The organism is Arthrobacter sp. 4R501 (assembly GCF_002929755.1).
In the GTDB taxonomy this organism is placed as follows: Bacteria; Actinomycetota; Actinomycetes; order Actinomycetales; family Micrococcaceae; genus Arthrobacter.
The window spans coordinates 55728-113026 of record NZ_PJIW01000014.1 but is presented as its reverse complement, the minus strand read 5'-3'; the positions used below and the strand labels follow the sequence as shown (position 1 = coordinate 113026).

Annotated in this window: 50 protein-coding genes (2 of these 50 cut by a window edge); 32 read left to right on the top strand and 18 right to left on the bottom strand. The window is 66.6% G+C overall.

Features of this window, described 5'->3' with window-relative positions; all coding sequences use genetic code 11:
• The 5 genes from CXR02_RS15115 to CXR02_RS15095 all read left to right on the top strand — a co-directional run.
• Window positions 1-437, top strand: the 3' portion of a protein-coding gene (locus CXR02_RS15115) for a YcnI family protein (protein WP_104062727.1). 310 nt of this gene lie to the left of the window's left edge; only the last 437 of its 747 coding nucleotides appear in the window; its start codon lies off the left edge, out of view; its stop codon occupies window positions 435-437.
• Between the two features lie 104 nt (window positions 438-541).
• Window positions 542-1165, top strand: coding sequence for a DUF4232 domain-containing protein (locus tag CXR02_RS15110; protein WP_104062757.1), 624 nt, complete (start codon window positions 542-544; stop codon window positions 1163-1165).
• A gap of 56 nt (window positions 1166-1221) precedes the next feature.
• Window positions 1222-2787, top strand: a complete 1566-nt coding sequence (locus tag CXR02_RS15105; protein ID WP_104062726.1) for an FAD-dependent oxidoreductase — start codon at window positions 1222-1224, stop codon at window positions 2785-2787.
• Between the two features lie 122 nt (window positions 2788-2909).
• The gene (locus CXR02_RS15100; protein ID WP_104062756.1) at window positions 2910-8006 is read left to right on the top strand and encodes a crosslink repair DNA glycosylase YcaQ family protein; all 5097 of its coding nucleotides are present in this window, start codon (window positions 2910-2912) and stop codon (window positions 8004-8006) included.
• Window positions 7999-8844, top strand: a complete 846-nt coding sequence (locus CXR02_RS15095; protein ID WP_104062725.1) for an Fpg/Nei family DNA glycosylase — start codon at window positions 7999-8001, stop codon at window positions 8842-8844. The genes CXR02_RS15100 and CXR02_RS15095 overlap by 8 nt, the downstream gene beginning before the upstream one ends.
• A 30-nt stretch (window positions 8845-8874) precedes the next feature.
• Here the strand turns inward: CXR02_RS15095 and CXR02_RS15090 are convergent, their stop codons facing one another.
• Entirely contained in the window at window positions 8875-9576 is a 702-nt protein-coding gene (locus CXR02_RS15090) for a YitT family protein (protein WP_258060994.1), read from the bottom strand.
• 61 nt (window positions 9577-9637) lie between these two features.
• Here CXR02_RS15090 and CXR02_RS15085 point away from each other — a divergent pair, with 61 nt between their 5' ends.
• On the top strand, window positions 9638-11176 hold the full coding sequence (locus CXR02_RS15085; protein WP_104062724.1) for a PLP-dependent aminotransferase family protein: 1539 nt from the start codon (window positions 9638-9640) through the stop codon (window positions 11174-11176).
• A 17-nt stretch (window positions 11177-11193) separates the two neighbouring features.
• Here CXR02_RS15085 and CXR02_RS15080 read toward each other — a convergent pair whose 3' ends face one another.
• Entirely contained in the window at window positions 11194-11697 is a 504-nt protein-coding gene (locus CXR02_RS15080; RefSeq protein WP_104062723.1) for a DUF4188 domain-containing protein, read from the bottom strand.
• Window positions 11698-11789: 92 nt separating this feature from the next.
• Here CXR02_RS15080 and CXR02_RS15075 point away from each other — a divergent pair, with 92 nt between their 5' ends.
• Window positions 11790-12365: a TetR-like C-terminal domain-containing protein gene (locus tag CXR02_RS15075; protein WP_258060993.1), complete on the top strand. Its 576-nt coding sequence runs from the start codon at window positions 11790-11792 to the stop codon at window positions 12363-12365.
• Between the two features lie 150 nt (window positions 12366-12515).
• On the opposite strand, the gene CXR02_RS15070 is transcribed toward CXR02_RS15075, so the two are convergent.
• Together CXR02_RS15070 and CXR02_RS15065 are read right to left on the bottom strand one after the other, a co-directional pair.
• Window positions 12516-13208 (bottom strand): SRPBCC domain-containing protein, encoded by a 693-nt coding sequence (locus CXR02_RS15070; RefSeq protein WP_104062721.1) that lies wholly within the window; start codon window positions 13206-13208, stop codon window positions 12516-12518.
• Window positions 13201-13893, bottom strand: a complete 693-nt coding sequence (locus tag CXR02_RS15065) for a helix-turn-helix domain-containing protein (protein WP_104062720.1) — start codon at window positions 13891-13893, stop codon at window positions 13201-13203. Before CXR02_RS15065 ends, CXR02_RS15070 begins: the two co-directional genes overlap by 8 nt.
• Window positions 13894-14052: 159 nt before the next feature.
• Here CXR02_RS15065 and CXR02_RS15060 point away from each other — a divergent pair, with 159 nt between their 5' ends.
• Window positions 14053-15063, top strand: a complete 1011-nt coding sequence (locus CXR02_RS15060; RefSeq protein ID WP_104062719.1) for an RluA family pseudouridine synthase — start codon at window positions 14053-14055, stop codon at window positions 15061-15063.
• Here CXR02_RS15060 and CXR02_RS15055 read toward each other — a convergent pair.
• Window positions 15048-15581, bottom strand: a complete 534-nt coding sequence (locus CXR02_RS15055) for an O-acetyl-ADP-ribose deacetylase (protein ID WP_104062718.1) — start codon at window positions 15579-15581, stop codon at window positions 15048-15050. The two genes, CXR02_RS15060 and CXR02_RS15055, sit on opposite strands and share 16 nt — an antisense overlap.
• 306 nt (window positions 15582-15887) lie before the next feature.
• Here CXR02_RS15055 and CXR02_RS15050 point away from each other — a divergent pair, with 306 nt between their 5' ends.
• Window positions 15888-16565 carry a hypothetical protein gene (locus CXR02_RS15050; RefSeq protein WP_056349525.1) on the top strand — a complete coding sequence of 226 codons (678 nt, stop codon included), beginning with the start codon at window positions 15888-15890 and terminating at the stop codon, window positions 16563-16565.
• 87 nt (window positions 16566-16652) lie between these two features.
• Window positions 16653-17270 carry a DedA family protein gene (locus tag CXR02_RS15045; protein ID WP_104062755.1) on the top strand — a complete coding sequence of 206 codons (618 nt, stop codon included), beginning with the start codon at window positions 16653-16655 and terminating at the stop codon, window positions 17268-17270.
• 58 nt (window positions 17271-17328) lie between these two features.
• Here CXR02_RS15045 and CXR02_RS15040 read toward each other — a convergent pair whose 3' ends face one another.
• Window positions 17329-17634, bottom strand: a complete 306-nt coding sequence (locus tag CXR02_RS15040) for a hypothetical protein (protein ID WP_104062717.1) — start codon at window positions 17632-17634, stop codon at window positions 17329-17331.
• Between the two features lie 203 nt (window positions 17635-17837).
• Here CXR02_RS15040 and CXR02_RS15035 point away from each other — a divergent pair, with 203 nt between their 5' ends.
• A complete protein-coding gene (locus CXR02_RS15035) occupies window positions 17838-18344 on the top strand; it encodes a hypothetical protein (protein ID WP_146072556.1) in 507 nt (168 codons plus the stop codon).
• A 51-nt stretch (window positions 18345-18395) separates the two neighbouring features.
• On the opposite strand, the gene ppc is transcribed toward CXR02_RS15035, so the two are convergent.
• Window positions 18396-21218, bottom strand: a complete 2823-nt coding sequence (gene ppc, locus CXR02_RS15030; RefSeq protein ID WP_104062715.1) for a phosphoenolpyruvate carboxylase — start codon at window positions 21216-21218, stop codon at window positions 18396-18398.
• A 152-nt stretch (window positions 21219-21370) separates the two neighbouring features.
• Window positions 21371-22051: an NADPH-dependent F420 reductase gene (locus CXR02_RS15025; RefSeq protein WP_104062714.1), complete on the bottom strand. Its 681-nt coding sequence runs from the start codon at window positions 22049-22051 to the stop codon at window positions 21371-21373.
• A 210-nt stretch (window positions 22052-22261) separates the two neighbouring features.
• Here CXR02_RS15025 and CXR02_RS15020 point away from each other — a divergent pair, with 210 nt between their 5' ends.
• Window positions 22262-23098, top strand: a complete 837-nt coding sequence (locus tag CXR02_RS15020; RefSeq protein ID WP_104062713.1) for a DUF1684 domain-containing protein — start codon at window positions 22262-22264, stop codon at window positions 23096-23098.
• 80 nt (window positions 23099-23178) lie between these two features.
• Here the strand turns inward: CXR02_RS15020 and CXR02_RS15015 are convergent, their stop codons facing one another.
• Complete coding sequence (locus CXR02_RS15015; RefSeq protein WP_104062712.1) at window positions 23179-24444, bottom strand: acyl-CoA dehydrogenase family protein; 1266 nt, start codon at window positions 24442-24444, stop codon at window positions 23179-23181.
• Window positions 24441-25265 (bottom strand): SDR family NAD(P)-dependent oxidoreductase, encoded by an 825-nt coding sequence (locus CXR02_RS15010; RefSeq protein WP_104062711.1) that lies wholly within the window; start codon window positions 25263-25265, stop codon window positions 24441-24443. Before CXR02_RS15010 ends, CXR02_RS15015 begins: the two co-directional genes overlap by 4 nt.
• Window positions 25266-25368: 103 nt before the next feature.
• On the opposite strand from CXR02_RS15010, the gene CXR02_RS15005 reads away from it, so the two are divergent.
• From CXR02_RS15005 to CXR02_RS14990, 4 genes are all read left to right on the top strand, one after another.
• Window positions 25369-26529, top strand: coding sequence for a glycoside hydrolase family 76 protein (locus CXR02_RS15005; protein ID WP_104062710.1), 1161 nt, complete (start codon window positions 25369-25371; stop codon window positions 26527-26529).
• Window positions 26530-26697: 168 nt separating this feature from the next.
• Window positions 26698-27750, top strand: a complete 1053-nt coding sequence (locus CXR02_RS15000; RefSeq protein ID WP_104062709.1) for an iron ABC transporter substrate-binding protein — start codon at window positions 26698-26700, stop codon at window positions 27748-27750.
• 39 nt (window positions 27751-27789) lie between these two features.
• Window positions 27790-29328 carry an iron ABC transporter permease gene (locus tag CXR02_RS14995; protein ID WP_104062708.1) on the top strand — a complete coding sequence of 513 codons (1539 nt, stop codon included), beginning with the start codon at window positions 27790-27792 and terminating at the stop codon, window positions 29326-29328.
• Window positions 29325-30506: an ABC transporter ATP-binding protein gene (locus CXR02_RS14990; RefSeq protein ID WP_258060992.1), complete on the top strand. Its 1182-nt coding sequence runs from the start codon at window positions 29325-29327 to the stop codon at window positions 30504-30506. The genes CXR02_RS14995 and CXR02_RS14990 overlap by 4 nt, the downstream gene beginning before the upstream one ends.
• A 41-nt stretch (window positions 30507-30547) precedes the next feature.
• Here the strand turns inward: CXR02_RS14990 and CXR02_RS14985 are convergent, their stop codons facing one another.
• Window positions 30548-31150: a YdeI family protein gene (locus CXR02_RS14985; protein ID WP_104062707.1), complete on the bottom strand. Its 603-nt coding sequence runs from the start codon at window positions 31148-31150 to the stop codon at window positions 30548-30550.
• Between the two features lie 77 nt (window positions 31151-31227).
• Here CXR02_RS14985 and CXR02_RS14980 point away from each other — a divergent pair, with 77 nt between their 5' ends.
• The 5 genes from CXR02_RS14980 to tgt all read left to right on the top strand — a co-directional run bounded on the left by CXR02_RS14980 (window position 31228) and on the right by tgt (window position 35995).
• A complete protein-coding gene (locus CXR02_RS14980; protein ID WP_104062706.1) occupies window positions 31228-31995 on the top strand; it encodes a hypothetical protein in 768 nt (255 codons plus the stop codon).
• A gap of 145 nt (window positions 31996-32140) precedes the next feature.
• Complete coding sequence (locus tag CXR02_RS14975) at window positions 32141-32680, top strand: NUDIX hydrolase family protein (protein WP_058930120.1); 540 nt, start codon at window positions 32141-32143, stop codon at window positions 32678-32680.
• An 86-nt stretch (window positions 32681-32766) separates the two neighbouring features.
• Entirely contained in the window at window positions 32767-33819 is a 1053-nt protein-coding gene (locus CXR02_RS14970) for a DUF6707 family protein (protein ID WP_104062705.1), read from the top strand.
• A gap of 61 nt (window positions 33820-33880) precedes the next feature.
• Window positions 33881-34606, top strand: a complete 726-nt coding sequence (locus tag CXR02_RS14965) for a hypothetical protein (RefSeq protein WP_104062704.1) — start codon at window positions 33881-33883, stop codon at window positions 34604-34606.
• A gap of 33 nt (window positions 34607-34639) precedes the next feature.
• Entirely contained in the window at window positions 34640-35995 is a 1356-nt protein-coding gene (gene tgt, locus CXR02_RS14960) for a tRNA guanosine(34) transglycosylase Tgt (protein ID WP_258060989.1), read from the top strand.
• Between the two features lie 57 nt (window positions 35996-36052).
• On the opposite strand, the gene CXR02_RS14955 is transcribed toward tgt, so the two are convergent.
• Window positions 36053-36769 carry a queuosine precursor transporter gene (locus tag CXR02_RS14955; RefSeq protein ID WP_104062703.1) on the bottom strand — a complete coding sequence of 239 codons (717 nt, stop codon included), beginning with the start codon at window positions 36767-36769 and terminating at the stop codon, window positions 36053-36055.
• Window positions 36770-36907: 138 nt separating this feature from the next.
• Between CXR02_RS14955 and CXR02_RS14950 the strand changes: the two genes are divergently transcribed.
• Entirely contained in the window at window positions 36908-37807 is a 900-nt protein-coding gene (locus CXR02_RS14950; RefSeq protein WP_104062702.1) for a hydroxymethylpyrimidine/phosphomethylpyrimidine kinase, read from the top strand.
• On the opposite strand, the gene CXR02_RS23015 is transcribed toward CXR02_RS14950, so the two are convergent.
• From CXR02_RS23015 to CXR02_RS14940, 3 genes are all read right to left on the bottom strand, one after another.
• Complete coding sequence (locus tag CXR02_RS23015; RefSeq protein WP_258060988.1) at window positions 37804-37935, bottom strand: hypothetical protein; 132 nt, start codon at window positions 37933-37935, stop codon at window positions 37804-37806. The genes CXR02_RS14950 and CXR02_RS23015 overlap by 4 nt on opposite strands.
• A gap of 33 nt (window positions 37936-37968) precedes the next feature.
• A complete protein-coding gene (locus tag CXR02_RS14945; protein WP_104062752.1) occupies window positions 37969-39249 on the bottom strand; it encodes a serpin family protein in 1281 nt (426 codons plus the stop codon).
• A 340-nt stretch (window positions 39250-39589) separates the two neighbouring features.
• The gene (locus tag CXR02_RS14940) at window positions 39590-40981 is read right to left on the bottom strand and encodes an MFS transporter (protein WP_056349583.1); all 1392 of its coding nucleotides are present in this window, start codon (window positions 40979-40981) and stop codon (window positions 39590-39592) included.
• A 251-nt stretch (window positions 40982-41232) separates the two neighbouring features.
• Here CXR02_RS14940 and CXR02_RS14935 point away from each other — a divergent pair, with 251 nt between their 5' ends.
• The 4 genes from CXR02_RS14935 to CXR02_RS14920 all read left to right on the top strand — a co-directional run bounded on the left by CXR02_RS14935 (window position 41233) and on the right by CXR02_RS14920 (window position 45861).
• Window positions 41233-41901: a response regulator transcription factor gene (locus CXR02_RS14935; RefSeq protein WP_104062701.1), complete on the top strand. Its 669-nt coding sequence runs from the start codon at window positions 41233-41235 to the stop codon at window positions 41899-41901.
• Window positions 41898-43367 carry a HAMP domain-containing sensor histidine kinase gene (locus CXR02_RS14930; RefSeq protein ID WP_104062700.1) on the top strand — a complete coding sequence of 490 codons (1470 nt, stop codon included), beginning with the start codon at window positions 41898-41900 and terminating at the stop codon, window positions 43365-43367. Before CXR02_RS14935 ends, CXR02_RS14930 begins: the two co-directional genes overlap by 4 nt.
• A 34-nt stretch (window positions 43368-43401) precedes the next feature.
• Window positions 43402-44403 (top strand): TAXI family TRAP transporter solute-binding subunit, encoded by a 1002-nt coding sequence (locus CXR02_RS14925; protein WP_258061000.1) that lies wholly within the window; start codon window positions 43402-43404, stop codon window positions 44401-44403.
• 198 nt (window positions 44404-44601) lie between these two features.
• Window positions 44602-45861, top strand: coding sequence for a hypothetical protein (locus CXR02_RS14920; protein ID WP_104062698.1), 1260 nt, complete (start codon window positions 44602-44604; stop codon window positions 45859-45861).
• A 23-nt stretch (window positions 45862-45884) separates the two neighbouring features.
• Here the strand turns inward: CXR02_RS14920 and CXR02_RS14915 are convergent, their stop codons facing one another.
• Window positions 45885-47399 (bottom strand): XRE family transcriptional regulator, encoded by a 1515-nt coding sequence (locus tag CXR02_RS14915; protein ID WP_104062697.1) that lies wholly within the window; start codon window positions 47397-47399, stop codon window positions 45885-45887.
• A gap of 152 nt (window positions 47400-47551) precedes the next feature.
• Here CXR02_RS14915 and aceA point away from each other — a divergent pair, with 152 nt between their 5' ends.
• Window positions 47552-48868, top strand: coding sequence for an isocitrate lyase (gene aceA / locus CXR02_RS14910; protein ID WP_104062696.1), 1317 nt, complete (start codon window positions 47552-47554; stop codon window positions 48866-48868).
• Window positions 48869-48960: 92 nt separating this feature from the next.
• Entirely contained in the window at window positions 48961-50613 is a 1653-nt protein-coding gene (aceB, locus tag CXR02_RS14905) for a malate synthase A (RefSeq protein WP_104062695.1), read from the top strand.
• Window positions 50614-50877: 264 nt separating this feature from the next.
• Here aceB and CXR02_RS14900 read toward each other — a convergent pair whose 3' ends face one another.
• Window positions 50878-52074 (bottom strand): CynX/NimT family MFS transporter, encoded by a 1197-nt coding sequence (locus CXR02_RS14900; RefSeq protein WP_258060986.1) that lies wholly within the window; start codon window positions 52072-52074, stop codon window positions 50878-50880.
• Window positions 52075-52242: 168 nt separating this feature from the next.
• On the opposite strand from CXR02_RS14900, the gene CXR02_RS14895 reads away from it, so the two are divergent.
• A complete protein-coding gene (locus CXR02_RS14895; RefSeq protein WP_104062694.1) occupies window positions 52243-53205 on the top strand; it encodes a D-2-hydroxyacid dehydrogenase family protein in 963 nt (320 codons plus the stop codon).
• Between the two features lie 15 nt (window positions 53206-53220).
• Here CXR02_RS14895 and CXR02_RS14890 read toward each other — a convergent pair whose 3' ends face one another.
• A complete protein-coding gene (locus tag CXR02_RS14890) occupies window positions 53221-54432 on the bottom strand; it encodes an ROK family transcriptional regulator (RefSeq protein ID WP_104062693.1) in 1212 nt (403 codons plus the stop codon).
• Between the two features lie 174 nt (window positions 54433-54606).
• On the opposite strand from CXR02_RS14890, the gene CXR02_RS14885 reads away from it, so the two are divergent.
• The 3 genes in view from CXR02_RS14885 to CXR02_RS14875 are tightly spaced (at most 8 nt apart) and all read left to right on the top strand, a layout consistent with a single transcriptional unit that may run on beyond the window.
• Entirely contained in the window at window positions 54607-55359 is a 753-nt protein-coding gene (locus tag CXR02_RS14885) for a sugar phosphate isomerase/epimerase (RefSeq protein ID WP_104062692.1), read from the top strand.
• Complete coding sequence (locus CXR02_RS14880) at window positions 55356-56477, top strand: Gfo/Idh/MocA family protein (protein ID WP_104062691.1); 1122 nt, start codon at window positions 55356-55358, stop codon at window positions 56475-56477. The genes CXR02_RS14885 and CXR02_RS14880 overlap by 4 nt, the downstream gene beginning before the upstream one ends.
• Before the next feature lie 8 nt (window positions 56478-56485).
• Window positions 56486-57299, top strand: the 5' portion of a protein-coding gene (locus CXR02_RS14875) for a Gfo/Idh/MocA family protein (RefSeq protein ID WP_104062690.1). The gene runs 365 nt beyond the window's last position; only the first 814 of its 1179 coding nucleotides appear in the window; the start codon lies at window positions 56486-56488; its stop codon lies off the right edge, out of view.

Sequence of the window (57299 nt, the reverse complement as noted above, 5' to 3'; positions counted from 1 at the left end):
CCATCACCAAGCGCACCGGTCAGATTGTGTACACGGCCAAGGCTCCGCTGGAGCACGAGCTGCGCGATGCGCTGGTGCTGTCGGTCAAGCTGCCCGACGCCGCAGGCTCCACGCTGTACTTCCCCACGCTGCAGACGTGCGAAACGGGGCAGACTGACTGGTCGGAGATCGCCAAGGACGGCCAGGACCCGCATTCCCTGAAGGCCCCGGCGCCGTCCATCACCATCACCGAGGCGGCAGTGGACGGCCACGGCGCGGCTGCTTCCGCGGCGCACACCACCGAGGCTCCGGCTACCGAGCAGGCGGCCGCGGTGACTGACAGCGACGCCGACGCCCGCAGCTGGGCGGGGCTTGCCGCCGGCCTCGGCGGACTCGCCCTGGGCGGCGTGGCCTTCGCACGCAGCGGCTCGAAGCGCCGGCAGGACTCCGCCACGTAACATCGCGGGATTTGATGCCCGGATGATCACGATCCGGGCATCAAATCCTCCCGATGGCCCGTGGCATCGTTGACTCCCGTCACAGCAGCAACAAAGGTTATGCCATGACGTCTCTGCGCATTTCCCAAGGGTTTGTTTTTACGACGGCGGTCGCGGCGGCGGCGCTGATGCTCACCGCCTGCGGACCGGGCCAGCCTCAGACGCAGGGGACGACGACGCCGGGGACCAACTCCGCCAGCCCGTCCACCACGCCGGCGTCTCCGGGCGCGTCCCAGTCGCCGTCGTCGACCGCCGCAACTCCGGCCGGTCCCGCGCTCTGCAAAGCGGCCACCCTGTCGGCGGCTACCGATGCGTCCGGCGGGGGCGCGGCGGGCAGCGTCTACATGAAGCTGAACCTCACGAATACGGGCACGGCGCCCTGCCTGCTCAAGGGCTACCCGGGGGTATCTCTGACCACCAACGCCGACGGTGCACCGATTGGTGCGGCGGCAACCCGCGACGAATCCACCCCTGTCGCAGACGTCCTGCTGGCGCCCGGCCAGACCGGAACCGCTGTCCTCCGCTACACCCAGGCCGCGAATTACAGCGACTGCACACTGACGGACGCGGCCGGTTACCGCATCTACCCGCCCGAAGACACAGCGTCGTTGTTCCTGCCCCAGCCCACCAGCGCGTGCACTAATGCGAACATCGCCCTCCTGAGCGTCGGAGCCTTCCAGCCTGCCTGAAACTCTGGGCCCGACGATCTGGGCCTGACGGGTCATGATAAGTACACTTAGCTTCCATGACGTCGCTCTGGTTGGACCGCGGGCAATCCTTCAGCACTGACACGTTCGAGGCAGGCGGCAGCTACGACACCGTGGTGGCGGGGGCCGGGCTGACGGGGCTGGTCACCGCACTGCTGCTGGCGCGCTCGGGGCAGCGAGTCCTGGTCCTGGAGGCCAGGTTTCCCGGGGCTGTAACCACCGGAAACACAACGGCGAAAGTCAGCCTGCTGCAGGGGACCGTCCTGGCTGCCCTGGCCAGGCAGTATGCGCAGAAGCAGGTTGGCGCCTACGTTGAGGCCAACCGGGAGGGGCAGTCCTGGCTGCTCCGCTATCTCGACGATCACCACGTGCCGTATCAGCGCCGGGATGCCTACACGTACGCCACCACCGCCCTGGGGACGGAGCGGCTGCTTGAGGAACTCGGCGCGGCGACCACCGCCGGCCTGGACGTCGAGTACGTGCGCGACGCACGCCTCCCCTTCCCCATCCAGGGCGCCCTGCTCCTGACCAATCAGGCCCAGATCAATCCCATGGATGTCGTGCAAGCCTTACTCAGGGACGTCCGCGCCCGCGGCGGGAGCGTGGTGGGCGGGACACGGCTGCGGAATGTCTCCGGGACTGGGCCGTTAACTGTCCACACGGACCAGGGCAACGTCACCGCCAACAACGTTGTTCTCGCCACCGGAATCCCCGTCCTGGACCGCGGGCTCTACTTCACCAAGCTCAAGCCCTTACGCTCCTACGCCGCGGCCCTGGCGCTGCCTGCCGGAGTCACCGCGCCGCCCGGAATGTACCTCTCGGCCGAGGAACCCACCCACTCCTTGCGGGATTATGAGGCTGATGGCCGCAAGTACCTGCTGGTGGGAGGGCACGGGCATCAGGTGGGGCGGACCGGATCGGAAAAGTCCCATCTGTCGGGGCTGCTGGACTGGGCCACGGAGCACTTCCCGGGTGCGGTTACCACCCACACGTGGTCGGCCCAGGACTACCAGGCCACCAACCTGATGCCCTTCTTTGGCAAACTGCCACGGGGCCGAGGTCGCATCTTTTTCGGCACCGGTTACAACAAGTGGGGCATGACCAACGCGGTGGCCGCCGCCCTTGGCATCTCCGCGGACATCCTCGGCGGCAGCCTCCGCTGGGCCAACACGATCCATCACCGCGTGACGTCTCCGGGCGGGGCAATGACCGCCGTCGCCGTCAACGCGGGCGTGGCTGCGCGGCTGGCCGCCGACTGGGGGAAGCTGGCGGTTGGCAAGTCGGTGAGTGGCAGGCCGGTGGTTGAGCCTGCCGTTGAGCCTGCCGAAACCGGGGTGCCGACTGGCCCACCCCCCGGAGGTCCTGTACCGGCCGACGGCGACGCGACGGTTTACCGCGACGGCGCCCGGCCGGCGGCGGTCTCCACGGTGGACGGCACCACGTGCAGGCTCTCCGCCGTCTGCACCCATCTGGGCGGGATTGTCCACTGGAATAACAGCGAACTGACCTGGGACTGCCCGCTCCACGGCTCGCGGTTCAGCCCGGACGGCAAGCTCCTCGAAGGACCCGCCACCAACGATCTTCCGAGGCTCGAGCAGGGTTGATCCGCGCCTCCAACGGTGCCGGCAATACTGTCGGTGGGGTAGGGCATGATGGAGGAATGCAGGAGGATCAGCCAGCGGAAGCGGGCCACGCAGCCCGCCCGGCCGGGCGCAAAGAGGAACCCATGGGCCGTTTCAGCCGGCCCACGCGGGACTGGTTCCTGGGCGCGTTTGCGGAGCCCACCCCTGCCCAGACCGGCGCCTGGAACGCCATCTCGTCCGGCTCGCACGCGCTGGTGGTGGCGCCCACCGGGTCCGGCAAGACGCTCGCGGCGTTCCTCTGGGCCTTGGATCGTTTGCTTGTTGAGGCTCCTTCCCCTGGTCCGGAACTGGGTGACCCTGTATTGCCGGGCGTGGATGCTGTATCGGTCAAAGGGCAGGCCAAAGGACGACGCCCCCGCCCGCCCAAACGCAAGACCCGCGTCCTGTACATCTCGCCGCTGAAAGCCCTCGGTGTGGACGTGGAACGCAACCTCCGCTCGCCGCTGATCGGGATCACCCAGACTGCCAAGCGGCTGGGACTTCCGGCGCCCCTGATCACCGTGGGGGTCCGGTCCGGTGACACCACGACGGCGGACCGTCGCGCGCTGCTCAGCAACCCGCCGGACATCCTCATCACCACGCCGGAATCGCTGTTCCTGATGCTCACCTCCAGGGCGCGCGAGACCCTCACCGACGTGGACACCATCATCGTTGACGAGGTCCACGCCGTCGCCGGAACCAAGCGTGGCGCGCACCTGGCGGTCTCGCTGGAACGGCTGGATGCGCTGCTGTCCAAGCCCGCCCAGCGGATCGGCCTCTCCGCAACGGTGGAGCCGCGCGAGTTGGTGGCCCAGTTCCTGGCCGGTGCTGCGCCGGTGGAAATCGTGGCCCCGCCGTCACGGAAAAACTGGGACCTCACCGTATCCGTCCCGGTGGAGGACATGTCCGACCTCCCGGGCGCCGCAGGCGCCTTCGACTCCGGTCCGGCATCCGGGCTGCAGCCCCAGGCCTCGATCTGGCCCCATGTGGAGGAAAAGATCGTTGACCTGGTGCTGGCCAACCAGTCCACCATCGTCTTCGCCAACTCCCGTCGCCTGGCTGAACGGCTCACCGCACGGCTCAACGAGATCTACGCCGAACGGCAACTGATCGCGGTCGGCGGCGGCTGGGACCTGCCTGACGCTGGTGCTGCAGATCCAGGTTTTCCGTCCGGCGCCCCTGCATTCAGTCCTGCTTTCAGCCCTGCCTCCACTCCCGCTTCCACGGCGACTCCGGCCCACATGATGGCGCAGGCCGGCAGCACGGCGGAAGCCGATCCTTTGTTGGCCCGTGCCCACCACGGCTCCGTTTCCAAGGACCAACGGGCACTCATTGAGGACGATCTCAAGTCCGGCCGGCTGCGCTGCGTCGTGGCCACTTCGTCCCTGGAACTCGGCATCGACATGGGCGCTGTGGACCTCGTGGTGCAGGTGGAATCACCGCCGTCGGTGGCCAGCGGGCTCCAACGTGTGGGCCGTGCCGGGCACCAGGTGGGGGAAATTTCGCAGGGAGTGCTGTTTCCCAAGCACCGCGCAGACCTGGTGCACACGGCCATCACCGTGGAGCGGATGCTCGAAGGGAAGATCGAGCGGCTCTTTGTCCCGGCCAATCCGTTGGACATTCTGGCCCAGCAGACCGTCGCGGCCACCGCCCTGGGCAGCATCGATGTAGAGGAGTGGTTCGCCACCGTCCGCCGGTCCGCCCCGTTCGCGTCCCTCCCCCGGTCCGCCTACGAGGCAACCCTTGACCTGCTGGCCGGCCGGTACCCGTCCGATGAATTCGCGGAACTGCGGCCCCGGATCATCTGGGACCGGAACGCCGGCACCATCGAAGGCAGGCCCGGGGCCCAGCGGCTTGCCGTGACGTCCGGCGGCACCATCCCGGACCGTGGACTTTTCGGTGTCTACATTATCGGCACGGAGGTGGAAGGCTCCGGTGCGCCGGGAGCGGACGGGAAACGCGCCGCGTCACCGGCAAAAGGCGGCCGCCGCGTGGGCGAGCTGGACGAGGAAATGGTCTACGAGTCCCGGGTGGGTGACATTTTTGCGCTGGGCGCCACCAGCTGGAAAATCGAGGACATCACCCACGATCGCGTCCTGGTCTCCCCCGCCTTCGGCCAGCCGGGCAAACTCCCCTTCTGGAAGGGGGACTCGCTGGGGCGGCCCGTTGACCTGGGCCGTGCGCTGGGCGCCTTCGTGCGTGAACTGTCCGCGTCCGACGTCGGCCCTGCCACCGAACGCTGCAAGGCCAGCGGGCTGGATGAATTCGCCGCCAACAACCTGATCCAGTACCTCAGCGAACAGAAGCTCGCCACCGAAGTGGTCCCCTGCGACACCACGCTGGTAGTGGAGCGCTTCCACGACGAACTGGGCGACTGGCGGGTGATCCTGCACAGCCCGTTTGGGATGCCGGTGCACGCTCCCTGGGCACTCGCCGTCGGGCAGCGCCTGAAGCAGAGGTACGGCCTGGACGGGTCTGCCATGGCGGCGGACGACGGCATCGTGCTGCGGGTCCCCATGATGGAGGACGAACCGCCCGGTGCCGAGCTGTTCCTGTTTGATCCCGACGAGCTGGAGCAGATTGTCACCGCCGAGGTGGGCGGGAGCGCGCTCTTCGCCTCTCGTTTCCGGGAGTGTGCAGCGCGTGCCCTGCTGCTTCCCCGGCAAACCCCCGGCAAGCGGCAGCCGCTCTGGCAACAGCGCCAGCGGTCGGCGCAGCTGCTCGACGTCGCTCGGAAATACCCCACGTTCCCCATCGTGCTGGAAACCGTCCGTGAATGCCTGCAGGACGTGTACGACCTCCCGGCCCTGAAGGACATTGCGGCCTCGGTGGAACGCCGCGAACTCAGGATCGTGCAGACCACCACGCAACAGCCGTCGCCGTTCGCCAAGTCCCTGCTGTTCGGGTACGTGGCCCAGTTCCTGTATGAAGGGGACTCGCCATTGGCCGAGCGCCGGGCCGCAGCCCTGGCTCTGGACTCGACGCTCCTGAACGAGCTGCTCGGCCGCGTTGAGCTCCGCGAACTGCTCGACGCGAGGGTCATCGAGGCCACCGAGCTTGAACTCCAGCGCCTTGCGCCGGACCGCCGGGCCCGCGGCATGGAAGGCGTCGCCGACCTGCTCAGGTTGCTGGGTCCGCTTACGCCGGAAGAAGTCGCCGCCCGCCTGGAGGCTGCGCCGGTGGTTGCGCCGTCCGTGGTTGAGCCTGTCGAAACCCCGGAGCCCACCGAAACGCCGGTGATTGAGCCTACCGAAACCCCGCATGCCGACGCTCCTCTGGCCACGACGCACCTGACCGCACTGCTGCGGGCCAACCGGGCAATAAGAATCAACATCGCCGGTGCCGAGCGCTACGCAGCAGTCGAGGATGCCGCCCGGCTTCGTGATGCCATCGGCGTTCCGCTTCCCATGGGCGTTCCCCTGGCCTTCATCGAACCGGTGGCAGACCCCCTGGGCGATCTGGTTTCCCGGTACGCGCGCACGCACGGACCGTTCACGTCGGCGGAAGCCGCGGCCCGGTTGGGGCTCGGCGTCGCCGTGGTCAGCACCGCACTGAAACGGCTCGCCGCGGACGGCCGGGTGGTGGAAGGCGAGTTCCGGCCGCACGCCGCTCCAGCGGAACAGGCGGCCAGCTATGGACCATCGGACGAAACACCGGTTGAGGATGTCCAAACGGGTCAGCCGCTCCCGACAGAGCCCACGCAGACGCACTTTCCCGCCCCCACCACCAGCGAATGGTGCGACGCCGAAGTGCTCCGCAAGCTCCGGCGTCGTTCGCTTGCAGCACTGCGCGCCGAAGTGGAACCGGTGGACGCCGCCGCCTATGGGCGCTTCCTGCCGGCCTGGCAGCATGTCCGCACTCCGGGAGCCGGGCGCGGGCAGCCGTCCCTGCGGGGGCTGGACGGTATTGTCACCGCGATCGACCAGCTTTCCGGGGTGCCGGTACCGGCTTCGGCGTGGGAGCCGCTGGTCCTGGCCAGCAGGGTTTCGAACTACCAGCCCGCCATGCTCGACGAGCTCATGGCCGCCGGCGAGGTCCTCTGGTCCGGGGCGGGAGCGCTGCCTGGAAACGACGGCTGGGTCAGCCTCCACCTGGCCGATTCCGCCGAACTGACGCTGAATCCCGCCGTCGAATACGAACCCGGTGACGCGCAGCAACGCCTGCTTGACCACCTGAGGAACAACGGCGGCGGTTACTTCTTCCGCCAGCTGAAGGACGTGGCCGGTGGCATGGACTCGGTGCTCAGCGACCAGGAAGTGGTGTCCGCGCTGTGGGATCTGGCGTGGGCAGGCCGTATCACCGGCGACACCTTCGCCCCGGTCCGTGCCCTCATCGCCGGCGGCCACACGGCGCATCGCCAGGTGGCCCGCCCGCCCCGCGCCCGTGCCCCCAGGCTGAGCAGGCTCGGCCGCTCGCACGGCACCGGCCTCCTGGGATCGCCCGGGCTGGGCTCCTCTGGGCTGGGCTCCCCTGCGCTGGGCGGCGGACGGTACGGCTCGTTGTCGGGCACTGCGGCAACACCGCCGATGGCCGCGGGGCGTTGGTCTGCCCTGCCCTCGCCCGAGCTGGATGCCACCATCCATGCCCGTGCCACGGCTGAGCTGTTGCTGGACCGGTATGGCGTGGTGACCCGGGGATCGGTCATGGCGGAGCAGATCCTGGGCGGGTTCGGCCTGATGTACAAGGTGCTGGCCCGGCTGGAAGAGGCCGGACGCTGCCGCCGCGGGTACTTCATCGAGCACCTCGGGGCCACCCAGTTCGCTGTCCCCGCAACCGTGGACCGGCTGCGCTCCTATTCCGAGGACACCCAGCTGGCCAAGCCCGAACCAATGGCGCTGGCCCTTGCGGCCACGGATCCCGCCAACCCCTATGGGGCTGCTTTGTCCTGGCCTGCCCTCGACGCAGAGGCAGGAACGGGCCACCGGCCTGGGCGGAAAGCCGGGGCGCTGGTGGTCTTGGTGGACGGTGCCCTGGTCCTCTACGTGGAACGGGGCGGGAAAACGCTGCTGGCCTTCAGCGAGGACACAGCCGTGCTGTCAGCCGCCGGCGCGGCTTTGGTAGGTGTCGTCACCCGGGGAGCCGTGGACAAGCTCATCATGGAAAAGGTCAACGGCCACGGCATCCTGGACACGCCCGTGGCGGCCGCACTCGCGGCCGCCGGGGCATACTCAACGCCCAAGGGTCTGAGGATCCGTGCCTGAGGGCGACTCCGTCTGGCGGGCCGCCGCCGAACTCCACCAGGCCTTGGCTGGGCAAACGCTGACGGCATCGGACTTCCGCGTGCCGAGGTTCGCCACGCTCAACCTGGCCGGCTGGACCGTGGCGGAGGTGGTCCCGCGCGGCAAGCACCTACTGATGCGCGTGCTGGGACCGGACGGGAATGGACCGGAGGAGCGGAAGCTCACCATCCATTCGCACCTGAAGATGGAAGGCACCTGGCAGGTCTATCCGCCGGGCGGGCGCTGGCGGAAGCCGGGATTCACCGCCCGGTGCGTTCTGCGCACGGCGGCAGCGGACGCCGTCGGATTCTCCCTGGGCATCGTGGAAGTGGTCCGCACCGCGGACGAGGACACCATAGTGGGCCACCTGGGCCCGGACCTGCTGGGTCCGGACTGGGACCCGGCCGAAGCGGAGCAGCGGATCCGCGCGGCACCCGACGTGCCCATCGGCGTCGCCCTGCTGGACCAGCGCAACCTCGCGGGCATCGGCAACATCTACCGCTGCGAAGCTTGCTTCCTATCCGGCGTGCACCCGGCGACACCGGTCTCAGCTGTCCACGACGTCCGGAGCCTGATGACCGATGCCAAGCAGCTGTTGGAAGCCAACCTGGGCCCGGCACGCCGGGTGACCGTCCTCAACCCGCGAGGCATGCCCGTCGGGCGCATGGCGGGCCGTCCGGGCTACTGGGTTTACCGGCGGGAACACCAGCCGTGCCTGAAATGCCGGACCCCCATCCGCCGCGGCGTGCTGGGCAAACCCATCGGCGAGGAGGAACGGGACATCTACTTCTGCCCGCAATGCCAGCCGGTCCTGCCCTGAGCGTCGTGTCCTGAGCGGTCCCAGGCGGTCCTAAGGAGTCCTGGCCACGCGTTCGACGGCGACCGGCTCGTCCGTGTCCGACCCGCCAGCGTCCAACTCGCCGGCGTCCAACTCAACGGCATCCTGTTCGAGGACTGCGGCTTCGGCTGGCAGAGCTGCGGGCACCATGAACCACGGCATCAACAGCTGGACCAGCGGCCCGATGGCGAGGGCGTAGACCACCGTGCCCACGCCCACGGAACCGCCCAGCAGCCAGCCGACTCCCAGCACCACCACTTCGATCAGGGTGCGCGAGACCCGCACGGACCAGCCGGTGCGCCGTGCCAGCCCGGTCATCAGGCCATCCCTGGCCCCCGGACCGAATCGTGCGCCGATGTAGCAGGCGGACGCGATGCCGTTTAGCAGCACGGCACCGGCAAGCATGCCGATCTGGCCGCCCAGATGCGAGAACGCAGGGATCAACGCGAGGCCGATGTCAGCGAAAACGCCCACCAGCACGGCGTTGCAGAGCGTGCCGAACCCTGGCCACTGCCGGAGCGGGATCCAGAGGAGCAGCACCAGGAAACTCACAATGATGACCACCACCCCGATGCTCAGTCCCGTCCGGCCGGAAACTCCCTGATGGAAAACATCCCACGGGTCCAGTCCAAGTCCGGCACGGATGAACATGGCCAGGGAGATGCCGTACATGGCGAGGCCGGTAAAGAGCTGGAGTAGTCTGCGAGTCAACATAACGACCACTCTGACAGCTAACTGGCATTGAATTACATAGCCAGTCTGAGATACTGGCATCATGTCCCCTTCGCTGAACCCGCCTGCGCTGGCCCGTCTCCTGGGTGAGTGGAACGTCGGCGTCGCTCCCGCCTACCGCGAGCTGGCCGACGTCGTCCGCCTCCTGGTCCTGGACGGCCGGGTGGCCCTGGACACGGCCCTGCCCAGCGAGCGGGCACTGTCTGGGGCGCTGGGCGTCAGCCGCACCACCGTGACAGCCGCCTACGGCCACCTCCGCGAGCAGGGTTTCCTCAGCAGCGGGCAGGGCAGCAGGGGCCGGACCCGGATTCCGCGCCTGACGGCGTTGGGTACCACGGTGCTCACGGACCCGGGCCTGACAACCGCGGGGCGGACGCCCGGAACAACGTCTCCCGGGCTCGCGGCGCCGGAGGGTCTGATTGACCTCGCCTACGCGTCGCTGCCCGCCAGCGGCGAGGTGGTGCACCGCGCGTTCGCGGCAGCCCTCACCGAACTTCCGGCACTGCTGCCGGGATTCGGCTACGACGCCATGGGTCTGCTCCCGCTGCGCGAGACGGTGGCGGCGCGTTATACGGCGGCCGGCGTGCCGACCACCGCCGAACAGATCCTGGTGACCTCGGGCGCGCAGCACGCCCTGAACATCATCATCCGCGCCGTGGCGGGCCGGCAGGACAGGGTGCTGGTGGAACACCCCAGCTATCCGAACGCCCTGGATGCCATCCGCGCGGCCGGCTGCCGGCCCCTCGCGGTGGCATTCACCACAGCCCAGGGCGACAGCACCAAAGAGGCCGACGGCGGTGCGCCCGCCCTGGTCTGGGACATGCACGCCCTGCAGGCCGCCCTGGTACAGCAGCGACCCAGGATGGCGTACGTGGTGCCGGACTTCCATAACCCCACCGGGCAGCTGATGCCTGACGTCCAGCGCCGCCAGCTGGTCCGGGCGGCCGCGGCGGCGGGGACAGTTCTGGTGGTGGACGAAACGCTCCGTGAGCTGAATCTCGACGGCGTCGAAACCAGTCCCGTGGCAGCATTCGGTCCCGCAGTGGTCACCATCGGCTCGCTCAGCAAATCCCACTGGGCCGGACTTCGGACAGGCTGGATCCGCGCCTCCGAAGCCATGATCCAGCGCTTTGCGGCGGCACGGACGTCCCTGGATCTGGGCGGACCGCTTATGGAACAGTTGGCGGCGGCCCACCTGGTCCGCGCCCTCGACGAGCCGCTTCCCGCCCGGCTCAGCGCCCTCCGGGACAACCGCGCTGCACTTCTGGAGCTCCTTGCCGGACACTTGCCGGACTGGGAAACGGCACGCCCGGCCGGCGGACTGTCCGTCTGGTGCAGGCTGCCAGCACCGGTCAGCACGGCGCTGACGATGATCGCTCCGGACTTTGGTATCCGGCTGGCCGCCGGGCCGCGGTTTGGCGTCGGCGGCGCGTTCGAACGCTACCTCCGGGTACCTTTCACCCTGCCGCCGGACCAGCTGGAGACCGCCGTTCTGGCCCTGCGCTCAGCCCAGGACCGGCTCGATGCCGCCCCGCAGCTCCGCCGGACCCTGAAGAACGCGCCGGCCCTGGCTATTGCGTGACGCGTGGGCTTTCGGGATCAGGTGCCGCTGGCACCGCGGCCTGCGGCCCGGCCCATCCGCTGCTTGGCCGTATTGGTCCCGGCCCCGACCGGGACATGAGCCGTCGCCTTGGCCAGCCCAAACTCCGGCATCCCGTTGTAGACAACCTCGATCCCGCCGGCCGGCACCTGGTACGTCTCATGCCAGACGCCGACGTCGCCGGTCCCGGAGAGTTCCTTCATGAATCGTCGCCACGGTTCCAGGTGCGGGGACTCGCGGTCCGCGGCGAACTTCCGCAGGTGCTCGGGGCTCTCCCAGTAGCTGAGCAGGATGGTGGTGCGTCCGAACCACTGCTCGCAGCCGAGCATTCCCGTCGCGGGGTCGGCGGCAAGGTGCTGGAGCATCCGCGGCATGGCGGCAGCCACCTTGCCGACGGTCCCGACCTTCCACCATCGGTTCGCCCGCATGCCGATCAGGAAGACCGTCACCGATTCGCGACCCGGGTCAGCGGTGTACCGGCCCGGAAATACCTTCTGCGCCATGGGAACTCCTTCGGTTCGCGGTTTCATAACCTTGTTTCATAACCTTGTTTCATAACACCGTTACGAAACAAGGTTATGAAACAATGAACTCCATGGCAAGACCCATAGTGCATAACGATTCCCTCAGGCAGGGCCTGCTGGCCGTCACGGCTGACCTGGTGGACCGTGACGGTCCTGCACGCGTGAATCTGCGGGATGTGGCAGCGGCCGCCGGCACGTCCACTACGGCCGTCTACTCGCTGTTCGGCGGAAAATCCCAGCTCCTGACGGCCGTCGTGGACGACGGGTTCCGGTCCTTCCGCGACTCACAGGTGGCTGCGGCCCCGGGCGGGCTTCGGGGACTCGGCGCGGCCTACCGGACCTGGGCGCTGGAGCATCGGGCGCTCTACCGGCTGATGTTCGGCGGCGCGCTGGCAGCCTACGTCGATTGCCAGCCAAGCCCCGATGCTGCCGCCGATGCCATGGAGCCCCTGATGGAAGCAGTGGCCTCCGCCCAGTCCGCGGGCGCCGTGCTGCAGGCACCCGTGGAAATGGTCGCCGTCGCAATCTGGGGCCAGGTCCACGGCCTCGTGAGCCTGGAACTGGCCCAGGTGGGCCCGCCGGACGCAGACTGGGCTGCCGCATACAACGCAGCCCTCGACGCCGTCGCCCGCGGCTGGGCGGCCTGACGCGACCAGACGCCGCTGCGTGCGCGCGCCCGTGCGGACTTTCCCGACGCGCCGATCCGCCCGCGACGCGCAAATTATCTGACGCAGGTGGATTTCCCGGTGCGCCAGACAATGTGCGAGTCGATATTCGGGTGCTGGGCTCAGGAGCCCTTACGCGTAGACCTTCCCGAGGAAGCCGCCCCAGGCCTCGGCGGTCGCTGAAGAGTCACCGCTGCCGCTGAAGTCGTGCACAGTCATACCCACCGGCGCGCCGAATGCGTTGCGGCCGAAGAACCGGTACATCGCATCCGACGTCCGCAGGCCCAGGAAGTGCTCGTTGGAGAAGTCCACTTCCCCGGACAGCCGCCCCACGCCGTCGAGCTCCAGCTCCACAGCGGAACCCTGCGCCGCAGAATCCACGCCGAGCGCCTTCTTCAGGCGGTCGAAACCGTCCGGGGTCTGCGACGCTGCCGGAGACTGGATGTCCGTAAACACGACCGGCTTGCCGTCGAAGTGCTGCAGGTATTGGCCCAGCGTGTGCAGGTAGAACGCCGTGTGCTTGCTGGCGCCGTCGTACTGCTCATCCCAGTTGTCGGCGAAAATCCCGCTGTGGACATAGTGCAGCCGGGCGCGGCCGCCGTCGAGCGGTTCCAGGATGTGCTCCAGCTGGTTGTACCAGCCATCCGGCCCGTCCATCCGGGATACGAGATGCGTGGGGTGCTCCTGCACGGTCTTGACGTCCGGCCACTGGTCCGTGGGGAACATCCACGCCGGCGTTCCACTTGTCACGGCTTCCCAGACACGCTCGGGCGTGCCGGGCAGTTCGGTGTCGTACACGATCTCAAATTCACGGTTGTCAGTCATTGTCCTGCTCCTTCGCTGAAAGGGGTTTGATGGGGGTTTTGAGAACGGGGTGAAGGGCGACGACGAGCCTGTGCTTCCGCCCGCCGCCCGCGGAAGTGCCACTTGGGTGAGTCCCGCTTGAGGAAGCGCCGCCCGCCGGGGTGCCGCCTGGGCCGGCGACCGCGCCGCCGTCGTGATACTTGTCCACCAGGCGGGTCACGGCGACGCCGAGTTCCTCGGCAAACGCGGCCCGGTCCGCGGCCGTCCGGAAGGTAATCTCGCCGTCGATCGCGAACGTTGCCAGCTTCTGCCGGGCAGCAGCCGCGCCGGCAATCAGCTTGCCCACTTCCTGGACCATCCGGCCCGCGAGCGCCAGCAGCCAGAAGGCCGAGAACCGGTCCGAAAACCGGTGCGGATCCGGCGCCACCGACGCCAGGGCCACCGGCGAAATCAGGTAGGAGGCCGCCGTCGCCTGGAGGACGCGCTCGGTGACGTTCCCCTTGCGCCGCTCCTCCACAAGTTGCACCAGCCCGTGCCGTTCTAGGGCTTTGAGGTGGTAGTTGACCTTCTGCCGCGGCAGGCCCACCTTGGCGGCAAGTTGCGTGGCCGACCCCGGCTCCGCGAGTTCCTGGAGGATGCGCGTCCGGATCGGGTCCAACGACGCTTCCGCCGCGGCCGGGTCCTCGATCACTTCGATGTCCAACATGCTTCCATCATGCCAACCGACAACTTTTATTGTCAAGAACTTTTTTTCCGTCGGTTGTCAGGGTCGCCGGGAACACTCCGATTCGATGGTTCCCTGCGCAGACGAACCATCGTCTGCGCAGGGAACCCCCAAAATGGGGGCGGGTAGAATGGACCGGTGATGCAATCCCCCCTCCCCGTGCGCGAAGGCGTCAACGCCACCCGCCTGCGCCTCCCGGACGAGGGGCCGTGGACCACCGCGATGGACTACATGATGCACCGGTGGGGCCACATCGATCCGCAGGGCATCGAGGACAGGTTCGACGCCGGCGAGATCGTGGGCGAGGGCGGCGTCGCCCTGGACAGAGCCACCAGGCTCGAGGACCACACCTTCATCTGGTACTACCGTTCATTGCCGCCGGAGACCCGTATCCCGGTGGAAATCAGCATCCTGCACCAGGACGACCACCTCCTCGTGGTGGACAAGCCGCACTTCCTGCCCACTACTCCCGGCGGCACCTACATCCAGGAATCGGCCCTGGTCCGGCTCCGGAACCAGCTCAGCCTGCCGGGCCTGATCCCCATGCACCGCCTGGACCGGATGACCGCCGGCGTGCTGCTGCTGTCCACCAACCCGGAAACCCGCGGAAATTACCAGGTGCTCTTCGAGAAGCGGCAGGTGCAGAAGGAATACGAGTGCGTGTCCGCCGCGGAGCCCGCCGCCGGACACCCCGCCGTCGACTTCCCCGTGGTGGTCCGGAACCGGATGACCAAATCCCGCAGCTACCTGCTGGCCGAAGTGATCGACGGCGAGCCGAACGCGGAGACCCGGATTGAACGGCTGGAAACGTTCGACGGCGGCACTTCAGCAGGTGCCGCCGGTACCCGCGCGCCTGGCACCCCTGCGGCTGGCACCAACCTCGTCGAAACCCACTCCGCCCGTCTGGCGCGCTACCGGCTGGAGCCGCACTCCGGAAAGACGCACCAGCTGAGGGTGCACATGGCCTCGCTGGGGCTGGGCATCGTGAATGACGCGTTTTATCCGGACCTGCTGGACAAGGCCCCGGACGACTACTCCAAGCCACTGCAGCTGCTGGCACGCGGCATCCGCTTTGTCGACCCCATCAGCAAAAAGCCCGTGGAATACCGCAGCAAGCTGAAACTCAGCGAGGCTGCTCAAACACCGCGCTGATCAAACACGGTCTTGAAGGCCTGCTCCATCTCGGGACTGAACAGCACAAACTCTGCCAACTCGAGCGCGCTGGCCGGTTGTGAGGCACCAAACCCTGTGACGGCGTCGTACGCGGCCTCCGCCACCTGGCGCACGTGCCAGCCGTAGACTCCCCCGCCCACCGCCGGGAATGCGATGGAAGCCGCGCCCAGCGAGTCCGCCAACCGCAGGCTTTCGCTGAAGCAGGAGACCAGCAGCGCCGGGTTGGTCTGCCCCGCGTGCCGGTTGGGCCCAACAGTGTGGATGACCCAGCGTGCCGGCAGCCGGAATCCAGGAGTGGCGACGGCGGCTCCGGGCGCCAGCCCGTGCGGCAGATCCGTTTCGCACAGTTCGCGGCAGGCGGCCAGCAGTTCCGGCCCGGCGGCCCGGTGGATGGCCCCGTCCACACCGCCACCGCCCAGCAAACTGGAGTTGGCCGCGTTCACGATCGCGTCAACCGTGCGGGTGGTGATATCGCCTTGGAGGATGATGATCCGCATGCCGCCAGTTTCCCACTTACGGGGTGCGGCTCATAGGCCCCGCATCACCGCAGCCGAGGCACGCAACCAGTTTCCTGAGCGGCTGAGTTGATGCCGGCAGGCCCCTTTTGAATGAAAACCGGCGCCATGCTGATTGACTTGACATGATGCGCCCCAGTGCCACGATGGTTATCTGGGGTATCGCGTGTTGTGTTTTCCAGCCGGCTGGAGGGCGAACTCGTTGTCCTGCCCTCAAGCAAGCTGAGCGAGCTTGTGTCGGCGTTCCATCCGCACTGATCAAGCATCTGCAGTGAGCGAGGAATCATCATGGATACCCTCATCGAAATCCCCGGAGACCGCACGGCGGCCAAGTTCGCCTACGCGGCCGCCGGCGTGGGCGTCGTAGGCGTGGCATCACTGGGCGCCATGTACGCCATCGAAGTGCCAAAGAACGGACCCTACGTCTTCGGCACCATCAACGATGCCACCGGCGGCGTCTTCCAGTTGGTGATCATCCCGGTGATCGTTCAGGTCCACCGGCGCCTGCGCCGCACACCCGGCTCCGAGGCCGCCAAATGGCTGGTGATCGCGGCCAGCGGCGCAGGTTCAGCAAGCTCGTTCCTCCTGGTCGCGAAGAAGCTCGATTTCACGGTGTCCACTGGCATCTCGGTGGGGGCAATGGTGGTCCAGGCCGGCTGGTTCCTGCTGGCCCACCGGGCACTGCTCAAGAGGGGCAGCTATCCCCGGGAACTTGCGAAGCTGGGACAGTTCATTGGCGGCGCATTGGTGGTGGCGTTGCCCCTGGCGGCGCTGACCGCGGTGGAACAGGCGCCGGCCTGGATCCGCTGGGGCATCGGCGGGGCGGGACTGGCCTTTGGCGCCACAGCGTGGGTCGCCTGGCCGTACTGGTATTTCCTCGCGGCCCGGCACCTCAGCCACGCCCCCAGGGAAGTTCCCGGCGGAGCCCCGGGTCCACGCCGTCGGAACATCGGCACCGGGTACTGAGGCACCCGCTGAACCCAGCGCCCGGCAAGTCCGTGCCGTCGCCCGGCTCAGGCCGTACTGCCGCTCAAAGTGCGGTACTTTGTGGCCATGGACTTTGGCAACGCCGACAGCTGGGGGGCGGCGATCTACTTCTGGATCATCCCCGTGGTCCTCGGCGATGCCATCTTCCCGCCCATCCCCTCAGAGATGGTGGTGATCACCGGCGGCGCCCTCTCGGCCGACGGCCGGGCCAACGTCTTCCTGGTGGGGGCACTGTCCGCGGTGGCGTCCTGGGTAGGCGATATGGTGGTGTTCCAGCTCTTCAAGCGCCGGCTCAGCCATGTCCTGGACCGCTGGCGCTGGGGCCGGAAAGTCCACCACGGCATCCATGCGGCCATCGCCAAGGCCGGCCGCTCCTCCACCTACGGAACCATCATCGGCGCCCGCTTCATCCCCGGCGGGCGGCTGGCGACGTCGGCGGCTTCGGGCATCGCCGACGTTTCGGCGCGGGGTTTCAGCCTGTGCGCCGGCCTCGGCGCCGTCCTCTGGGCCAGCTGGCTGGTGGGCCTGGGCTACTTCACGGGATCGGCAACCAACCTGCCGTTCTGGGCGAGTTCGCTGATCGGCGTGTTGCTGGGCCTGGTGATCGGGGCCGCCGTCGGCGTCATTGTCACCCGCCGGCGCGGCACCCGCTCACCCGTGGACGAGCCTGCCCCCGGCGAGTGAGCATGCGGCCGGTGATTGAGCCTGTCGAAATCAGGTCTCGACAAGCTCGACCACCAGTTCAAACGGGCGCCCAGCGGCCGCGGTTGCGGCGGAGCACCGTCAGTGAGCCGGTGAGCGCAACGCGTTCGACGGCGTCGCGCATCATCGCTGCCGATTCGCGCGCCTGCTGGATCTCACCGCTGTATTCGGTCGCCTCCACAAGGAAACGGAGGTTCAGTTGGGGGACGCCGGCGGCAAGTTCGATCTGGTTAGATTCCACATGGTGACGGGTCTCCAATGCCTCGACCGCGGCGGCCATCACGGCTTCCGGCGGATTGCCAGGCTTCAGTCCGGTGATTTTCAGGCGGGTCTGGAACGAAGGCATGCGTCAACCCTAATACGGGGGTGTTCCTGGTCCCTTCCCTGTGGCGGGACAGCGGGACAGCGCCAGCGGCAGGCAAAGAACCTCAAACAGCTGCCGAGGTCCGTCAGGAACCGCACCACCATGGTTTTCCGAGCGGGACAGGACTACAATTTGGCCGCGGTCTCATAGTCACACCTGACAATCATCAAGAAAGAAGACTGAACATGAGACGGACCACAATGCGAGTGATTGCGGCGGTATCGGCAGGCATGTTGGCATCAATGTTAGGGATCGGCGTCGCTTCCGCCGACGGCCGGAGTGACCTGGCCGAAGTGCGACAGGCCACAACCCAATATCACGACGTTAGTGCGGCCATTGCCGCGGGCTACCAGCCCGTGGGTGAATGCGTTCCAGGCATGGGCTTTCACTACGTCAACTTCAGTCAGTTCGGTCAGATGGATCCATTGGTCCCGGACGCACTGACCTATGCAGCGAACAAAACGGGCCAGCTCAGACTGGTCGCAGCGGAGTGGTTTATGGTCGACGCCGACCAGGACCTGGCGACCGACACAGACCGGCCGAGCATGTTCGGCAAGGCATTCGACGGACCAATGCTCGGGCACGCTCCCGGCATGCCGATCCACTACGACCTCCATGCATACCTGTGGCAAGGTAATCCGGACGGCGTCCTGGCAACCTACAACCCGAATGTTCACTGCCCCGAACCGTAAGAGCGATCCTTTCGGCGAGGTCAGCGGGCCGCTGGCTGTGCAACATGGGTCCTACCCCGTGTTGCGCAGGCCGGCCGCCACCCCGTTGACGGTGATCAGCATGGCCCGCTGGAGCCGTTCGTCGATCTCGGCGCCGCTGATGCTCCCGCCTTCGGCGTTCTGGGCAGCCCGCACGCGGCGAAGCAACTCCACCTGCAGGTAACTGATGGGGTCCAGGTACTGGTCCCGGATCTCCAGCGACCGCTTGAGCGTCGGCTGCGCGTCCAGGAGCACGTTCTCGCCGGTCAGGTTCTGGATCTCGGTGACCGTGAGTTCGTACTCTTCACGGATGACCCGGAAAATGTGGTGCAGGTCCTCGGGAACCAGGGTGGCCACGTAGTACCCGGCGATGTCCATGTCCGTCTTGGCCAGCGTCATCTCCACGTTGGAAACAACGGACCGGAAGAAGTGCCAGTTCTCCATCATCTCCACGAGCTGCGCGGAGTTTCCGGCCTCGCGGGCAGCCTTCAGGCCCGAGCCCACACCGAACCAGCCCGGGACGATCTGCCGGGACTGGGTCCAGCCGAACACCCAGGGGATGGCACGCAGGCCGCCAAGCCCCGCCCCGGAATCCGGGCGTTTGGACGGGCGGGAGCCGATGTTCAGGGAGCCCAGCTGCTCCACCGGAGTGGAGGCCAGGAAGTACGCGGGCAGGTCAGGATGGTCGATCAGGTTCCGGTACCGGTCGAAGGCGCCGTCGGAGATGATTTCCATGACGTGCCCGTACCGTTCGCGCTGGTCGTCCGACGTGCGCGGATCCCGGTGCAGGGCCGAGCCCTGGAGCACTGCCGCGAGGGACAGCTCCAGGTTTTCCCGGGCCAACTCCGGCAGCGAGTATTTGTCCGAGATGACCTCGCCCTGTTCGGTGAACTTGATCTCGCCTTCCAGCACGCCGTTGGGCTGGGCCATGATGGCGTCGTAGGTGGGTCCGCCGCCGCGGCCCACGGAACCGCCGCGGCCGTGGAACAACCGGACACGGACGCCATGCTTGGCCGCAACGTCGCGCAGGTTGCGCTGGGTCTTGTGGATCTCCCACTGGCTGGTCATCACGCCGGATTCCTTGTTGGAGTCCGAGTAGCCCAGCATGATTTCCTGGACGTCGCCGCGCAGCCGGACCAGGTCGCGGTAGGACGGAACGGACAGCAGCTGGTCCACGATCTCCGCCGAGGCACGCAGCTCCTCCACGGTCTCCAGAAGCGGCGCGAACCCGAGCTTGGCGTAGGGGGCTTCGCCGAACAGGTTGATCAGGCCTGCCTCGCGGGCCAGCACGGCCGCGGCCAGGACGTCGTCCGCGCCGCGGGTCATGGAAATGATGTAGGTCTCGATGACGTCCGGACCGTACGTGCGCAGGGCACGGCGGATCTCACGGAAGACGTCGTACGTGCCGTCAGCGACGCCGTCGAGCTTAATCGGGTGGCCGGACAGCGGCCGGCGTGAGGCGAGCTCCGAGCCGAGGACCTCGAAGCGTTCCTCACGGCTCAGTTCGGCATAGCGGATGCCGGGGCCGCCCAGCCGGTCCATCAGCTGGCCAACCGCGTCGTGGTGGTGGTCGGCATGCTCGCGGATGTCCAGGGTGGCCAGGTGCAGGCCGAAGGACGCGACGGCGCGGCGGACACGGGCCAGTGCGCCGTCGGCAGCGAGCGACGCCGAGTGGTTGCGGAGGGACAGCTCCAGCAGTTCGAGGTCGTTGAGGAGCTCCTCGGTGGAACTGTAGTCACGGCCGTGCTCGTGCGTGGAGTCCGCGGCAACCCGCTTGCCCGTGTTGATGAGCTTGGCTTTGATGCAGGTGAGCTTGAGGCGGTAGGGCTCCTGGGCGTTGAGTTCCAGGACGCGCCGGTCCAGGCCCGGCAGCTTCTTCAGGTCCGCGTCGATGGAGTCCAGCAGGGTCTGGTCCGCGCCGGACAAGGCAGTGGAGTTGGACAGGATGGAGATCAGCTCGTCCATCATCGCGATGCTGATGCGAACGGCGTGCTGGTTCTGGATCTGCAGGATTTCCCGGGTGACCGCCGCCGTGACGTTGGGATTGCCGTCCCGGTCGCCGCCGATCCAGGACCCAAACCGGATGGGTGCGTCCTGGGACGACAGGCTGACCCCGTGCTCACCGAGCAGTTCCGAGAAATCCGAGAGCATCTCGGGCATGGCGTCGGTCAGGATGCCGCCGAGGTAATAGATCGCGTTGCGGGCCTCGTCCACCGGGGTGGGGCGGACCTGGCGCAGTTCGTCGGTCTGCCACATCTGGTCGATGACCTCCGAAAGCTGGCGGTCCTGCCGGCGGCGCGCGGAGGTGCCTTCCTTCGTGGGCTCGGCCAGGACATCAGAGAGCTTGCGGATCTTGTCCAGCACGGAACGGCGCGAAGCCTCGGTGGGGTGGGCCGTGAAGATGGGGCGGACGTCCAGCCCGTTGACCACTTCCTGCAGGACTTCGGGCCCCGCCTTGGCGGCGATTTCGGTGACGGCCTTGGCCAGCCACCCGTCCTTCTCCTGCCGGGTCCGCAGGCCGCGGACCCGATGGACCTGCTCGGCCGCGTTGGCAAGGTGGAAGTAGAACGCGAACGCACGCACCAGGTCTGTGGCCTGCTCGATCGGCAGGGAGCCGAGCAGTTCGCGGACCTGTTCGACGACGTCGTGGGCACTCCATGGGCCGGTGGCATCGGCACCGCCTCGGGCGGCTTCCTTGGACTCCTTGGTAAGGAGGCGGACCTGCTCCACCAGAGCAAGGAGTTCGGGGCCGTGCTGGCGGACCAGGGATTCACCCAGCAGCGTGGAGACGCGCCGGACGTCGGCCCTCAGTTCAGAGGCGAGGTCGGTTGCGGAGTTCATTGCAGTGTTAGCCATGGAAACTGTCTTTCGAGGGTTCGGACTTGGCTCGTACACTGCGCTGGATACTGTGAGCCACGTTACTAGCTATCGATGCTACCTGCACGGGATGGCGAAGGCGGAATCCGTCTCAGATATTGCGCAGGTCTCCGCCCCTGCCGCGCCGGACTTCAGCGGACGATCTTGAAATTGAAATCCGGAGTCCCCAGCACCGACCAGAGGCGCAGCCACACCGGGAGCATCATCTCCGCTCCCCGGGCGGTGGTGATGTCTCCGAGGTCAATAATATCGCGGTGGCCCAGCTCCTGGAGGAGCGCCGTCACGGTGTTCTTGGCACCGGCGTCGTCGCCGGAGACAAACACCGAGTGGTCCCCGCCGCCCAGCCGTCCGGGGTCAACCATCAGCCCTGCGTTCATGGTGTTCAGGGTTTTGACCACCCGCGCCTCCGGGAAGGCGTGCTGGATCCGTTCGGCGTTGCTGTCCGTGTTGACCGGGTTCAGCACCGGGGGCATGCCCTGGGAGAAGTCGAGCGGGTTGGAAACGTCCACCACCACTTTCCCCGACAGGTTGGCCGAACGCGCGGCACTGAGGGCACTGAGTGCGCCCGCTCCGTTTGTTGCATTGACTATTAGTTCAGCCGCGGCTGCTGCCTCCGCGAATGTTTCCAAGGCTATGTGCTGGTTCGCTGCGTGCCATTCGCTGAAGGGCGGGGTGCCCATGGCATCCGGCGCGCTGCGGGCGAGAGTCTCCCCCGGGTCGCGGGTGCCCAGCACCACGTCGTGTCCCAGCGCGGACAGCGCGCCTGCGAGGGTCCGGCCTGCGAAACCCGTGCCCAGGACCGCGATTTTCATGGTTCCTCCAAGGTCAGCCGTGGGAGTCCGGAAACGAGGTTCCGTCGCCTCCGACGTTACTCTCCGCCGCCGGCAAGACAAGGGCCGCGGCAGCAACGCGGCGCGAGGTCCGTGGCTCCGCGGCGGACCGTGGTGGAATGGACAGCGTCCGCGCCGGGTTGTAAACCCTGACGTCGTAGGCGGGGAATCAGAACCCCTTTTGGAGGAACCATGGACACCACCGCAACCGCGCAGCTGGAACGCTGGCAGCGTTTCCGCACGAACCGGAACAAGGCCCTCGCCACCCGTCACGGCTGGCTGACGCTCACCTCCTTCCAGTGGCTGGAATCCCGGCCCGCCGGCGTCGAACTCGCCCCCGGCCTCTGGTCAACGGACGGCACGACGGCGACACTCACCGCTGCGGCGCACGACGGCCTGACGCTGGTGGAAACCGGCGAGCCCGTTGACGGGACCATTACCGCCTCCCTCGCCAACGAGGAATCCCTGATGTGGGTGCAGTTCGGCGGCGCGGACGGGCAGCAGGTAGTGGTGGAACTCGCCATGCGCGCAGACCGGTACGCCATCCGAACCCGCGATTCCGGCTCGCCGGTGCTGACGGAGTTCGACGGCGTTCCCACCTTCGACTACAACCCGGACCTCGTGATTGAAGCAGCCTACGAGGCGTACCCGGAACCGGTGGCCGTCCCGATCGGAACGGCCAATCCGCTGGTGGACGGCGTCCATTATTCGGTGGGCGAACTGGTTTTCCGGCTGCCGGGGGTCGACCATGAGTACCGGCTGCACGCCGAGGAGGAAAAACTGGGCGCGCTGACCATCACGTTCCATGACGGGACCAACGGCGAATCAACGGATGAGTGGCGGAAGGTATCCACGCCCCGGCCACGCATTGACGCGGCCGGAAAGGCCACGGTGGTCCTGGACTTCAACCGCGCCATCAACTACCCCAGCGCCTTCACCCCGTTCGGCACCTGCCCCATGCCCGTGAAGAACAACAGCCTCGATGCGAGAATCGAGGCCGGCGAAAAGCAGCCTCTCCTCGCTGATTGAGGGCGAACTGGCAGGTAATACCCGCAAAGTCGCGTTTTGAGGGTATTACCTGCCAGTTCGCGCTGCCTGCGGGGCCGGGGTCAGACGATCGCTGAGACGCCGGTGACCGCCCGGCCCACAATGAGCGTGTTGATTTCGAACGAGCCCTCGTAGGTGTAGATGGCCTCGGCGTCGGCGAAGATTTTGGCCATCCGGTAGTCGGTCACGATGCCGTTGCCGCCCAGGAGGGACCGGCCCAGCGCCACTGTCTCGCGCATCCGTGCGCTGGTGTAGGACTTGGCGAGGGCCACCTGCGGCATGTCCGCCACGCCGTCGTCCTGCAGCTGGGCAATACGCGCCATTATGGCCATGCTGGCTACGGCGTTGCCCAGCATGGTGACCAGCTGCTGCTGGATGAGCTGGAATTTCGCCAGCGGCCGGCCGAACTGGTGGCGTTCGACGGCGTACTGCCGGGCGACGTCGAACGCCGCCAGCTGCTGCCCCACCGCCTGCCACCCCACCATGATCCGCGAACCGCGCAGGAGCTGGTTGGTGTCCTCGAAACTGCTGATGCCGGCGAACCGGTCGGCCTCGGCGACCTGGACATCCTTAAGCACAATGTCCGCGTTCTGCACGGTCCGGAGCGCAATCTTGTTCTCGATCCGGCTCCGGCTCACACCCGGCAAGGAAGCATCAACGATGAACCCTCGGACCGCGCCCTGCCCGTTGGCAGCCACGGCCTCGTCCCTGGCCCACACGAGCATGTAGTCGCAGAACGTCCCGTTCCCGATCCAGCGCTTGGCGCCGTTGAGCATCCACGCGTCGCCGTCGTCGTCGGGCTCTCCCGTGGCGCTGGAGATGCGCCGGGCACTCGTTTCCATCCCGCCGGCAACATCGGAACCGTGGCCCGGTTCGGTGAGCGCGAAGGCGCCCGTGATGCGCAGGCTTGAGGCGTCCGCCAGCAGCCGCTCTTTCTGGCCGGCCGAACCGAAACCGTAGAGCGACTCCACAAAAAGGTCGTGGTGGACCAGGAAAAATGTTGCGATCGAGGTATCCACGCGCGTCATCTCTGCGATGACCAGTCCGGCGAACAGGTTGCTGTAGCCGCGCTGCGCCGGTGTGCTCAGCTCCAGCGCGGCGAGCTTGGGCAGGATCTGCGCCGGGAACTCCGCTTTGTTCCACCAGTCCGACGCGTAGGGGGCGATCTCCGTGGCCAGAAACTCCCGCAGCTCGGCCAGTTTGGCTCGCTCGTTCGAGCTGAGGAGCGACTCGAACGCGAAAAAATCGGCGGTGGGCAACTCGTCGATCGCCGGCTCGGTGGCGGAGGGCGCCGTGGTGGAGGGCTCGGACGTGCCCGGCAGGCTCATTTCGGCCCCATTCGGATGGCACCGTCGAGCCGGATGGTTTCGCCGTTGATCATCGCATTTTCCACAATGTGGGCCACCAGCCCGGCGTATTCGGCGGGCCGCCCAAGGCGCGACGGATGCGGGACCTGCCGGCCCAGCGAATCCTGCGCGTCCTGCGGGAGCGTTGCCATCATGGGTGTTTCGAAGATGCCCGGGGCGATGGTCACCACCCGCACCAGGGAGCGGGCCAGCTCACGGGCCAGCGGCAGCGTCATGGCGGCGACGGCGCCCTTGGAAGCGGCGTAGGCGGGCTGGCCGATCTGCCCGTCGAAAGCTGCCACGGAGGCGGTGTTGATGATGACGCCGCGCTCGGGGCCGCCGAGCTCAGTACTGATCGGTTCGGTGGAAACCATGGCCGCGGCGGCCAGGCGCAGCACGTTGAACGTCCCAATGAGGTTGACCTGGATGACGCGGTTGAACGTGTCCAGCGGAAGGACGCCGTCCCTGCCCAGGACCTTGCCCGGCGTGGCGACGCCGGCACAGTTCACAACAATGCGCAGGGGTCCCAGCGACACGGCAGTGTCGACGGCGGCCTGCACCTCAGCCTCGTTGGTGACGTCCGCGGGGACAAAGGCCGCTTGTGCCCCCGAACCGCCGGCGGCGTTCAGCGCTGCCACGTTCAGCGCTGAGGCGTTGAGCTCGGCGGCGTAGGCTGCACCGGCAGAGGACGGCAGGTCGATCAGCACCACCGAGGCGCCAGCGTCGAACAGGCGCTTCGCTGTGGCAGCGCCCAGCCCGGAAGCCCCACCCGTAATCAGCGCAACAGTACCCAAGACGTCCATACATCCTCCTTGATGCGGCCCCAACACCATAAGACCGGCGCGGAACATTAGTTAGTGCATGTTAACTGAAAATCCTGTGGGCCGCACCCACTAGGCTGAACGGATGACCATGCCGGATGCCGAACCTGCCCCCTGGCAGGACCGGGCCAACGTGGCGGCCCGCTCCGTCACCGGACTCTTCGGCCGGCGGCTGCTGTTCCTGCCGGGAACCCACCTGGCCGCCGTGCAATGGCCGTCAAAACACCTGAAGAACCTCCTCCACCCCTGGCACTACTGGTGGCAGGCGCACTACGTGGACTGCCTGGTGGATGCCGGGCGCCGCGAACTGGGCAACGGAGCCACCCCCGCGGCAAGGTTCAACGGCCCACACCACCCCAGCGCCGGCCGGCTCGCGTCCTGGCTGGTCACGGGCATCCGGCTGCGCAACGCCTTCACCTTCGTCAACAACTACTACGACGACATGGCCTGGCTGGCACTGGCGACGCACCGTCTGCAAAGCCTGGCCGAGGAGACGCGGCAGCCCGGTCGCCGCCGGAACGCCAGGGTCCGCAAGACGCTGACCCTGCAGTTCGATTCCGCCTCGACCGATGACCTGGGCGGCGGGACCTTTTGGAGCAAAACGCGCGACTTCAAGAACACTCCGGCCACCGCCCCCGTGGCGCTCTACTACGCCCGGACAGGCCAGCGAGCCAAGGCGCAGCGGTTGGTGGACTGGCTCAATGCCGTGCTGTTTGATGAGGCCCGGGGCCTCTATGTTGACGGGGCGCGGCTCAGCCCGGCTGGGGAAGTGCTGGTGGAGAAAACCCTCTACACCTACAACCAAGGCCCCGTACTGGGAGCCTTGCTGGAGCTCGGCGGCGACGCCAACCTCGCCAGGGCCGCGGCACTGGTGGACGCGGTCGCAAAGCGGCTCACCGTACCGGGGCAGCGCATCCTCCGCTGCGATGGAACGGGCGACGGCGGACTCTTCACCGGGATTCTCTGCCGGTACCTGGCACTCGCGGCCGTTGATGCCCGGCTCCCGGAGTCCGCCCGGAACACCGCGAAGGAGCTCGTGACAGCTACTGCCGAAGCCTTCTGGGCGGGCCGCCGGCCGGCCGGCCGAGCGGTATCAGCCACGGCTGGGAGCGTCCTGTTCTCCATCCACGCGGCACAACCGGCGGACACAACCTATCCGCCAGGTGCCGTCGTCGAACTTTCCACCCAGCTGCAGGCCTGGATGGCGCTCGAGGCCGCGGCGGCCATCCGCAAAAGCGATGAATGAATTAGGGCACGCAACAGTTCCGTAATGCATGTGATCCTGATCACTTAAGGGCCTTGCCGCTTGGTGTCTTAGGTTTGGCTAACCTACAGTTTCTCGGGTGAGCCACCCCTTATCCCCAGCTCACCAGGACCGTCGGTCCACACACTTTTCCCCAGAAAGTAGCACTCAATGAAGATCCGCAACAGCGCTCTGGCCGGCATCGCACTCGCCGCCACCGCAGCCTTGGGACTGACCGCCTGCGGCGGCACCACCCCGGCAGCCACCGGTTCCGCCTCTGCAGACGCCAAGGTGTCCGGCGAGATCACGGTCTACAACGCACAGCACGAATCCATGACCAAGGCCTGGGTGGAAGAGTTCACCAAGGAGACCGGCGTCAAGGTGATCCTGCGCCAGGGCAAGGACACCGAGATGTCCAACCAGATCATCCAGGAGGGCGACAAGTCCCCGGCTGACGTCTTCATCACCGAGAACTCCCCCGCCATGACCCAGGTGGAAAACGCAGGCCTGTTCGCCGATCTCACTGATGAGGTCAAGAAGCAGGTTCCGGCCGAGTACCGCCCGTCCACCAACAAGTGGACCGGCGTCGCAGCCCGCTCCACCGTGTTCGTGTACAACAAGGAAAAGCTCACCGAAGATAAGCTGCCGAAGTCCCTCTCTGACCTGGCCGGTCCGGAGTGGAAGGGCCGCTGGGGCGCATCGCCGTCCGGCGCCGACTTCCAGGCGATCGTATCCGCCTACCTTGAACTCAAGGGCGAGGCCGAAACCGAGAAGTGGCTCACGGCCATGAAGGAAAACTTCAAGGGCTACCAGGGCAACGGCGCGGTCATGAAGGCTGTCAACGCCGGTGAAATCGAAGGTGGCGTTATTTACCACTACTACTACTTCGGTGACCAGGCCAAGACCGGCGAGAACTCCAAGAACGTGGCCAGCCACTACTTCAAGAACCAGGATCCGGGCGCGTTTGTCTCCGTATCCGGCGGTGGCGTGCTGAAGTCCTCCAAGAACAAGGCCGCTGCCGACGCGTTCCTCGCCTTCATCACGGGCAAGAAGGGCCAGGAGCAGCTGCAGACGGGCAAGGACTTCGAGTACACCGTGGGCGCCGGCGTGGCATCCAACGACAAGTTGGTGCCGCTGGCCGAGCTGCAGGCACCGACAGTTGACTCCTCCAAGCTGAACTCCAAGAAGGTCACGGAGCTGATGACCAAGGCCGGTCTGCTCTAGCTTTTGGTTTCAACCCCAGAACTAACCGCCAAAGCGGCGATGGCGGGCAAGGGCAACAGCCCTCGCCCGCCATTGGCGGTTGCGCTCCTGGCCACACTGCTGGCCCTGTTCGCCCTCATCCCGCTGGGCTATGTCATCTACATGACGGCGGTCACTGGCTGGGATACCAGCATTAAGCTGATCTTCCGCCCCCGGGTGGGCGAACTGCTGGTCAACACCCTCCTGCTGATGCTCATCGTGGTGCCCGCAACCCTGGTGGCGGGCGTGGGCGGCGCGTGGCTGGTGGAACGCACCAAGCTGCGGGGCCACAAGTGGTGGGCCGTGCTCCTGGCGGCGCCGCTGGCCATTCCCGCGTTTGTGAACAGCTACGCCTGGGTGTCCGCCATCCCTTCCCTGGAAGGCGTCTGGTCAGGCGCGCTGATCGCCACTCTGTCCTACTTCCCGCTGGTCTATATTCCGGCCGCTGCCACGCTCAGCCGACTGGATCCGGCCATCGAGCAGTCGGCGGCGTCCCTGGGCCTGGGCCCGTGGCAGGTCTTCTTCCGCGTGGTGCTGCCCCAGCTGCGCATCGCCGTCACCGGCGGTGGCCTGCTGGTGGGCCTGCACCTGCTGGCCGAGTACGGCGCCTTCGCGATGATCCGCTTTGAGACGTTTACGACGGCGATCATGCAGCAGTACGCTTCCACGTTCAACGGCACGGCCGGAAACATGCTGGCCAGCGTCCTGGTGTTCTTCTGCCTGATACTCCTGGTGTTGGAGGTCCGCAGCCGCGGCACGGCCCGCTACGCGCGGATCGGCTCCGGCGCCCAGTCCAAGCCCCTGCGGCTCCCCCTGCACCGCTACCAGGTTCCCGCCCAGCTGGGACTGATGGCGCTCACTGGCCTGGCGTTCGGCCTGCCGCTGTGGTTTGTGATCCGCTGGATCGTGGCCGGCGGCGTCGAGATCTGGGATGTGGACGAGTTTGTCCCCGCACTGCTGCAGACCTTGGGGCTGGGCCTTGCCGGCGCAGTGGCCGCGACCGTCGTCGCCTTCCCCATGGCTTACCTGGCCGTCCGGCATCCAGGGTGGTTCAGCAAGTCCCTGGAGCTCTCCAACTACGTCACCAGTTCGATGCCCGGCATCGTGGTGGGTCTGGCTTTCGTCACCGTGGCCATCAACGTTGCCCCGGACATCTACCAGACCACGGGGCTGCTGGTAGCCGCATACGTGCTGCTGTTCATTCCGCGCGCGTTGGTGAACATCCGCGCCGGGCTGGCACAGGCCCCCAAGGAACTGGACGAAGCGGCCCGCGCCCTGGGCAGGTCTCCGTTCAATGCCTTCCTGAAGATCACGTTGCGCCTCACGGCTCCCGCGGCCGCCGGCGGCGCAGCGCTGGTGTTCCTCGCCGTCGTGACCGAACTGACCGCCACGCTGCTGCTCTCCCCCAACGGGACCAGAACCCTGGCCAGCGCGTTCTGGAGCAAGAGCAGCGAAATCGACTACGCCGGCGCAGCCCCGTATGCCCTGCTGATGATCCTGCTCTCGGCACCCATGACCTACCTTCTCTTCCAGCAGTCCAAGAAAGTGGCCGGACAGTGACCGATTCCTACACTCCGCGTGATGCCCCCTCCAGGCTTCCGGAACCGCGGATCGCGCCGTCGGTGGCACCCACCACCAACAGTCATCTGCAGATCACCGACGTCACCAAGAACTTCGGTTCCCAGGCCGTCCTCAAAGGCGTCAACCTCTCCGTGGCCAAGGGCGGGACCACTGCCATCGTGGGACCCTCCGGCTCGGGAAAGACCACCCTCCTGCGGCTGATCGCCGGCTTTGAACACCCCGCCACCGGCAGCATCTCGCTCAACGGCGCCAAAGTTGCGGGCGACGGCGTGTGGTTGCCTGCGCATAAGCGCCAGGTGGGGTACGTGGCTCAGGACGGGGCGCTTTTCCCGCATCTGACGGTGGGCCAGAACATCGCGTTCGGCTTGGACACGGCCAAGCTCGCGGGTGGCCGCCGCGGGGCCGCGGGCCGCATCAGCGAGCTGCTGGACATGGTCTCCCTGGACGCCTCCATGGCCAAGCGGCGGCCGCACCAGCTCTCCGGCGGGCAACAGCAGCGTGTGGCCCTGGCCCGTGCACTAGCCCGCGAACCCGAACTGATGCTGCTGGACGAGCCCTTTTCAGCCCTGGACGCCGGCCTGCGCATGGCAACCCGGCGGGCCGTGGCCAAGGTCCTCAACAAAGCCGGCGTCACCACCGTCCTGGTCACCCACGACCAGGCCGAGGCCCTGTCCTTCGCGGACCAGGTGGCCGTGATGCGCGGCGGCAAGCTGGCCCAGATCGGCAACCCATTTGTGGTTTATACCCGCCCCGCCGACCGCGCCACCGCGGAATTCCTGGGCGACGCCGTCATCCTGGACGCCTGGATGGAAGGCTCGCTTGCCACGTGCTCGCTGGGCGAAGTTCCTGTCCGCCGCCCGCCGGCCCAGGGCCGGGTGCAGCTGATGCTGCGTCCTGAACAGATCCGCATTGCCGAGGATGGCCCCATCCGCGGCGTCGTGGTGGACACCGACTACTTCGGCCCGGAAACCACCGTGCGCCTCAAACTCTCTGTGCCACCCGAACTGGCCGACCGCGCCGACCACCGCTACCCCGGCGGCGGCGAAGTCATCACCATCCGGCACTGGAACGCCTCCATTGCCCGGCCGGGAATGGAACTCTACCTGCGGGTGGTGGGCGAAGCCGTCGCCTTCCCCTTCGACTCCGTGGGTGATTGAGGCCGTCCCGCACCGGTGATTGAGCCTGTCGAAATCCGGCTCTACTGACCCCCGGCGGGCTTCTTCTTCTGCGGATACGGTGCCTCGCCCCGGGCCAGCATTTCCACAAAGCCGGAGATTTTCCGTTCCCGCGTGGACGCCTGCTTCACGGAATTCGTCCGGTAAATCAGGGCATACCGGTTCACGGAGGTGAGGACGTCGAACATGGCCTGGGCCGCGGGGACGGCAGCGATGGCGGCGGCCAGATCCGGCGGGACCTCCGCCGTCGCCTGCCCCGCATAGGCCGCCTCCCAACGCCCGTCAGCTTTGGCGGCGTCGACCGCCGCGCGGCCGGCCGCGGTCATCCGGCCGGCAGCCTCGAGATTCCCGATTCGGTCCACATTCCGCGCCGACCAGACGCTCTTCGGACCGCGGCGGGTCATCCGCTGGAAGGAACTGTCGTCGTCGCGCCTTTTGCCCTGACCGTCGATCCAGCCAAAGCACAGTGCCTCCTGCAACGCTGCTTCGTAGTCCAGTTCAGTGGTGTTGCCGCCCTTCTTATGCAGCACCAGCCACACGCCGGGGCTGCTGGCGTGGTGCTTTTCCAGCCACAGCCGCCACTCCGCCGCATCCGCTACCAGCAGTTCCTCGAGTTCAATGGCCATGGCACTATTCTGCCCGCCTCATGCAGGAAGTGGCATGATGGCGGTAGCCGACCTGTCCTGGTTTCGAGGAGGAACTCATGCTGCGTGTCAGACCCGTCCATTTCACCTCCCTGCCGGACAGTTGGGAACAGCTCCTGACTGCCCTGGGCCTGGCCAAGACCGTCGATGACGGCCCGTGGCGGGAGTTCGACGCCGGTTCCGGCCGGCTGGCCCTGCATGTGGCCGACACCGGCGCCACGGACGACGGCACCACTGCCTTGGGCGTGGAGGTGGGCGATCTGGCGGAATTCGCCCGGCGCACCGCCCTGGCCGCGGAGGAATCCGGGAACACGGTCGCCGAGCTCATCGCCGCCGACCACGGCGAGTCGTGCCGCATCACCGGCCGGGACGGCTTCAGCTTCCTGGCGGACAAAGGCGCCCGGGAGACGAACGCGGCTGACGCTGATCCGGCGCTGACCGTCGTCGGGGTCTGGTTTACGGAGGATCCCGGCGCCGCCGCCGTGACCCTGCAGGACATCGGCGCCAGGTTCCGCCCCGTCCCGGACGCCGACGAAACCGCCGACTTTACCGCCAAGAACGGCGGGGTGCTGATGGTGCGGCCGGCATCCGGGCCACCGCGGTCCGGCCTGGGATTTGAGTACGACGGCGATCTGGGCGCCTTGCGGGACCGGCTCACCGCCGCCGGGCTGGACGTCAGCGAAACCGAGGAAGCCTTCGGCCGGACCCTGCACGTGGCCAACCCCGACGCCGCAGGCAGCGCAGGTACCGCCGACACAGCCGCAGCCACACCCGCCCCGCATGTCCCGCCCACCCTCTGGATCTCGCAGCGCCCCGCCGCGCCGTGATCCGCTTCATTCCGGACCGGGGTGCCCGGGCTGGCTCTGCGGATGAGAGGCCCGAGGGGTGAGATTCCGGCGCTTTGGGCGCCGCTTTACGCTGATAGCTCACCCCACAGCGGTCCGAGGCCGCCCGATGGGGTAGAACTTAACCATGAACGTTCGCACTCCTGACCCCAATCCCGGCTGGCTCTCCGAAGAAGACCTCTTTGAGGCCCGCGGGAGGCTCCCCATGATCTATGTGGAGGCCGTGCCGGTGAGGCTCGATCCGCTGGGTTTTGTGAACGAGGTCGGTACGCTGCTGCAGGCGGACGAGGACGGGAACATGATCCGGTCGCTGGTGTCTGGCCGTGTGATCTACCGCGAGACCATCCGCGCCGCACTCCTGCGCCATATGGAAAAGGACCTGGGGCCGCTCGCCTTTCCGCAGCTCCCCATCAGCCCGGTCCCCTTCACGGTGGCCGAATACTTCCCGGCCCCGTCCCAGACCGGCTTCACCGACGACCGCCAACACGCCGTGTCCTTGGCGTATGTCATCCCCGTGACGGGCGAATGCGAGCCACGCCAGGATGCCCTGGAACTGACCTGGATGACTCCCGCCGAAGTGCTCAGCGCCGACGTCCAGCTCGAATTCAGCGGCGGCCGCGGCGCCCTGGTCCGCCAGGCGCTGGCCTTTGCGGGAGTGGGTCACTGACGCCCGCGGGATCCCCGGCGTCCCCGACTTCCGGCACCCCGCTTTGTAGACTGTAGGGCGGACCGCAAGAGAACTTAAGGACTCCCATGACCGAAACCCCAGCCGCCAGGCACTACAGCGAACAGCAGGCTGGATCTCTGACCACCGGCGATCAGCTCCTCCTCCCCGACGGTGAACGCACCGCCGAAATCCAGCACGTGGAGTTTGAACCGGATGATTTCGGGACCCCCGCGGTGGTCCTGGCAAACCTCACCGGCGGCGGCACCCTCCGCATCGCGGCCTGCTCCACCGTGAAGATCCTGGACACAACAGTCCGGGTCATCACGGTTCCGGGCACCACCGTTCAGGACACCCCCGTTCAGGACACAACGCCCGACGCCGTCACGCAGCTTACGGTCGCGGCGCAACCCCCTGCCGAACAGCCCCAGCACACCGGCGAAGCGGGGGCAGCCCCGGCGGCTCCCGCCGTCGTCGTACCTCCCCCGCCGGCCATCCCGCCCGCGATGAGCGGCCCGTCCGCGGAAGAACTGGCGCTGATTCCGGCGCCGCAGGGCACACCCGAAGCGGTGGTGGAGGCTGCCGCGGAAGCCCACCCGGACGCCGTTGGTGTGCTGCTGCTGGCGGACAAGCTGGCCAAGGGCATCAACTTCAAGTCCGGCAGCTGCCTCAAGGACCTCAGCGACCTGGCCCACGAGCTGTTCATCACGCTCAAGGATCCGGACGGGGCGCTCACCGTGGCGGACCTGCTCAACGTCCTCCCGTTCGACGGCAACCCGGGCCGGTGGGCGTCCGTGGAGGCGTCGCTGGCGTTGTCCAGCTTCATCTGCCGCCAGGACCGGCAGGAGGAGCGCGCCGAAGTCTATGAAAAGCTGCTGCGTTTGCCGGAAACCCAGGAAACGGACCCGTTCAAGGCGCGGATGAATGCCAAGGTGCGCCAGCGTTCGCTGAACGAACCCAACCTTTACGACAAAGAGATCTTCCGTTCGATCGACAACTCCAACCACGAGGCCGAGCGGGAGTGGCGGCTGCTGCGCCTCGAATCCCTGCTGTTCCTGCGCGCACACGGCGGGTCCGAGACGATCGGCGTCGGCGAGCTCCAGCGCCGGATCAGCAACGAACTCGAGGCTGTCCGGGCCTAAGCAGTCGGGGTGGGGGAATTGCCCCCTACCCGGGGCTGCGCCCGCGTTGTAGATTCGGGCTATGACGAACAATCTGAGCGTGGTGATAAATGCTGATGCGCCGCAGGTCTGGACCATGCTGCGTGAACCGGCCAAAGTTGCCCAGTGGCACGGCTGGGAGGCTGACGAACTGGCCGACGAGATAGACGGGATCTATTTCAGCGGCAACGTGGTTGAAGCCCCGGACCACACCAGCCTGACCACCAATGGCGGCGACGTTTTCGACCTGAAACCGGTGTCCACCGGGACGCTGGTCAGTGTCACGCGGGCAGCCCTGGACCACAACTCTGAGTGGGCGGCCTGGGACGAGGACATCACCCAAGGCTGGCTGACGTTCCTCCAGCAACTCCGCTTCGCGCTGGAACACCACCCGCACGGCAAGCGGCATACGATGTTCTTCGAGTTTCCGGGCACCCCGGATTCCGAAATCGAAAAGCTGGGATTGTCGGACGTGCCCGCACCGGGTGAGACGTACAAGCTGACGCTGTCCACCGGCGAGGAGATTACCGGGAAGGTCTGGTTCCGCAGCAACCACCAGGTGGGGCTCACCGTCCACAGCTACGCGGAGCACGGGGACGGCCTGCTGATCGTGGCGGACCAGCCCGTCATCGAAGGGGTAAGGCCCCACGGTGGCGCCATGGTGATCGCGTCGACGTTCGATCTGGGTGCCCACAAACTGGAGTCGATCCGATCGCTCTGGGACAGCTGGCGGGCTGAGAACTACCCCACATCGGAAGCGGCCCACTGAGGGATCGGCGGCGTTTGCTGGCACACTGGAACCGTGCCAGCCAACCCCGCCCCCGCGCCATCCGTCTCCGTTTCGCCTGTCCCGGCCGATCACGTAGCAGCGGCGGCCGGCTCCGCCGCTGCAGCCGACCAGTCGCAGTTCTCCTTCACCGTTGGCACCCGCCTTGCTGACAGCTGTGCGCTGTCGGCCGCGCAGGCAGCTGCCAACGGCGGAAAATTCCTCGGCCGCACGGGGACCATCACCACTCCGCATGGCGAGATCCGCACCCCGGCGTTCATCGCCGTCGGGACCAAGGCCACGGTAAAGTCCGTCCTGCCGGAATCCATGGCGGACCTCGGGGCGCAGGCGCTCCTGGCCAACGCCTACCACCTGTACCTCCAGCCCGGCGCGGACATCCTGGACGAGGCCGGCGGGCTGGGCGCGTTTATGAACTGGTCCGGGCCCACGTTCACGGACTCCGGCGGGTTCCAGGTGATGAGCCTGGGGTCCGGGTTCAAGAAGGTCATCGACATGAAGACTGTGTCTTCCGCGGACGCGGCTGTCCCGGACGACGCCGTGGCTCCGGGCAAGGAACGCCTGGCCCACATCGACGACGACGGTGTCTGGTTCAAATCGCATCTCAACGGCGACCGCCACCGGTTCTCCCCCGAGATTTCCATGCAGGTCCAGCACCGGATCGGCGCGGACATCATGTTCGCGTTCGATGAGCTGACCACGCTGCAGAACTCCCGCGGCTACCAGGAGGAATCGCTGGAGCGCACGCGGTTGTGGGCCCTGCGCTGCCTGGAGGAGCATTTCCGGCTGACGTCCGAGCGGGTGGGGAAGCCGTACCAGGCCCTCTTTGGTGTGATCCAGGGTGCCCAGTACGAGGACCTGCGCCGGAAGGCGTGCCGGGACCTTGGCGCCATGGACTTCGACGGCTACGGCATCGGCGGGGCGCTGGAGAAGGAGAACCTGGGCACGATTGTGCGCTGGTGCAACGAGGAACTGCCGGAGGACAAGCCGCGGCACCTGCTGGGCATCTCCGAGCCGGACGATATCTTCACGGCCATCGAGAACGGCGCGGACACTTTCGACTGCGTCTCCCCCACGCGGGTGGCCCGCAACTCCGCGTTCTATACGCCAGCCGGCCGCTTCAACCTCTCCGGCGCAAAGTACAAGCGCGACTTCGGCCCGCTCCAGGAGGGCTGTGACTGCTACGCCTGCGCCAATTACTCGCGCGCCTACATCCACCACCTGTTCAAGGCCAAGGAAATGCTCTCGGCTACGCTGATCTCCATCCACAACGAGCGCTTTGTGGTGAAGATGGTGGATGACGCCCGGCTGGCCATCGAAGCCGGGACCTTCTTCGAGTTCAAGGCCGAGACCCTGGCGCAGTACTACCGCTAAGTGCGTGCCCGGCTCGCTGCCCGCCCGCCTTCCCTGCGTCCCGCCGTCGTCCTCCGCTCAGACCCCGTAGCTCGGTTCGCGCTTCTTGATCCAGCCGATCACGAGAGACGTCACCGGCACAAACAGGAACTCCACGAGTGTCTTGTAAACAAAGCCCACTACCACGTAGTTCAGGAACGTGCCGAAGTCCGTGATGCCGATGACGGAGGCGGCGATGCTGCAGAAAATCAGGGTGTCCACGAACTCGCCCGCGCCTGAGGAACCCATCAGCCGCGCCCAGAGTGACTTCTCCCCGGAGCGGGCCTTCATCTTCACCAGGATCCACGAGTTGATGGTCTGGCCGGCCAGGAATGCCAACAGCGAAGCGAGCACAATCTGCGGCACCGGACCAAGGGCCCCCTCAAGGGCGGCCTGCTTGGCCGTGCCGAAATCGTCATCAAAGCCGGGCAGTGCGATGATCACCCAGTAGCAAACTGAGGCGAAGACGGACAGCGCGAAGGTGGTGAAAATGGCTTTACGGGCCACTTTGAAGCCGTACACCTCGCTGATGACATCCCCCAGGATGTAGGCGAGCGGGAAGAGGAAAAAGCCGCCGTCGGTGATGATCGGGCCGATCGCGACGCCCTTGGACGCCCCGATGTTGGACAGGATCAGCACCACGGCCATAAACGCCAGCATGATGCCGAAGTACGGCGAGCCGATTGATGCGAATTTCGGCGCCGTCCGGGCGGAGTCGGCGATGGGCTGGGTGTCAGGGCCTGAGGGGGAAGGCATGCGGGATTCCATTCGTAGTGGTTCGCTCGGCATACCGTTCCCGCAACGAAAGTTGCGCGGGCCGCCGGCTGTATTAGCACTGTCACGACATTCTCCCACTGAACAATAGGGCCCGACGCCGGATGGCAGGATAGTGCCATGACTTTAGCTTCAGCTGCCCTCCAGTCCCCCGTGTCCGCTCCCGCCGTCGTCCTGACCATTGCGGGATCCGAAGCCACGGGTGGCGCCGGAGCCCAGGCCGACCTGAAGACGTTCCAGGAGCTGGGCGTGTTTGGCATCGCCAACCTGACCTGCATCGTCTCCTTCGATCCCAGCGACAACTGGAACCACCGCTTTGTGCCCGTGGACCAGCAGGTCATTGCGGACCAGTTGGAAGCCACGACGGCGGCCTACGGTCCGGCGTCAGGGGTCACCGCCTCCGAGAGTGCTTCGGGCGAGCCGTCAGCTCCAGGCCGTCCGGTCCTGGACACCGTGAAGATCGGCATGCTGGGCAGCCCGGCCACCATCAGCACGGTCGCCGCGGCGCTGGAAACGGGCCGGTTCCGCAATGTAGTGCTGGATCCGGTGCTGATCTGCAAGGGCCAGGAGCCGGGCCACGCACTGGACACGGACCAGGCCCTGAAGGCGCAGATCCTGCCGCTGGCCACATTTGTCACACCCAACCACTTCGAAGCCGAATCGCTGTCCGGCCTGGCGATCACCGACGTCGAGTCCCTGAAAGCCGCAGCAGTCCGCATCCACGAGCTCAGCGGCGCCGCGGTCCTGGCCAAGGGCGGGGTGCGGCTGGCAGGCCCGGACGCCGTCGACGTTTACTACGACGGCGAGACCCTGGAGGTCCTCAGCGCTCCCAAGGTGGGCGAGGTGGCGGTCTCTGGCGCCGGCTGTTCCCTCGCCGCGGCGGTGACGGCCGAGCTGGCCAAGGGCGCCACGCCGCTGGAGGCTGCCCGGGCGGCCAAGGACTTTGTCACCGCGGGAATCCGCAACCGTGTGGCCTCCGGTGCGCCGTTCGACGCCCTCTGGCAGGGCGGCGCGCGCTAGCTTCTTGAGTCTTCCAACGGCGTCTTTTCCAGCCGGGCCTCTTCCAGCAGGGCGTCGGCTACCAGCGTGGCTGTCCGCACAATAAAGGCCCGACGGCGGTCCAGGCGGTCCGGAGCGGAGCCCGCCAAAACCGCGTCGATCTCAGCCCGGGGAGGCCACGGTCACGAGCGCGGGTCGGCCACCGTTCCCATAAACAGCGGCAGGCCGGTTTCCACATGGACGATCTGGTAGTGGAATGGCCGGTCGAAGCTGATGGACCGCTCAGGCTGCGGCGGAGCGCTGGTGACAACTCCGTTGATCTGGGTCACCGCGGCTGCGATGGTGCCCTTTTCGGCGACCGTGATGTTGGCAGCCTGCGCGGCCTGGGTGATCGCCATCTTGGGCTGGATGTTGTTGAAATCCTCCGTGGTGTCGAGCGTCTTCTTGAGTCCCAAGGACCCAAACACCTTCCGCAGGTCAAAGCTGCACTTGTGGTCCCAGCGTGGCAACTGGATCTGCACTGTCTCCAGCGCTGCGGTATCGAAGGCGTCCGAGATTTCCGCTAGCGTTTCCGCACTGAAGGCAGCCGAGGCGGGGCGGGACGCGGCCCCGGCGTCCGCGTCGGATCCGGCCCCCGGCAGGACCAGACGCATAACGAAACCGTCGGCGTAGGGAAGGTCCACGCCCTGCCAGCCTGCACCTTCCGCGTACTTCATCTCCGCCTCGTTGTGCATGGCGGGCGCGTCAATTTCCTCGCCGGCAGCCGTTGTGAAGGGGAGGTCCGAGGTGGCATTCGGGTCAAACGGTGCGCTCCAGGCGGAGGCAAAATACAGGGAATTGAGGAGGCTGAAGGTGTTCCGGCGGTCGTACTCTGCCGGGGCTTCCTTGATCCGGCCGCCCGTGTTCCTGTTGACCCAGGCATCGATGGCGGGCTTCGTGGCACCCTCATCGCTGAAGTCCACGGGATACACTCCGGTTCCGTAGTGCCGGGCCAGCGTGTCCAGGAAGGACTCGCCGGTGGGCACACCCTTGTCTACGAACAGCCCGTTGGCGGCATGCATGACCGGTTTCCGCGGCGGGTTGTCCTCATCCACTGCGCCGGGGTCGCCGTCGAACTTCGCAAGTGAGCTGAGGACCGCGTTCATGGCCTCGTCGCGATTCTCTGCGGGGAGTCCCAGGACGCTGTCCATCTCCGCCGCGGTCTCGCCCGACGCGCCGGAGCGAAGCATCGCGAGGGCAATCAGCAGGCTCCCGGGCGAGGACACGACGTTCCCGTTGGCGCCGTCTCCGCCGTCCGCCAGCAGCGCCTCGCCAAGGCCCAGGGCGGAAGCCCGGAAGGAGCGCAGTTCAGCGGTATAAGCCGCGCGGTCCACCGAAACCCGTTCCACGCCGTCGGCCGCCAGGAGCTCCGGAGGCGCAGGGGCCGGGGCCGGGGCCGGGGCCGCACATGCTGCCAGTCCCAGCACCGCACCCAAGGCCACCGCCCGCTGAAAACGAAACACCACTGTCGCCTCCCCGGCTCACGAGGGCGGGAATCCGCCTGCTCCCAGTGAACCAGCGACGGCGGCGCGAGACGATGCCTGAACGGTCACGCTTTGCACTCATTTTGGTCTCATCCAAACGCTCTCTCACTTAACGCAAGAAAACCCGGGACGCTCTCTCACTTTCCTCAAGAAAGTGAGAGAGCGTCCCGGGATTTGCCGCATTATCTGAGAGAGCGTCCGGGGTGCGGGGGCGGCGCGGTGGGCGTACGACGGCGGGTGGCCACCCGCCGTCGTACGCCCACTGGAGCTGCCCACAGCGCTAGGCGTTGATGAGGTCCTTGTCCTTGTCGTCGTCCTTTGCCGGGCGGTTCCAGGCGTCGCCCTGTTCGCGGTCCAGGTGCGTGGTTTTCTTGTTCTTCAGGGCGAAGATGTAGACCAGCAGTGAGATGGCAATGGCTACGGTGACGTAGGTGAAGAACAGGTCCACGCGCTCGGCCTTCTGGAACGCCGCACCAAGCAGCGGGACGGTGCCGCCGAAGAGCGAGTTCGCGATCGCGTAGCCCAGCCCGACGCCGAGGGCTCGGATGGAGGCCGGGAACAGCTCGGCCTTCACGAGGGCGTTGATGGAGGTGTAGCCGCCGACGATCAGCAGGCCGCCCAGCATCAGCAGGAATGCCGTGAACGGGTCCTTGGTGTTGGACAGGGTGGATAGCAGCGGCCAGGTGAACAACACACCCGTGATGCCGAACCAGAGCAGCAGCGGCCGGCGCCCGACCTTGTCCGAGATGATCCCGTAGACCGGCTGGAGCAGCATGAAGATGAACAGCGCCCAGAAGTTGATCACGGAGGTGTCGGTCTTGGCGATCCCGGAGGTATCGTTCATGAACTTCAGAATGAAGTTGGTGTACGTGTAGAACGCCACGGTGCCGCCGAGGGTGACGCCGATGCAGATCAGCAGCGGCTTCCAGTGCTGGGTGAACAGCAACTTCATGGTGCCGGGTTGTGCAACGCCGGCCACGGCCGGAACCTTGGCGGCCTCGACCTGCTCGGCGGACACGGTTTCTTCCATGGAACGCCGCAGCCACAGGACCACGAGCGCGGCGACGCCGCCGATCGCGAAGGGGATGCGCCAGCCCCACTCAGTCAGGGCGCCCTTGTCCATGGTGTTCTGCAGGATGACGAGCACCAGCAGGGCCAGCATCTGGCCGCCGATCAGCGTGACGTACTGGAAGCTTGAGAAGAAGCCGCGGCGTTTGGATGTGGCGGCCTCGGACATGTAGGTGGCGCTGGTGCCGTATTCGCCGCCCACGGAGAAGCCCTGGACCAGTCGCACAAGGATCAGCAGAATCAGCGCCCAGACGCCTATCTGCTGGGTCGTCGGCAGGATGGCGATGGCGAAGGAACCGGCGGACATGATCGTCACGCTGAGCGTCAGGGCCGCCTTGCGGCCCTTGCGGTCGGCATAGCGGCCGAAGAACCAGGCGCCCACCGGACGCATCAGGAACGACGTCGAGAAGACGGCCATGGCCTCGAGCCCGGCCTGCAGGTCGTCTTGGGAATTGAAGAAGTGCGACTGGAAGTACGCCGCGAAGACTGTGTAAACGTAGAGGTCGTACCACTCCACGAGGTTGCCCGCTGAACCCTTGAGGATGTTGCTCACGGCCCGGCGGGTCTGTGCGGCCTCGCTCTGGACCGCGTGCTGGGCGCTCATCGCTGAACCTCCCCGGGTTGCGGCGCTGTTCTTGCTTTCGTGCTGTCCATGGCTACGTTGCCCATGGTTCCTCCTCGACGTTGACGGGCCCCCCTCAAACGCCGAGGGCCTCATCCAAGTTATGCGTGATGCAAGGCACATCCAACGTGGGAGGGCTTTTCCTAACACTTCCTTAGGTTTCGGCGGGAGACGGGGTAATCTCCAAAGCGGGCAGTTTGCGTTGCCCGCTCAGCGAATAAGGGAACCAGGCCATGGAGTTGCTCATCGTCGAGGACGACGACGCCATGGCGTCCGCCCTCGCCGCCGCCGTCGCGACCGCGGGGCACAACCCCACCCGGGTTGCCCGCGGAGCCGACGCCCTGCTGGTCCACCGGAAGTTCGAAGTGATCCTCCTGGACCTGGGCCTTCCCGATATGGACGGGCTGGAGGTGCTGCGGAAACTGCGCCAGGTAACGGCGGCGCCCATCCTGATCCTCACCGCGCGCGACGACGAACGAAGCGTGGTGCTCGGCCTGCGGTCGGGAGCGGACGACTACCTCGTTAAGCCTGTGAAGCTCGTGGAACTTCTTGCCCGCATCGAAGCCGTCACGCGGCGTGCCGGCCGCTATCGCGGCACGCGGCAGCAGAGTGTGGTGCTGGGTGATCTTGAGATCGACCTGGAGCGGCGCGTGGCGGCCCTCCGTTCCGCGGTGCTGCCGCTGACGGCCACCGAGTTTGACCTGCTGGCACTGTTGGCCAGCCACGCCGGTTCGGTGGTCACCCGTGAACAGATCCTGGACGCGCTGTGGGGCGACGCCTTCGTGGCCTCGTCCCGGTCCCTTGACGTGCACCTGACCGGGCTGCGGGCCAAGCTCCAGTTGCCCGGCTTCATAATCAACGTCCGCGGCGTAGGCTACCGGGTCGAGGCGGACCCGGCGTGAAACTGCGCGTCCTGGGCATCCTGAGTGTCCTGGCGGTACTTATCGTCATCATCACGTCCAACGTGATCCTGACCTCGGCCGGCCGGGAACTGACGCAGGAACTCCAGATCAACCGGGCCGCGTCGCTCAACCGCCTGGCACAGGTGGCGTTCGACGCAGCTTCCGCCGGCGAAACGGCTCAACTGCAGACGGAGATGGACCGGTATTCCGAACTCTACGGAGAGGGAGTCCTGGTCCAGCTCCAGCAGGGAACCCTGCGCTCCGGCGGCCTGAGCGAGGACCGGCCGGACGTCCGTGACGCCGTGGCCAGGGCGAACCTGAACCTCAGCGACACCACGCTCAGCCCGCTGCAGCCGTTCGGGCCATCCTCCGAGGTGATCTCCCGCTCCTTCGGCAGCGCGAGCCAGGTCCTGGGCGAGGCCGTCCTCGAGGTCAACCTGGTCCCGGCCCGGCAGAAACTGCGGGAACGGTGGCTCATCGTGGCATTGGCGGCGGCGGTCCTGGCCGCTGTGCTCCTGCTTGGTGCGGCCCGCGTGACCGAGTGGGTGCTGCGCCCCGTACATCGGCTGAACGCCGCCGTCACGGAGCTTGAGGCAACAGGCCGGACCGGTCAGCTTCCCGAGGCCGGGCCGCCGGAACTTCGGCAACTGAGCCGTTCATTCACCACCATGGCGCAGACCGTCAGCCACAGCCTCGATTCGCAGCGGCAACTGATAGCGGACACATCGCACGAACTGCGCAATCCGGTGGGCGCCCTGCGGCTCAGGATCGATCTGCTGCAGCTGGAACTGAGGACCGCCCGGGAGCACGACGCCGCCGCAGGCGTGCTGGCCGAGCTTGAACGTGTGGAGGAGATCCTGGACGGAGTACTTCGGTTGGCGGCCGCCGAGCACCGGGCATCCGAGGACTCCGCCCGGGGCCCGCTGGGAACCCTGTCGCCCGCGGCACAGGCGCCGCTTGATCCGTACCCGGTCCTGCAGGAAGAAACCGAACGGGCGGGCCCCGCCGCCCAGCGCGGCGGAGCATCCATCCTGCTGGCAGATCCGCCGGCCCCCGCCGTGCATATCACCTGCAGCGCCGCAGAACTGGCCCAGATGGTGGGCGAACTTCTCAACAACGCCATCAAATACGCTCCAGGCGCCCACATCTCGGTTGCTGCCCGCGAGCGCCAAAGCATGGTGATCATCGAAGTGTCTGACGACGGCCCCGGGCTTTCCGCCGACGAACGGGCAGCGGCCACCAGCCGCTTCTGGCGGTCCCCGGCGCACCGGAGCATCCGCGGGACCGGGCTGGGCATGACCATCGTGGACAAGCTGGCAGCGGCCAACGGTGGCCGGCTGGTGCTTGCCGAGGCCTCGCCGCATGGACTGATCGCGCGGCTCGAGTTTCCACTTTCCGCGGATGTGCCAGGGCTTTTTGCCGGGCCGGAGCACGCCGGTCCGGAGCAGGCGGCTCCGCGTGGCTGACCTATTCGTGGGGCGCTTCACCGGAGCACGGACCCTGCCCCCGAGTCCCCCGCTTCCCCCTGATCCCCCGCGGCGGGCCGTCCTGAAGGCAAGCCTCGCGGCCGGTTTGTCCGGGCTGCTGCTGCCGGCCTTGGGTGCGTGTACGCCCACGGACCGCCCGGGAACCGTGACCGTGGCCGGTGGCGAGCCCGGAGGCTTCTACCTCGAGTTCGCCGAGCTGCTGGCGGCATCCCTCCAACGTCACGGCGTTGCCGGCCAAGCCACGGCGCTGACTACCGGCGGCAGCCTGGACAACCTCGAACATCTGCTGACCGGCAAAGCCACGTTCGCCGTCGCGCTCGCGGATTCGGCTGCCCGAAGCACAGCGGCGGGTAAGCCGCCCGCCGTCGGACTTTCCGCCGTCGGAAAGGTGTACGAGAACTACGTCCACTGCGTCATCCGGCACAACAGCGAAATCCGGGACATTAGCGGGCTTGCCGGCCGGACCGTGGCTGTCGGCGAGCCCGGCTCGGGGACGTCGCTGACCACTCCGCGGCTGCTCGAGGCTGCCGGGCTGAGCACCACTGCGGGCACCGCCGGCGGCGTCACGGTGCTGAGCCTCGGCCTCAATGAGGGCCTCGCGGCGCTGCGGGACGGAACGGTGGACGCGTTGTTCTGGTCGGGCGGCGTGCCGACTGCGGCCATTGCCGCCGCGAACGACGACGTCGGGCTGGGTTTCCTGGATCTGTCGCCGCTGCTGCCGGCACTGCGGGCGAAATACGGCGTCTTCTACGACCGGGTGCTGATCCCGGCGGGCGCCTACGCGGGCATTCCGGCCGTGTGGACCGTGGGCGTGGCGAACCTGCTGCTGTGCCGGAGCGATCTTGATGACCGGACCGTCAAGCGGACCGTCGAACTGCTGGTGGGCCATGCCGAGGAACTGATCCCGCGCTCCAGCCTGGGCGTCCAGTTCCTGAGCCCCGAATCCTTGATCAACACCGCGGGTTTGCCCCTGCACCCCGGCGCCGTCGCGGCGTACCGGGAGCTCCACGGCTGAGGGTGGTCCGGCCAACTTCGTCCCTTGGCCCTCTACCGTGTCACGCACAGCATGCTCTTAGCGGGCTTCGTCCACGGCACGCGACTGCCTTTCGCGGATTTCCGGGGTTTTCCAGGCCAGACCCGCCCCGCAGCCAGCCAAGAGCGTGCTCTGCGTGACGGCCAGCTCAATGTCAGAGGTGCTCCCTAGCCTTGAATCATGAATGTATCCAGGACGCTGCCCTCAATTAGTGATCTGCACGACGCGGGACGACGCGAGCGCAAGAGTATTGCCTTCGACGTGGGAGTCATATTCATCGGCGGCCTGACGCTGTTCTCCATGCTTCTGTTGTTGCTGGCCGGCCCAAGGTGGATACTGACTGCCCAAGGCTTCCCCGCGCTCACGACAGTATTCGTCGACGCATTCTCCTTCCTCGCGTTGGACCCTTCTGGCATGGCTCAGTTCGTGGCCATAGCAGGAGTGATTCTTGCATTAAATCGTTTTGATCGTCACTCCCCACAGGAACTGGGAATGGAAGCCGCCGTCCAGCTTTCGACGCGCCTGGATTTCAGAAGCTTGGTTCAATTTGTCCTGACGTTGATTGCCGCAACAGCGCCATACCGTGCCATGACCTGGACAATTCTCCATATGGGCGCTCCAGGCTGGAATCTGCACGCAGCTGCAACCGCAGGAGCCTGCGTCATCCTCTGGCTGTTACTGCTTCTCGCTGGACCCACGCGGACGGTTTTTGGGCTTCAAGGCATTCAAAGGCAGCTGCACATGAACGACGTCATTCATCGGGCCGGACGTCTTGAACAGGCTTGGGGGCAAAGGTGGGGATACTTGCTTCATTCACCAGCAGGAAGCCGCCTGCTCCCACTGCGCATCGCGGCAAATTGGTTTACGATCATCGCACTTGCCACAATCGCTGCTATTTTTCTAACGATGATGGTGAATCCTGGTTATGAGTTCTGGGCCGATCCCAAATACGCCGGCTTCGCCCTTCTATTGGGAATCTATCTCTCCGTGCTGGGTTTTACGGGACTGGCCGCTGCCGTCGGGTTTGCCGTGCTTTCCTTGAAGGCAGAGAACCAAGATCGCCCGGCAGAATCGAATACGTATAAATGGCTAGCCATAGCCGTTCCCTATTTGTTTGCGGTCGGCACTGCTATCGCGCTGGGGACTCCTTACGTTCCTGCCTTGGGCGCAGCGCTGCTGGTAACCGGTGTTCAACATGCTTGTGTGCTCGGCATTCTAAGCAGGCGGTCACTGGCCCAACAATCTTGGAATCCGGCACGCCGCCTCACCCTGAATCTCAGGCAGGTATTTCACCATGAAGCGCACACACGCTGGGCCTTGCTCCGAAGGCAGTGGTCCTCCGCTGTCGAAAAATTGCACCGGCGAGACGCCAAGAAGGCAATCAAGGAAGCCAGGCTGTGGCGGACGAAGAACGGCCTCGCGTTGCCATTCCTGGACTGATCGAGTGAGAGAGCGTCCTGGGGTCAGCTCCCCGAGTGCGCAGCCAGGAACGAGTAGACCTCGGTCTCGTCCACTCCGGGGAACGCGCCGGGCGGCATCGCGGCCAGCAGGTGCGTGTTGGCGCGAGCCGCCGGCCAGGCGTTTCCAGCCCACTCGGAGGCCAGTGCTGCCGGAGGCCGCTTGCAGCAGTTCGGGTCGGGGCATGTGGACTTTTCGCGCGCCGTGGTTTCCCGGCCGCGGAACCATTTCACGTGCTGGTACGGCACCCCGATGCTCAGGGAGAACTCGCCGCTGGCCGATCGCTCCGTCCGGGCCGTGCACCAATATGTGCCGGACGGAGTATCCGTGTACTGGCTGTACGCGCTGAACTTGTCCGGCACATCAAACACCGCCCGTGACGTCCACGCCTTGCACGACGGCTGGCCCTCGATGGCGCCGGTGTGGTCCATCGGGAACGTCACGCCGTCGTTCTCGTAGGCCTTGTAGATGATGCCGCTCTTGTGGGTCTTCTGGAAGTGGGTGGTGATGCCCAGGTGCTTCGTGGCCAGGTTGGTGAAGCGGTGAGCGGCGGTCTCGTAGGACACGGCAAAAGCATCCCGGATGTCCTCCACGGCGATTTCCTTGGCGGCCTTGGCCTTCTGCAGGAAGTCCACGGTGGCCTGCTCGGGCAGCAGGAGCGCGGCCGCGAAGTAGTTGGTGGCCACCCGCTGGCCGAGGAAGTCGCCGTAGTTTTTCGGCGTCTCGTGCCCCAGGACGTAGTGCCCCAGCGCCTGCAACAGCACCGAGCGGGGGTCGTGGTCCTGCCGCTGGCTCTGCGTCAGGTAAATTCTGTGATTCTTCAAATCCGTCACTGAACGGGTGGAATGCGGCAGGTCGCTCACGTGATGGAGGGTGAATCCGAGCTTCTCGGCGATGTCGGCGATGACGTGCTGGCTCAGCGGCCCGGCCGTGTAGCCCACCAGTCCCAGGACCTTCTGGGCCTCGGCCTCATACTCCGGGAAGTAGTTGCCGCGCTCACGCATCATGGCACGCAGCTCACCGTTCGCGCGGCGGGCTTCCTCCGGCGTCGCCACCTGCTCGTTCAGCTTGCGTTCGAGCTCGTGCAGCAGCCCCACCTGCGCCTCCAACACATCGACCGGAAGCCGCGAGCTGATGCGGATTTTGGGCAGATTAAGGGACTCGTACAGGGGCCCGCGCTGGTAGCGTTCCAGCTCAATTTCCAGGGCCGCGCGGCGGCTCGGCGGCTCGGCGCCAAGCAACTGGTCGATGCTCACGTTCAGGGCCGCGGCCAGCCCCTGCAGCAGGGAAAGTTTGGGCTCCCGCTTGCCGTTTTCGATCAGGCTCAACTGGCTGGGGGCGGTCCCGACGGCGGCGCCCAGGTCATCGAGCGTGTACCCGGCCTGCTTGCGCAGATGCCGCACGCGGCGGCCCAGGCTGATGACGTCCAGTTCCGGGGAGGCGGCGGACGACGGCGGTAGGGCGACTTCGCGGTTCCAGCTTCCAGGCGTCATTTCTTGAGCATACGCGAAGAAATGCATTTCTTTCCATGGTTTTCCCCTAGAGAAGTGTTGTGAAGTGCTGAAAAGTAGTAATCACGGAAAGAAACACCGCACCGGGAAGCTGGTCGGAGCTGCAAGGAAGCAGCTTCGGCCGGCCGATAAACACCCGGAGCTCAATCAAGGAGACAACGATGACTGCAGCATTTGAGCCCACCCAGCAGACGCCCGAACAGCAGGCCGCCGCCCTGGAGCTTGAGTGGGCCGCCAACCCCCGCTGGGAAGGTGTGACCCGTGACTACAAGGCAGCGGACGTCGTCAAGCTCCGCGGCCGTGTCTCCGAAGAGCACACGCTGGCACGCCGCGGTTCCGAGAAACTGTGGAAGCAGCTCACCGAAGAGCACAAGACCGGCGGGTACACCAACGCCCTGGGTGCCCTGACCGGCAACCAGGCCGTGCAGCAGGTCAAGGCCGGCCTCCGTGCCATCTACCTCTCCGGCTGGCAGGTCGCCGCGGACGCCAACAACTCCGGCCACACCTACCCGGACCAGTCGCTGTACCCGGCCAACTCGGTTCCGACAGTGGTGCGCCGCATCAACAACGCCCTCCTGCGTGCGGACCAGATCGAATTCTCCGAAGGCATCCAGACCGTTGAGGACTGGATGGTCCCGATCGTTGCCGACGCCGAGGCCGGCTTCGGCGGCCCGCTGAACGCCTACGAGCTCATGAAATCCATGATCCAGGCCGGCGCGTCAGGTGTGCACTGGGAAGACCAGCTCGCCTCGGAGAAGAAGTGCGGCCACCTCGGCGGCAAGGTCCTCATCCCCACCCAGCAGCACGTCCGCACACTGAACGCCGCCCGCTTGGCGGCCGACGTCGCCGGCACCCCCTCGGTGGTCATCGCCCGCACCGACGCCGAGGCAGCAACCCTGATCACCTCCGACGTCGATCCCCGCGACCAGGAATTCGTCACCGGCGAACGCACCCCGGAAGGCTTCTACAAGGTCCGCAACGGCATCGAACCCTGCATCGCCCGCGCCAAGGCCTACGCACCGTACTCTGACCTCATCTGGATGGAGACGGGCACCCCGGACCTGGAGCTGGCCCGCAAGTTCGCCGAGGCCGTCAAGGCTGACTTCCCGGACCAGATGCTCTCCTACAACTGCTCGCCGTCGTTCAACTGGCGCAAGCACCTGGACGACGCCACCATCGCCAAGTTCCAGCGTGAACTCGGCGCCATGGGCTTCACGTTCCAGTTCATCACCCTGGCCGGCTTCCACGCCCTGAACTACTCGATGTTCGATCTCGCCCACGGTTACGCCCGTGAAGGCATGAGCGCCTACGTCGAGCTGCAGGAAAAGGAATTCGCCTCCGAGTCCCGCGGCTACACCGCGACCAAGCACCAGCGCGAAGTCGGCACCGGCTACTTCGACGACATCGCAACTGCGCTCAACCCGAACGCATCAACCCTGGCACTGGTGGGATCCACCGAAGAAGGCCAGTTCCACTAAATTTTCCCCAAGTAAGTAGCACTAAGTGTCGTTTTGGAGGCTCAAAACGACACTTACTGCTACCCAGTTGGGCCCTGCACCAGGAGACCGAAATGAACACCTTCACAGACAGCTTCACCATCAACGGGATCACTTTGACCGCGCAGCCTATTTGCCGGCAGGACGAGGTTCTTACTCCGGATGCACTGGAGTTTGTCGCCAAGCTGCACCGGGCCACGGCTGAGCGCCGGCAGGAACTGCTGCAGGCACGCCGGACCCGCCGGGCGGACATCGCCGGCGGCCAGGACCCCAGGTTCCTCCGCGAAACCGAGGACATCCGCAACGACCCGTCGTGGCGCGTCGCTCCCCCGGCCCCGGGCCTGGAGGACCGCAGGGTGGAGATCACCGGACCGGTGGACAAGAAAATGACCATCAACGCGCTGAACTCCGGTGCGAAGGTGTGGCTCGCTGACATGGAGGACTCCTCCACCCCCACGTGGCGGAACGTCATCAAGGGCCAGCTGAACCTCACCGACGCGCTGGAACGCCGGATCGATTTCACCTCCCCCGAGGGCAAGGAATACAAGCTCCGCCCGGCCGGCGAGCTGCCCACCATCGTGGTCCGCCCCCGGGGCTGGCACCTGCCCGAGAAGCACATGATCATCGACGGCGCCCCCGTGGCCGGCGGCATCGTGGACTTCGGCCTGTTCTTCTTCCACAACGCCCACCGCCTCCTGGCCCAGGGCAAGGGCCCGTACTTCTACCTGCCCAAGATCGAGAACCACCTCGAGGCACGGCTGTGGAATGACATCTTCATCCTCGCCCAGGACCTGCTGGGCATCCCGCAGGGCACCATCCGCGCCACCGTGCTGATCGAGACCATCACCGCGGCGTTCGAAATGGAGGAAATCCTCTACGAACTGCGTGATCACGCGTCGGGCCTGAACGCCGGCCGCTGGGACTACATCTTCTCCCTGATCAAGAACTTCCGCACCCGCGGCCCCCGGTTCGTCCTGCCGGACCGCGCCCAGGTGACCATGACCCAGCCGTTCATGCGCGCCTACACCGAACAGCTGGTCCGTGCCTGCCACAAGCGCGGCGCCATGGCAATCGGCGGTATGGCCGCCGCCGTCCCCAACCGCAAGGACGAGGCTGCCAACACCAACGCGTTCGAGAAGGTCCGCGCCGACAAGACCCGCGAGGCCAACGACGGCTTCGATGGTTCCTGGGTGGCCCACCCGGACCTCGTGCCAGTATGCCGCGAAGTGTTCGACGCCACCCTCGGCGAACGCCCCAACCAGCTGGACCGCACCCGCGAGGACGTCATCCCCGACGACCGCGCACTCATCAACGTGGCCGCCACCGAAGGCACCATCACCGAGCAGGGCATCCGGAACAACATCGAGGTAGGCATCCGCTACATCGAGTCCTGGCTCCGCGGGAACGGCGCCGTCGCCATCCACAACCTCATGGAAGACGCCGCCACCGCGGAAATCTCCCGCTCCCAGATATGGCAGTGGATGTTCGCGTCCGCCATCACCGACCGCGGCGAAATCATCACCCACCAGTGGATCGAGGAACTGCTCGACGAAGAGTTCGCACGCCTGGAACGCTTCGACGGCGATCGCTTCGAAGACTCGCGCGACATCTTCGAGGAAGTCACCCTCAGCCAGGACTTCCCGTCCTTCCTGACCCTCCCCGCCTACGCCCGCTACCTCACCGAAGCCCGCGAAAAGGCAACCAAAGAGGAGCTCGCCGCGGCCTAGGCTGCAGCAGGCTCACTGAATAGACTTCCGTCCGCCGGGCAGGCACGCCCTTCGCAACAGGCACCCCCGAGATCCGGGGAGCCGGCCCGGCGACGGAACACCCCGTGTGACCCGCGGACGCTCTCTCACATAATGCGAGAAAACCCGGGACGCTCTCTCACTATCCTCAAGATAGTGAGAGAGCGTCCGTCGTTAAGCTGCGTTAAGTGAGACAGCGTTGGCAAATCATGCAGAGGACAAGGCAACGTACGACGGCGGGACGCGTCAGCGTCCTTTCGGCACCAGCCGCACAGCCAGGGTTGTGCAGACGAAGAACATCAACACCGAGCCCAGGATCACCAGCAGCGCGGGGGTCCAGGAACCCGAGGCGTCGCGCACGAAGCCCACCAGCGGCGGGGCCACCGCGCCGAAGCAGTAACCGAGCCCCTGGACCGTGGCGGACATCCGGCCCGCGGACACCTGGTCCCGGGCCAGCTTGATGATCGCGATGAAGATCAGCGTGATCCCGCCGCCCTGCGCGATGCCGCCGAACGTGGACCACAGCCACCACAGTTCCGGCGCCAGCAGCAGCCCGGCCGGCACGGCCGTCCACAGCAACCCCACGGTGACTGCCGTCGTCGTCGTACTGAAATATTTGGCCGCGAACGGCACTCCCAAGCCGCCAACGATGGCGAAGATCTGGAACAGCGATGAGCCTGCCCCGGCGGCTGAGGCGGACATGCCAAGTTCGTCGTTGAGGTAGCTCGGCAGCCACGCCGTCACCGCGTAGTAGGAAAACGCCTGCCCGGCGAAGCCTGCGGTGAGCCCAGCGGTAATCCAGCCGGAACCCTTGACGGCCGGGTGTTCCTGCCCGCCGGCCACCACGGTGCGGGAGGGCACAAACGCGGTGCGGGCGCCCACGGCGAGGGTCCAGAAAACGATGGCAATCACAGCCAGGATGCCCACGGCGGCCAAGGCCACACGCCAACCGGCCAGCTCTGCCAGGGGCGCCGTGACCATCGAGGTCAGGAATGATCCGATGTTCAGGGCCGCGGTGTACACACCCATGGCGGTCCCTTGGCGCATCGGGGAGAAGTCGCGGCGGATAATCAACGGCACCGCGATGTTGCCCACCGTGATGGCCAGGCCGATCATCACCGTGCCCACCACCACCGGTCCCGGGCCGCCAGCCGAGCGCACAATCACGCCAGCCAGGACGCCAAGGATGGTCAGCGAAACGGCGAACTCCGCGCCGAGTTTCCTCGTGGTCAGAGACGCCAGCGACGCGGCGAGCGCGAAGCACAGCACCGGGATGCTCGTCAGCAGGCCCACCATCACGGGGGTAAATCCGAGGTCGGCCTGCATCAGGTCAACCACCGGGGCAACGGCAACGAAGGGCCCACGCAGGTTCAGCGCCAGCAGTCCGATACAGCCCAGGAGGATCCAGCCCTTGGGAACTTTGGCCAGGAACTGTCCGCTCACAAGGATTCCGCGGTGGCTAAATACGATTTCATCACTTCCATTGCTATCACGGCGTATTGCCCCGGACGCCACAGGCAACGTCATGGCGCCCTGGCATACGATGAAGCTCACACCCGCGGGCCCCAAGTGCGGGTACAAAAGCCGCTTACCTCGGACGAAGGAACAGACATGCAACAACGGCTTGCCATCCTCGACGACTACCAGGGCGTGGCGCACGGCTTCGCCGACTGGGCCGCCCTGGAACAGGCCGGCGTTACAGCGTCCGTCTTCCGCGAGCCCTTCCAGTCCGAGGACGCCCTGGCAGCAGCCCTCGCCAACTACCAGATCGTCATAGCGATGCGTGAGCGGACCCCGTTTCCCCGCACCGTGCTGGAACGTCTCCCGGGGCTGAAGCTGCTGGTGACCACCGGCATGGCCAATGCATCCATCGACGTGGCCGCAGCAACCGAACTCGGCATCACCGTATGCGGCACGCCCGGGTCCCCCACGGCCGCGCCCGAACTGACCTGGGCTTTGCTGCTCGCGATCTCCCGCAACCTCCCGGCCGAGGAGAACTCGCTGCGCGCGGGCACGTGGCAGACCTCGGTGGGGATGGAACTGTCCGGCAAGACCCTGGGCGTCGTGGGCCTGGGCAAGATCGGGCGGCGGATCGCGGCGTACGGGCAGGCTTTCGGCATGGAAGTGCTCGCCTGGAGCCAGAATCTCACCGCTGAGGCCGCCGCCGAGGCAGGCGTTCAGAAGGTCAGCAAGGTGGAACTTTTCGAGAATTCCGACGTCGTGTCCCTCCACCTGCGGCTGTCTCCCCGTTCCGAGGACATCGTGGGTGAGCAGGAACTGCGGCTCCTGGGGCCGGAAGGCATCCTGGTGAACACGTCGCGGGGTCCGCTGGTGAACCAGGATGCCCTGGTGCGGGCTTTGAACGAGGGCTGGATCCGCGGCGCGGCCCTGGACGTTTTTGACCAGGAACCGCTTCCCGCGGGCCACCCGCTGCTCAGCGCCCCCAACACTGTGCTGTCCCCGCACCTCGGCTACGTGACGGCCGAGAGCTACCGGCAGTTCTACGGTGGCGCGTTCGAGGACGTCAAGGCCTGGCTGGAGGGAACGCCGGTCCGCGTGATCACGACGGGATGACTCCCGAAAAGCCGCCTAACCGGCCGCCTGGAGCGTCGCCTCAATGGCTGCAGGCGACAACACGTACTGCGTGACCATCTGGCTGGCACCAAGAATTGCAGCTTGGTCCCCGGCCACGGAAAGGGCGATCCGCAGGTGGCTGGTTGCCAGCGGCAGGGACCGCCGGTAGACGACTTCGCGGACGCCGGCCATCAGGTGTTCCCCGGCCTGGCCCAGGCTCCCGCCGATGACAATGACGGACGGGTTCAGCAGGTTGACCACAGTGGCCAGCACATCGCCCACATCCCGGCCGGCCTGGCGCAGCGCGTTGATGGCCTGCGGGTTGCCCTCGCCGACCAGCCGCAGCACATCACTGCCCTTGCGCGCCGGCACACCCTGCCGCTCCAGTTCAGCGGCCAGGGCCGGTCCGGACGCCAGCGCCTCGAGGCAGCCGTAGTTGCCGCAGCGGCACAGCACGTCATCGCCGCGCGGCACGCGGACGTGGCCCAGATCGCCCGCCGTTCCGTTGGCGCCGCGTTGCAGTTCACCGTTGCTGATGATCCCGGATCCGATGCCGGTGGCAACCTTGATGAACAGGAAATTCCTGTTGTCCGCCCAGTGCGCCGACCGCTCCCCCAGCGCCATGATGTTCACGTCGTTGTCCACCAGCACCGGCACTGGCAGCGAGCGCTGGACGTAAGGGACGACGTCGAACCCGTCCCACCCCGGCATGATGGGCGGCTTGACGGGCTTTCCGGTGGCGTGCTCCACGGGCCCCGGCAGGCCGATTCCGATGCCGGCGAGATCGCGCGGGCCCCGTCCGGCCTGCTCAAGCAACGCGCGGCCCTCCTTGACCACCCGGCCGAGCACCGCCTCGGGGCCGGCGGCAACATCCTGGGCCAGCCGCCGCTCGGCCAGGACCCGGCCGCTGAGATCGGTAACGGCAACAATCACGTGGGTAGCGCCGACGTCGACGGCCAGGACGGCGCGTGCGGCCGGGTTGAAGGCAAAGCGCGACGGCGGCCTGCCGCCACTGGAGTTCGCCTCACCCGCCGCGCCCACCAGGCCGGAGGCGATCAGGGCGTCAATGCGCGCAGCGACGGTGGAACGCGCCAAACCGGTGGTCAGTGCCAACTCTGCCCGCGTCCGCGCCTGGCCGTCCCGGAGGAGCTGGAAGAGGTCACCGGCGCGCGCCAGGCTCACGCCGTGGTCTGGGGCGGCGTGCTCGGTTCCGGGGCTGAGGCTCATGGATTATGAATAACACATGCAACTTCTGCCTGTCACGCGGAACAAAGAATATCTGCTTCCGCGCAACTTTTGCTTGACGATCGGCAAAAGTCATTCTAGCTTTAGTGGCAGTGGCATCGCCCTCAGCACCGCAGCACCCAATCAACGTGGATTCGTCTGCAATCAGGAGAACCAATGAACTACTCGATCCAGCTCTACACACTCCGGGACCAGATCCAGGCGGACCTTCCCGGCACCATCCGCAAGGTCGCGGAGATCGGTTTCACCAAGGTTGAGCCGTACAACTTTGTCGCCACGGCCAAAGAGCTCGGTGCTGCGCTGAGGGAGAACGGCCTGACGGCTCCGTCCGGACACGCACCGCTGCTGAGCCAGGACCAGGATGAGATCTTCGCCGCGGCCAGGGAACTAGGGATCACCACGGTGATCGATCCGTTCATCGCGGCTGACCGCTGGCAGTCCGCGGCGGACATCCAGGCCATCGCTGCCGGCCTCAACGCCGCAGCCAGGAAGGGCGCCGAATACGGCATCCGCGTGGGCTACCACAACCACCAGTGGGAGCTGGAGTCCACCATCGAGGGACGCACCGCGCTGGAGTACTTCGCGGACCTCCTCGATCCCGAAGTTGTCCTCGAAGTGGACACGTACTGGGTTGCCGTGGGCGGCCAGGATCCCGTGGCGGTGCTGGAGCGGCTCGGCGACCGGGTGAAGTTCATCCACATCAAGGACGGACCACTGAATACGGACACCAAAGCGCAGCAGCCTGCGGGCCAAGGCAAGGTCGCCGTGCTGGAGGTCGTTGCCGCCGCCAGGGCCCTCGAGGTAGGCGTGGTGGAATTTGATGACTACGCCGGAGACATCTTCGAAGGCATCGCTGAGAGCCTCGCCTACCTCAATGCCGCACAGGGCACCGCCGGAGCACGCGCATGAGCCTGGCAGCACCGACCCGCCGCGGCCCCGTGGGAGTTGCCGTCATCGGCGCCGGGAACATCAGCAAACAGTACCTGGACAACCTCACCGTTTTCCCGGACCTGAAAGTCCTCGTCATCGCCGACCTCTTTGAGGAAGCCGCCGAAGCCCGTGCCAAGGAATACGGCATCGCGGAGTGGGGCGGCGTGGACGCGGCGCTGAACCATCCCGACGTCGAGATCATCGTGAACCTGACCATCCCAGCGGCGCACGTGGAAGTGGCCACGGCAGCCGTCAATGCCGGCAAGCATGTCTGGACCGAGAAGCCCTTCTCCCTGGACCGCGCGTCAGGGCTCGGCCTGCTCAAAACCGCCGACGCTGCCGGGATCCGCCTCGGCTGCGCCCCGGACACCTTCCTCGGCGCCGGCCTGCAGACCGCACGCCGGCTGATCGAACGCGGCGACATCGGCACCCCCCTGACGGCCATGACCACCTTCCAGACCCCCGGTCCGGAATCCTGGCACCCGAACCCGGCTTTCCTTTTCCAGCACGGCGCGGGCCCGCTCTTCGACATGGGCCCGTACTACCTCACCACCTTGATCCAGGCGTTCGGCTCCATCCGCAAGGTGGCCGCCGTCGGCTCCAAGGCCAAGGAAGTCCGGGTCATTGGTTCAGGGCCCAGGGCCGGCGAGGAGTTCACCGTCGAGGTGCCCACGCATGTGTCGGCCATGGCGCAGTTCGAGAGCGGGGCGTCCTCGCACAGCGTCTTCTCCTTCGAATCCCCCCGTGTGCGGATGGGCTTCGTGGAAATCACTGGCACGGAAGCCACGCTGTCCCTGCCGGACCCCAATAATTTCGACGGCGACATCCGCCTGTGGCGTGCCGGTGACGAGGACTGGACCACCATCCCGGCCACGGGACCCGCCAACGGCCGTGGCATGGGCGTCCTGGACATGGCACGCTCCATCCGCGCCGGGGTGCCGCACCGCGCCACCGGCGACCTGGCCTACCACGTCCTGGATTCCATGGTCTCAATCACCGAATCCATGGAATCCGGAACTTTCGTTGACGTTGAAAGCTCCGTTACCGCGTCCCCGGCCCTCCCCGAGGACTGGGCCCCGGAAACCGCAACGCTCTAGGAACGACGATGACGACCTCACCTGAATCAGCCACCAATCGCCCGCTCGGCGTCGCGATGATCGGCTACGCGTTTATGGGCAAGGCCCATTCCAACGCCTGGCGCAATGTGGCCAGCTTCTTCGACGTCCCGGCCTTCGAACAGAAGGTCCTGGTGGGCCGGGACCCCGCCGGAGTGGAGGAAGCGGCCGCGAAGTATGGCTGGGCCGAGACCGCGACGGACTGGCGGGCAGTCCTGGACCGCGATGACATCGACATCGTGGACATCTGCGCGCCGGGCTGGATGCACGCCGAGATCGCCATCGCCGCGCTCGAGGCCGGCAAGCACGTCCTGGTCGAGAAGCCACTCGCCAACACCCTGGCCGAGGCCGAGGCCATGACAGCGGCTGCCCAGGCCGCCCGGGCCAAGGGCGTGCAGTCTATGATCGGCCTCAATTACCGGCGGGTGCCCGCGTTGGCCCTGGCGAGGGAACTCATCGCGGAAGGCCGGGTGGGAACCGTCCGGCACGTCCGGGCCGCCTATCTGCAGGACTGGCTGGCGGACGAAACCGCGCCCATGAGCTGGCGGCTGAGGAAGGAAACCGCCGGTTCCGGGGCGCTCGGGGACATCGCCTCGCACGCCATCGACCAGGTCCTGTTCCTGCTCGGGGACCGGGTCACGGAGGTTTCCGGCCGCCTGCACACCTTCGTGGACCGCCGCCCCGGGGCCGCCGGCCTGGAAGACGTAACGGTCGACGACGCCGCCTGGGCCACGCTGTCCCTCGCCTCGGGAGCCATCGCCTCAGTGGAGGTCTCCCGGGTAGCTACCGGCCGGAAAAACTCGC

Bases quoted from the DNA above. Each gene is read 5' to 3' on its own strand.
- CXR02_RS15110 (WP_104062757.1), top strand. From the start codon at position 542: ATGACGTCTCTGCGCATTTCCCAAGGGTTTGTTTTTACGACGGCGGTC.
- CXR02_RS15105 (WP_104062726.1), top strand. From the start codon at position 1,222: ATGACGTCGCTCTGGTTGGACCGCGGGCAATCCTTCAGCACTGACACG.
- CXR02_RS15100 (WP_104062756.1), top strand. From the start codon at position 2,910: ATGGGCCGTTTCAGCCGGCCCACGCGGGACTGGTTCCTGGGCGCGTTT.
- CXR02_RS15090 (WP_258060994.1), bottom strand. From the start codon at position 9,576: ATGTTGACTCGCAGACTACTCCAGCTCTTTACCGGCCTCGCCATGTAC.
- CXR02_RS15085 (WP_104062724.1), top strand. From the start codon at position 9,638: ATGTCCCCTTCGCTGAACCCGCCTGCGCTGGCCCGTCTCCTGGGTGAG.
- CXR02_RS15080 (WP_104062723.1), bottom strand. From the start codon at position 11,697: ATGGCGCAGAAGGTATTTCCGGGCCGGTACACCGCTGACCCGGGTCGC.
- CXR02_RS15075 (WP_258060993.1), top strand. From the start codon at position 11,790: ATGGCAAGACCCATAGTGCATAACGATTCCCTCAGGCAGGGCCTGCTG.
- CXR02_RS15070 (WP_104062721.1), bottom strand. From the start codon at position 13,208: ATGACTGACAACCGTGAATTTGAGATCGTGTACGACACCGAACTGCCC.
- CXR02_RS15065 (WP_104062720.1), bottom strand. From the start codon at position 13,893: ATGTTGGACATCGAAGTGATCGAGGACCCGGCCGCGGCGGAAGCGTCG.
- CXR02_RS15060 (WP_104062719.1), top strand. From the start codon at position 14,053: ATGCAATCCCCCCTCCCCGTGCGCGAAGGCGTCAACGCCACCCGCCTG.
- CXR02_RS15055 (WP_104062718.1), bottom strand. From the start codon at position 15,581: ATGCGGATCATCATCCTCCAAGGCGATATCACCACCCGCACGGTTGAC.
- CXR02_RS15050 (WP_056349525.1), top strand. From the start codon at position 15,888: ATGGATACCCTCATCGAAATCCCCGGAGACCGCACGGCGGCCAAGTTC.
- CXR02_RS15045 (WP_104062755.1), top strand. From the start codon at position 16,653: ATGGACTTTGGCAACGCCGACAGCTGGGGGGCGGCGATCTACTTCTGG.
- CXR02_RS15040 (WP_104062717.1), bottom strand. From the start codon at position 17,634: ATGCCTTCGTTCCAGACCCGCCTGAAAATCACCGGACTGAAGCCTGGC.
- CXR02_RS15035 (WP_146072556.1), top strand. From the start codon at position 17,838: ATGAGACGGACCACAATGCGAGTGATTGCGGCGGTATCGGCAGGCATG.
- ppc (WP_104062715.1), bottom strand. From the start codon at position 21,218: ATGGCTAACACTGCAATGAACTCCGCAACCGACCTCGCCTCTGAACTG.
- CXR02_RS15025 (WP_104062714.1), bottom strand. From the start codon at position 22,051: ATGAAAATCGCGGTCCTGGGCACGGGTTTCGCAGGCCGGACCCTCGCA.
- CXR02_RS15020 (WP_104062713.1), top strand. From the start codon at position 22,262: ATGGACACCACCGCAACCGCGCAGCTGGAACGCTGGCAGCGTTTCCGC.
- CXR02_RS15015 (WP_104062712.1), bottom strand. From the start codon at position 24,444: ATGAGCCTGCCGGGCACGTCCGAGCCCTCCACCACGGCGCCCTCCGCC.
- CXR02_RS15010 (WP_104062711.1), bottom strand. From the start codon at position 25,265: ATGGACGTCTTGGGTACTGTTGCGCTGATTACGGGTGGGGCTTCCGGG.
- CXR02_RS15005 (WP_104062710.1), top strand. From the start codon at position 25,369: ATGACCATGCCGGATGCCGAACCTGCCCCCTGGCAGGACCGGGCCAAC.
- CXR02_RS15000 (WP_104062709.1), top strand. From the start codon at position 26,698: ATGAAGATCCGCAACAGCGCTCTGGCCGGCATCGCACTCGCCGCCACC.
- CXR02_RS14995 (WP_104062708.1), top strand. From the start codon at position 27,790: ATGGCGGGCAAGGGCAACAGCCCTCGCCCGCCATTGGCGGTTGCGCTC.
- CXR02_RS14985 (WP_104062707.1), bottom strand. From the start codon at position 31,150: ATGGCCATTGAACTCGAGGAACTGCTGGTAGCGGATGCGGCGGAGTGG.
- CXR02_RS14980 (WP_104062706.1), top strand. From the start codon at position 31,228: ATGCTGCGTGTCAGACCCGTCCATTTCACCTCCCTGCCGGACAGTTGG.
- CXR02_RS14975 (WP_058930120.1), top strand. From the start codon at position 32,141: ATGAACGTTCGCACTCCTGACCCCAATCCCGGCTGGCTCTCCGAAGAA.
- CXR02_RS14970 (WP_104062705.1), top strand. From the start codon at position 32,767: ATGACCGAAACCCCAGCCGCCAGGCACTACAGCGAACAGCAGGCTGGA.
- CXR02_RS14965 (WP_104062704.1), top strand. From the start codon at position 33,881: ATGACGAACAATCTGAGCGTGGTGATAAATGCTGATGCGCCGCAGGTC.
- CXR02_RS14955 (WP_104062703.1), bottom strand. From the start codon at position 36,769: ATGCCTTCCCCCTCAGGCCCTGACACCCAGCCCATCGCCGACTCCGCC.
- CXR02_RS14950 (WP_104062702.1), top strand. From the start codon at position 36,908: ATGACTTTAGCTTCAGCTGCCCTCCAGTCCCCCGTGTCCGCTCCCGCC.
- CXR02_RS14940 (WP_056349583.1), bottom strand. From the start codon at position 40,981: ATGAGCGCCCAGCACGCGGTCCAGAGCGAGGCCGCACAGACCCGCCGG.
- CXR02_RS14935 (WP_104062701.1), top strand. From the start codon at position 41,233: ATGGAGTTGCTCATCGTCGAGGACGACGACGCCATGGCGTCCGCCCTC.
- CXR02_RS14920 (WP_104062698.1), top strand. From the start codon at position 44,602: ATGAATGTATCCAGGACGCTGCCCTCAATTAGTGATCTGCACGACGCG.
- CXR02_RS14915 (WP_104062697.1), bottom strand. From the start codon at position 47,399: ATGCATTTCTTCGCGTATGCTCAAGAAATGACGCCTGGAAGCTGGAAC.
- aceA (WP_104062696.1), top strand. From the start codon at position 47,552: ATGACTGCAGCATTTGAGCCCACCCAGCAGACGCCCGAACAGCAGGCC.
- aceB (WP_104062695.1), top strand. From the start codon at position 48,961: ATGAACACCTTCACAGACAGCTTCACCATCAACGGGATCACTTTGACC.
- CXR02_RS14895 (WP_104062694.1), top strand. From the start codon at position 52,243: ATGCAACAACGGCTTGCCATCCTCGACGACTACCAGGGCGTGGCGCAC.
- CXR02_RS14890 (WP_104062693.1), bottom strand. From the start codon at position 54,432: ATGAGCCTCAGCCCCGGAACCGAGCACGCCGCCCCAGACCACGGCGTG.
- CXR02_RS14885 (WP_104062692.1), top strand. From the start codon at position 54,607: ATGAACTACTCGATCCAGCTCTACACACTCCGGGACCAGATCCAGGCG.
- CXR02_RS14880 (WP_104062691.1), top strand. From the start codon at position 55,356: ATGAGCCTGGCAGCACCGACCCGCCGCGGCCCCGTGGGAGTTGCCGTC.